46 protein-coding genes (1 of these 46 cut by a window edge) are annotated in these 57,526 nt (G+C 67.9%); 23 read left to right on the forward strand and 23 right to left on the reverse strand.

The window, feature by feature from the left end; translation table 11 throughout:
• The 4 genes from AC1RCS_RS15180 to AC1RCS_RS15195 form a co-directional block, all read left to right on the forward strand.
• On the forward strand, positions 1-139 hold a 139-nt coding region (locus AC1RCS_RS15180), incomplete at its 5' end, for an integrase core domain-containing protein (RefSeq protein WP_492245406.1).
• 33 nt (positions 140-172) lie between these two features.
• Entirely contained in the window at positions 173-556 is a 384-nt protein-coding gene (locus tag AC1RCS_RS15185; protein ID WP_492245279.1) for a sirohydrochlorin chelatase, read from the forward strand.
• Positions 557-599: 43 nt separating this feature from the next.
• The gene (locus AC1RCS_RS15190; RefSeq protein WP_218338495.1) at positions 600-1,541 is read left to right on the forward strand and encodes a CysB family HTH-type transcriptional regulator; all 942 of its coding nucleotides are present in this window, start codon (positions 600-602) and stop codon (positions 1,539-1,541) included.
• 70 nt (positions 1,542-1,611) lie between these two features.
• Entirely contained in the window at positions 1,612-2,784 is a 1,173-nt protein-coding gene (locus AC1RCS_RS15195) for a pyridoxal phosphate-dependent aminotransferase (RefSeq protein WP_492245280.1), read from the forward strand.
• Between the two features lie 29 nt (positions 2,785-2,813).
• Here the strand turns inward: AC1RCS_RS15195 and AC1RCS_RS15200 are convergent, their stop codons facing one another.
• The 5 genes from AC1RCS_RS15200 to AC1RCS_RS15220 all read right to left on the reverse strand — a co-directional run bounded on the left by AC1RCS_RS15200 (position 2,814) and on the right by AC1RCS_RS15220 (position 7,789).
• Positions 2,814-3,728, reverse strand: a complete 915-nt coding sequence (locus tag AC1RCS_RS15200; RefSeq protein ID WP_492245281.1) for a DMT family transporter — start codon at positions 3,726-3,728, stop codon at positions 2,814-2,816.
• A gap of 79 nt (positions 3,729-3,807) precedes the next feature.
• Positions 3,808-4,755 carry a LysR family transcriptional regulator gene (locus AC1RCS_RS15205; RefSeq protein WP_492245282.1) on the reverse strand — a complete coding sequence of 316 codons (948 nt, stop codon included), beginning with the start codon at positions 4,753-4,755 and terminating at the stop codon, positions 3,808-3,810.
• 35 nt (positions 4,756-4,790) lie between these two features.
• Positions 4,791-5,765, reverse strand: a complete 975-nt coding sequence (locus AC1RCS_RS15210) for a quinone oxidoreductase family protein (protein ID WP_492245283.1) — start codon at positions 5,763-5,765, stop codon at positions 4,791-4,793.
• Positions 5,766-5,947: 182 nt separating this feature from the next.
• Positions 5,948-6,157: a c-type cytochrome gene (locus tag AC1RCS_RS15215; protein ID WP_492245284.1), complete on the reverse strand. Its 210-nt coding sequence runs from the start codon at positions 6,155-6,157 to the stop codon at positions 5,948-5,950.
• A 471-nt stretch (positions 6,158-6,628) separates the two neighbouring features.
• On the reverse strand, positions 6,629-7,789 hold the full coding sequence (locus tag AC1RCS_RS15220) for a sensor domain-containing diguanylate cyclase (RefSeq protein ID WP_492245285.1): 1,161 nt from the start codon (positions 7,787-7,789) through the stop codon (positions 6,629-6,631).
• Positions 7,790-8,117: 328 nt separating this feature from the next.
• Between AC1RCS_RS15220 and AC1RCS_RS15225 the strand changes: the two genes are divergently transcribed.
• Positions 8,118-9,977, forward strand: coding sequence for an AMP-dependent synthetase/ligase (locus AC1RCS_RS15225; RefSeq protein ID WP_218294988.1), 1,860 nt, complete (start codon positions 8,118-8,120; stop codon positions 9,975-9,977).
• A 187-nt stretch (positions 9,978-10,164) separates the two neighbouring features.
• Here the strand turns inward: AC1RCS_RS15225 and AC1RCS_RS15230 are convergent, their stop codons facing one another.
• Positions 10,165-11,295 (reverse strand): saccharopine dehydrogenase family protein, encoded by a 1,131-nt coding sequence (locus AC1RCS_RS15230; RefSeq protein WP_492245286.1) that lies wholly within the window; start codon positions 11,293-11,295, stop codon positions 10,165-10,167.
• A 171-nt stretch (positions 11,296-11,466) separates the two neighbouring features.
• Between AC1RCS_RS15230 and AC1RCS_RS15235 the strand changes: the two genes are divergently transcribed.
• The gene (locus AC1RCS_RS15235; protein WP_218338559.1) at positions 11,467-11,919 is read left to right on the forward strand and encodes an Lrp/AsnC family transcriptional regulator; all 453 of its coding nucleotides are present in this window, start codon (positions 11,467-11,469) and stop codon (positions 11,917-11,919) included.
• A 102-nt stretch (positions 11,920-12,021) separates the two neighbouring features.
• Here the strand turns inward: AC1RCS_RS15235 and AC1RCS_RS15240 are convergent, their stop codons facing one another.
• A complete protein-coding gene (locus AC1RCS_RS15240) occupies positions 12,022-12,609 on the reverse strand; it encodes a lysophospholipid acyltransferase family protein (protein WP_218294985.1) in 588 nt (195 codons plus the stop codon).
• Positions 12,610-12,973: 364 nt separating this feature from the next.
• Between AC1RCS_RS15240 and dusA the strand changes: the two genes are divergently transcribed.
• Entirely contained in the window at positions 12,974-13,990 is a 1,017-nt protein-coding gene (dusA, locus tag AC1RCS_RS15245) for a tRNA dihydrouridine(20/20a) synthase DusA (RefSeq protein WP_492245287.1), read from the forward strand.
• 6 nt (positions 13,991-13,996) lie between these two features.
• Here dusA and AC1RCS_RS15250 read toward each other — a convergent pair whose 3' ends face one another.
• Positions 13,997-16,804: a bifunctional diguanylate cyclase/phosphodiesterase gene (locus tag AC1RCS_RS15250; protein WP_492245288.1), complete on the reverse strand. Its 2,808-nt coding sequence runs from the start codon at positions 16,802-16,804 to the stop codon at positions 13,997-13,999.
• Positions 16,805-17,055: 251 nt separating this feature from the next.
• Between AC1RCS_RS15250 and AC1RCS_RS15255 the strand changes: the two genes are divergently transcribed.
• From AC1RCS_RS15255 to AC1RCS_RS15265, 3 genes are all read left to right on the forward strand, one after another.
• On the forward strand, positions 17,056-18,150 hold the full coding sequence (locus tag AC1RCS_RS15255) for a GTP pyrophosphokinase (protein WP_218294968.1): 1,095 nt from the start codon (positions 17,056-17,058) through the stop codon (positions 18,148-18,150).
• A 206-nt stretch (positions 18,151-18,356) separates the two neighbouring features.
• Complete coding sequence (locus AC1RCS_RS15260; protein WP_492245289.1) at positions 18,357-19,895, forward strand: polyhydroxyalkanoate depolymerase; 1,539 nt, start codon at positions 18,357-18,359, stop codon at positions 19,893-19,895.
• A gap of 71 nt (positions 19,896-19,966) precedes the next feature.
• A complete protein-coding gene (locus AC1RCS_RS15265) occupies positions 19,967-20,620 on the forward strand; it encodes an RnfABCDGE type electron transport complex subunit B (RefSeq protein WP_492245290.1) in 654 nt (217 codons plus the stop codon).
• A 68-nt stretch (positions 20,621-20,688) separates the two neighbouring features.
• Here AC1RCS_RS15265 and AC1RCS_RS15270 read toward each other — a convergent pair whose 3' ends face one another.
• Complete coding sequence (locus AC1RCS_RS15270) at positions 20,689-22,179, reverse strand: methyl-accepting chemotaxis protein (RefSeq protein ID WP_492245291.1); 1,491 nt, start codon at positions 22,177-22,179, stop codon at positions 20,689-20,691.
• Positions 22,180-22,346: 167 nt separating this feature from the next.
• Here AC1RCS_RS15270 and dapC point away from each other — a divergent pair, with 167 nt between their 5' ends.
• From dapC to AC1RCS_RS15300, 6 genes are all read left to right on the forward strand, one after another.
• On the forward strand, positions 22,347-23,552 hold the full coding sequence (dapC, locus tag AC1RCS_RS15275) for a succinyldiaminopimelate transaminase (RefSeq protein ID WP_218338553.1): 1,206 nt from the start codon (positions 22,347-22,349) through the stop codon (positions 23,550-23,552).
• A 16-nt stretch (positions 23,553-23,568) separates the two neighbouring features.
• Positions 23,569-24,402 carry a 2,3,4,5-tetrahydropyridine-2,6-dicarboxylate N-succinyltransferase gene (dapD, locus tag AC1RCS_RS15280; RefSeq protein ID WP_218294964.1) on the forward strand — a complete coding sequence of 278 codons (834 nt, stop codon included), beginning with the start codon at positions 23,569-23,571 and terminating at the stop codon, positions 24,400-24,402.
• Between the two features lie 78 nt (positions 24,403-24,480).
• On the forward strand, positions 24,481-25,644 hold the full coding sequence (locus AC1RCS_RS15285; RefSeq protein ID WP_218294963.1) for a PilT/PilU family type 4a pilus ATPase: 1,164 nt from the start codon (positions 24,481-24,483) through the stop codon (positions 25,642-25,644).
• Positions 25,645-25,800: 156 nt separating this feature from the next.
• Positions 25,801-27,006, forward strand: a complete 1,206-nt coding sequence (gene dapE, locus AC1RCS_RS15290) for a succinyl-diaminopimelate desuccinylase (protein WP_492245292.1) — start codon at positions 25,801-25,803, stop codon at positions 27,004-27,006.
• Positions 27,003-27,935, forward strand: coding sequence for a 50S ribosomal protein L3 N(5)-glutamine methyltransferase (gene prmB, locus AC1RCS_RS15295; protein WP_218338551.1), 933 nt, complete (start codon positions 27,003-27,005; stop codon positions 27,933-27,935). The genes dapE and prmB overlap by 4 nt, the downstream gene beginning before the upstream one ends.
• Before the next feature lie 111 nt (positions 27,936-28,046).
• Entirely contained in the window at positions 28,047-30,104 is a 2,058-nt protein-coding gene (locus AC1RCS_RS15300) for an ABC-F family ATP-binding cassette domain-containing protein (RefSeq protein WP_492245293.1), read from the forward strand.
• Positions 30,105-30,594: 490 nt separating this feature from the next.
• Here AC1RCS_RS15300 and phbB read toward each other — a convergent pair whose 3' ends face one another.
• The 3 genes from phbB to AC1RCS_RS15315 form a co-directional block, all read right to left on the reverse strand.
• Positions 30,595-31,332 (reverse strand): acetoacetyl-CoA reductase, encoded by a 738-nt coding sequence (phbB, locus tag AC1RCS_RS15305; RefSeq protein ID WP_218294959.1) that lies wholly within the window; start codon positions 31,330-31,332, stop codon positions 30,595-30,597.
• A 301-nt stretch (positions 31,333-31,633) separates the two neighbouring features.
• Positions 31,634-32,812, reverse strand: a complete 1,179-nt coding sequence (locus AC1RCS_RS15310; protein WP_218338549.1) for an acetyl-CoA C-acetyltransferase — start codon at positions 32,810-32,812, stop codon at positions 31,634-31,636.
• Positions 32,813-32,999: 187 nt separating this feature from the next.
• Entirely contained in the window at positions 33,000-34,700 is a 1,701-nt protein-coding gene (locus AC1RCS_RS15315) for a PHA/PHB synthase family protein (RefSeq protein WP_218338548.1), read from the reverse strand.
• Between the two features lie 124 nt (positions 34,701-34,824).
• Here AC1RCS_RS15315 and AC1RCS_RS15320 point away from each other — a divergent pair, with 124 nt between their 5' ends.
• The gene (locus AC1RCS_RS15320) at positions 34,825-35,160 is read left to right on the forward strand and encodes a hypothetical protein (protein ID WP_218338547.1); all 336 of its coding nucleotides are present in this window, start codon (positions 34,825-34,827) and stop codon (positions 35,158-35,160) included.
• Here the strand turns inward: AC1RCS_RS15320 and pgeF are convergent.
• From pgeF to AC1RCS_RS15335, 3 genes are all read right to left on the reverse strand, one after another.
• On the reverse strand, positions 35,080-35,955 hold the full coding sequence (gene pgeF / locus AC1RCS_RS15325; RefSeq protein WP_218338546.1) for a peptidoglycan editing factor PgeF: 876 nt from the start codon (positions 35,953-35,955) through the stop codon (positions 35,080-35,082). The genes AC1RCS_RS15320 and pgeF overlap by 81 nt on opposite strands.
• Positions 35,952-36,620 carry a maleylacetoacetate isomerase gene (gene maiA, locus AC1RCS_RS15330; protein ID WP_218294954.1) on the reverse strand — a complete coding sequence of 223 codons (669 nt, stop codon included), beginning with the start codon at positions 36,618-36,620 and terminating at the stop codon, positions 35,952-35,954. The genes pgeF and maiA overlap by 4 nt, the downstream gene beginning before the upstream one ends.
• 110 nt (positions 36,621-36,730) lie before the next feature.
• Positions 36,731-37,186 (reverse strand): MarR family winged helix-turn-helix transcriptional regulator, encoded by a 456-nt coding sequence (locus AC1RCS_RS15335; RefSeq protein ID WP_218294953.1) that lies wholly within the window; start codon positions 37,184-37,186, stop codon positions 36,731-36,733.
• Between the two features lie 141 nt (positions 37,187-37,327).
• Here AC1RCS_RS15335 and AC1RCS_RS15340 point away from each other — a divergent pair, with 141 nt between their 5' ends.
• The gene (locus AC1RCS_RS15340; RefSeq protein WP_218294952.1) at positions 37,328-38,023 is read left to right on the forward strand and encodes a fumarylacetoacetate hydrolase family protein; all 696 of its coding nucleotides are present in this window, start codon (positions 37,328-37,330) and stop codon (positions 38,021-38,023) included.
• A gap of 120 nt (positions 38,024-38,143) precedes the next feature.
• Positions 38,144-38,695, forward strand: a complete 552-nt coding sequence (locus AC1RCS_RS15345) for an NUDIX hydrolase (protein WP_218294951.1) — start codon at positions 38,144-38,146, stop codon at positions 38,693-38,695.
• Between the two features lie 68 nt (positions 38,696-38,763).
• On the opposite strand, the gene AC1RCS_RS15350 is transcribed toward AC1RCS_RS15345, so the two are convergent.
• The 7 genes from AC1RCS_RS15350 to AC1RCS_RS15380 form a co-directional block, all read right to left on the reverse strand.
• The gene (locus AC1RCS_RS15350; RefSeq protein WP_492245294.1) at positions 38,764-39,642 is read right to left on the reverse strand and encodes a hypothetical protein; all 879 of its coding nucleotides are present in this window, start codon (positions 39,640-39,642) and stop codon (positions 38,764-38,766) included.
• Between the two features lie 815 nt (positions 39,643-40,457).
• On the reverse strand, positions 40,458-42,806 hold the full coding sequence (locus AC1RCS_RS15355) for a penicillin-binding protein 1A (RefSeq protein ID WP_492245295.1): 2,349 nt from the start codon (positions 42,804-42,806) through the stop codon (positions 40,458-40,460).
• A gap of 29 nt (positions 42,807-42,835) precedes the next feature.
• Positions 42,836-44,923, reverse strand: coding sequence for an NAD-dependent DNA ligase LigA (gene ligA, locus AC1RCS_RS15360; protein WP_492245296.1), 2,088 nt, complete (start codon positions 44,921-44,923; stop codon positions 42,836-42,838).
• Positions 44,916-45,383 carry a GNAT family N-acetyltransferase gene (locus tag AC1RCS_RS15365; protein ID WP_492245297.1) on the reverse strand — a complete coding sequence of 156 codons (468 nt, stop codon included), beginning with the start codon at positions 45,381-45,383 and terminating at the stop codon, positions 44,916-44,918. The genes ligA and AC1RCS_RS15365 overlap by 8 nt, the downstream gene beginning before the upstream one ends.
• Before the next feature lie 8 nt (positions 45,384-45,391).
• A complete protein-coding gene (locus tag AC1RCS_RS15370; RefSeq protein ID WP_369642494.1) occupies positions 45,392-46,513 on the reverse strand; it encodes a cell division protein FtsZ in 1,122 nt (373 codons plus the stop codon).
• A gap of 157 nt (positions 46,514-46,670) precedes the next feature.
• Positions 46,671-50,195, reverse strand: a complete 3,525-nt coding sequence (gene smc / locus AC1RCS_RS15375) for a chromosome segregation protein SMC (protein ID WP_492245298.1) — start codon at positions 50,193-50,195, stop codon at positions 46,671-46,673.
• 288 nt (positions 50,196-50,483) lie between these two features.
• Positions 50,484-53,639 (reverse strand): bifunctional diguanylate cyclase/phosphodiesterase, encoded by a 3,156-nt coding sequence (locus AC1RCS_RS15380; RefSeq protein ID WP_492245299.1) that lies wholly within the window; start codon positions 53,637-53,639, stop codon positions 50,484-50,486.
• Between the two features lie 18 nt (positions 53,640-53,657).
• On the opposite strand from AC1RCS_RS15380, the gene AC1RCS_RS15385 reads away from it, so the two are divergent.
• On the forward strand, positions 53,658-53,861 hold the full coding sequence (locus AC1RCS_RS15385; protein WP_492245300.1) for a hypothetical protein: 204 nt from the start codon (positions 53,658-53,660) through the stop codon (positions 53,859-53,861).
• A gap of 27 nt (positions 53,862-53,888) precedes the next feature.
• Here AC1RCS_RS15385 and AC1RCS_RS15390 read toward each other — a convergent pair whose 3' ends face one another.
• Positions 53,889-55,373: a short-chain fatty acyl-CoA regulator family protein gene (locus AC1RCS_RS15390; RefSeq protein WP_492245301.1), complete on the reverse strand. Its 1,485-nt coding sequence runs from the start codon at positions 55,371-55,373 to the stop codon at positions 53,889-53,891.
• 123 nt (positions 55,374-55,496) lie between these two features.
• On the opposite strand from AC1RCS_RS15390, the gene AC1RCS_RS15395 reads away from it, so the two are divergent.
• The 3 genes in view from AC1RCS_RS15395 to acnD are tightly spaced (at most 54 nt apart) and all read left to right on the forward strand, a layout consistent with a single transcriptional unit that may run on beyond the window.
• Entirely contained in the window at positions 55,497-55,901 is a 405-nt protein-coding gene (locus AC1RCS_RS15395) for an acyl-CoA thioesterase (protein ID WP_218294941.1), read from the forward strand.
• Complete coding sequence (prpC, locus tag AC1RCS_RS15400) at positions 55,898-57,070, forward strand: bifunctional 2-methylcitrate synthase/citrate synthase (RefSeq protein ID WP_492245302.1); 1,173 nt, start codon at positions 55,898-55,900, stop codon at positions 57,068-57,070. Before AC1RCS_RS15395 ends, prpC begins: the two co-directional genes overlap by 4 nt.
• Positions 57,071-57,124: 54 nt before the next feature.
• Positions 57,125-57,526: the beginning of a Fe/S-dependent 2-methylisocitrate dehydratase AcnD gene (acnD, locus tag AC1RCS_RS15405; protein WP_369642498.1), read on the forward strand. It continues 2,235 nt past the right edge of the window; only the first 402 of its 2,637 coding nucleotides appear in the window; its start codon is at positions 57,125-57,127; its stop codon lies off the right edge, out of view.

Genomic DNA, 57,526 nt, shown 5'->3' on the forward strand with positions numbered 1-57,526 from the left:
GAGTTCAGCCCAGCGCCAAGCTGCATTGCAGCCATTCATTGACGGCTACAACTGGTGTCGACCACACTCCGCTCTCAACCATCAGCCGCCCATGAGCCGCATTCCGGCCATGAACAACCTCCTGAGAATCAACAGCTAGCCCCGGCTGTCACCCTGCCCCGATCTGCAACCCATGAACCACCGCGCCATCGTCCTGTTCTCCCACGGCTCGCGCGACCCCCTGTGGCGCGCCCCCATGGAAGCCGTGGCCGCCCGCATCGGCGGGCAGCACCCGGACCGCCCTGTGGCCTGCGCGTACCTGGAGCTGTGCACCCCCACGCTGGCACAGGCCACGGACCAGCTCGTCGCGCAGGGAGCGGCCCATATCACTGTCGTGCCCATGTTCCTTGGCACGGGCAAGCATGCGCGGAACGACCTGCCGCTGCTGGTGGAGGAGTTGCGAGCGGCCCATCCCGCCGTGCGGTTCCATGTGCAGCCCGCCATTGGCGAAGACCCGCGCATGACGGCTTTGATGGCAGAAATTGCCTGTGAGGTGCCTTCCGCTGAAATCCCTTAGATAGCTGCAGCATAATGATGCAACTCTTTAGGCGATATCAGATATGAATCTGCACCAATTCCGCTTCGTTCAAGAGGCTGCGCGCCGCAATCTCAACCTGACCGAAGCGGCCAAGGCCCTGCACACCTCCCAGCCGGGCGTGTCCAAGGCCATCATCGAGCTCGAAGAAGAACTGGGAGTGGACATCTTCGCGCGCCATGGCAAGCGCCTCAAGCGCATCACCGAACCCGGCCAGCACGTGCTCAAGAGCATCGAGGTCATCATGCGGGAGGTGGGCAACCTCAAGCGCATCGGCGAGCAGTTCAGCGCCCAGGACAGCGGCACCCTCAGCATCGCCACCACCCACACCCAGGCCCGCTACGTGCTGCCCGTGCCCGTGGCGCGCCTGCGCGAGGCCTATCCCAAGGTCAACATCAGCCTGCACCAGGCCACACCGCACGAAGTGGCGCGCATGGTGATCGATGAAGTGGCCGAGATCGGCATGGCCACCGAATCCCTGGCCGACTACCCCGAACTCGTCACCCTGCCCTGCTATGAATGGCAGCACGTGCTGGTGGTGCCCAACGACCACCCGCTGGCGCAGAAGGAGCGCATCGGGCTGGACGACCTGGCCCACGAGGCGCTGATCACCTACCACCCCTCCTTCACCGGCCGCGGCAAGATCGACCATGCCTTTGCCGCACGCAAGCTGCAGCCGCGCATCGTGCTCGAGGCCATCGATTCCGACGTGATCAAGACCTACGTGCGCCTGGGCCTGGGCATCGGCATCGTGGCCGAAATGGCCATGCGCGACGACCCCGTGGGTGACCTTGCCGTGCGTCCCGTGGGGCACCTGTTCGGCCAGAGCGTGGCGCGGGTGGCCTTCAAGCGGGGTGCGTACCTGCGCAACTTCGTCTACAAGTTCGCCGAACTGCTCAGCGACCGTCTGAGCCGCGAGCTCATCGCCCGCGCGATGACCGGCCACGTCAACGACTACGAACTCTGACACCGGCACCCGCCCGATTGCCCATTGCACCACCCCATTGCTTCCCAGCCTGACCTTCCGCCACAGCGCCATGACTGAGACCACCGACACCGCCCGCACACCCGCCTTCCCCAGCAAGCTGCCCCAGGTGGGTACCACCATCTTCACCGTGATGTCGGCCCTGGCGGCCGAGCACAGCGCGGTCAACCTGGGCCAGGGGTTTCCTGACTTCGAATGCGCCCCGGAGCTGGTGAATGCCGTGACGCGGGCCATGCAGGCCGGCCACAACCAGTACCCGCCCATGCCCGGCATCCCGGCCCTGCGCGAGGCGGTCGCCAGCAAGATCGCGGCGCTGCACGGCCGCCGGTACAGCCCGGGCACCGAGATCACCATCACGGCCGGCGCCACGCAGGCCATCATCACCGCCATCCTGGCCATCGTGCACCCGGGCGATGAAGTCATCGTGCTCGACCCCTGCTACGACAGCTACGTGCCCAACATCGAACTGGCGGGCGGCAAGGCGGTGCGCGTGCCGCTCACGCCGGGCACCTTCCGCCCCGACTTCGGCAAGATCGGTGCGGCCATCACGGCGCGCACGCGCGCCATCCTCATCAACAGCCCGCACAACCCCAGCGCCACCATCTGGACGGCCCAGGAGATGCGCCAGCTGGAAGACCTGCTCGCGCCCACCGACATCCTGCTCATCAGCGACGAGGTGTACGAGCACATGGTGTTCGACGGCGCCGAGCATGAAAGCGCCGCGCGCTTTCCCGGCCTGGCGGCACGCGCCTTCATCGTGTCGAGCTTTGGCAAGACCTTTCACGTCACCGGCTGGAAGGTCGGCACCGTGGCCGCCCCCTCAGCGCTGACGGCCGAGTTCCGCAAGGTGCACCAGTTCAACGTGTTCACCGTGAACACGCCCATGCAGCACGGCCTGGCCGCCTACCTGCAGGACCCGGCGCCCTACCTGCAGCTGCCCGCGTTCTATCAGGCCAAGCGCGACCTGTTCCGCCAGGGCCTGGAGGGCTCGCGCCTGAAGCTGCTGCCCAGCACCGGCAGCTACTTCCAGTGCGTGGACATCTCGGCCGTGAGCGACCTGAACGAATCGGACTTCTGCCAGTGGCTCACCCGCGAGGTGGGCGTGGCGGCGATTCCGCTGTCGGCGTTCTACGGCGACGGGTTTGACCAGCGCGTGGTGCGTTTCTGTTTTGCCAAGAAGGACGACACGCTGCGCGCCGCGCTGGAGCGGCTGCGCAAGCTCTGACCAGGCAACGGCCCCCGGCCCTACCGGCCCTACCGGGTCTGCCGGGCCAGCCAGACACCCAGAACCGCCAGCGCCATGCCCGCCAGCGCCCAGCCGCCGAGCGTCTCGCCAAACACGGCCCAGGCGATCAGCGCGGTGGTGGGCGGGGTCAGGTAGAACAGGCTGGCCACGTTCACCGCGCCACCACGGCGGATCAGCAGGTTCAGCAAACTGACGGCGCCCAGGGACAGCACCAGCACCAGCCAGCCCAGCGCGAACAGGAACTCGCCGCTCCACTGCACGGCCATGGTTTCCGTCGCGTACGCCAGCACTGCCATGGCCACCACGCACGGCAGGTACTGGATAACCGAGCCGGTGCGCAGGTCGAACGCGGGGCAAAAGCGCTTTTGGTACAGCGTGCCGGCCGTGATGCCCAGCAGCGCCACCACGGCCGGCAGCAGCATGCCCACCAGCGCGCCGCCCGGCACGGTGGCCACCTTGCCGGCCACCACCAACGCCACGCCGGTAAACCCCAGCGCCAGGCCCGCCCACTGCGCGGGCCGCACCTTCTCGCCCAGCAGGGCGCCCGCCACCAGCGCGGTCAAGAGCGGCTGCAGCCCCACCACCAGCGCCGTGATGCCCGACGGCAGCCCGTGGCCGATGGCGATGAACACCCCGCCCAGGTACACCCCGTGCACCAAGAGGCCCGACACGCCGATGTGCAGCCAGGCCCTGCCCGATGGCGGCCACGGAGCCCGCACCAGCGTCACCACCGCCAGCATCAGCACGGCGACGATCGCGAAACGAATGGCCAAAAAGGTGAGCGGCTCCACATACGGCAGCCCCAGCTTGGCGCCGATGAAGCCGGTGCTCCACAGCGCGACGAAGAGCAGGGGAATGAGCGCGTCGAGCGTGCCCGGTGTGGCGGTGGGGTGCTGCTGGGGCTGGGGCGTTGCCTGGGTCATGGAATGTCAATAGAGGAAAAAGCGCGGACCGGCATCGCAGCCGAAACAAGACGAAGTTGACAACACAAGGACGCCAAGCTCACGGGGGCACATCCACGGTGGCCTGGTCCTGACCGTTGTCCGCCCGCGCGGCAAACCAGTCCACCACCCAGGCGCGAAAGGCCGCCATCGCCGCCGTGCTGAAGCGTGCCGAGGGCCGCACCAGGTAGATCCCCGCGTCGGTGTTGAGCTGCCACTGCGGCAGCACCTGCACCAGCTGGCCCGATGCGATGCCGGGGTCGATCAGCCAGTCGCCGCCCGCCAGGATGCCCACGCCCAGGATGGCGGCCGCGAACAGTGCCTCATTGTCGTTGCTCACCAGCGAGCCGCGCACCACCACGCTGTGGCTCGCCCCCGCCTGCGTGAGCTGCCATTCAGGGTAGGACTGCAAGCCGGTGAAGCCCAGGCAGTTGTGCTGCGCCAGGTCCGCGGGCACCTGCGGGGTGCCCTGCCGCGCCAGATAGCCCGGCGCCGCCGCCATGATGCGGCGGTGGCTGCACAGCCGCGTGGCCACCAGCCGGCTGTCGGCTAGCTGGCCGATGCGGATCGCGGCGTCGAAGCGCTCGCCCACGATGTCCACCAGCCGGTCGGCGTACTCCAGCTCCAGCGTGACCTGCGGATGGGCCTGCGCAAATTCGGCCACCACCGGGCTGAGCAGGCGCCGCCCCATGGCGGCGGGCACCGACACGCGCAGCCGCCCGCGCACCTGCGCCGCGCCATCGGCCGCTTCCTTCTGGGCTTGTGCGATCAAATCCGTCGCCTCGCGCACCTTCTCGACCAGGCGCTGGCCTTCGTGCGTCAGGTGCAGCTGGCGGGTGGTGCGCTCGACCAGCCTCACGCCCAGGCGGCGCTCCAGCGCGTTCAAACGCTTGGACAGTACCGAGGGGTGGCGCTGCAGCGCGCGGCCCGCCGCCGCGAACGAACCCGCGTCGCTCAGGGCAATAAGGGTGGCCAGTTCATCGGCGTGCTGGCTGTCGAGCAGGTCCATCGGGTATCAAAAGCGCCATGGCATGGCGCGAGGGGCTACGGAACCAGGATGATCGCACCTTGCGAGCGGCCCTGCTCCAGGTCGGCATGTGCCGTGCCCGCATCGGCCAGCGCGTAGCGGCGCCAGATGCGCGGCGTGATGACGCCGTCCGCCACGGCCCGCAGCACGTCCTGGGCGCGCTCCTGGTACTCCGCCGCCGTGGCCGTGTGCGCGGCCAGCGAGGGGCGCGTGAGGAACAGCGAGCCCTTGGCATTGAGCGTGCCCACCGCGATGGGCGCCGGCACGCCCGAGGTGGCACCAAAGGACACCAGCAGGCCGCGCGGGCGCAGACTGTCGAGCGAGGCCTCCAGCGTGGCCCGCCCGATGGGGTCGTACGCCACGTCGGCCCCGCTGCCGTGCGTGGCCTCGCGCACCTGGCCCGCCAGCGTGGCGGGGTCGAACACGAACACCGCGTCGCAGCCCGCCGCCCGGGCGCGCTCCACGCTCTCGGGCCGGGAGACCACGCCCATCACAAAGGCGCCCAGGTGACGGGCCCAGGCGCACATCAGCTGGCCCAGCGCGCCGCCCGCGCCATAGATGAGCACCTTCGAGCCCGGGGCCACGGAATATGTCGTCTTGAGCAGGTACTGCGCCGTGATGCCCTTGAAGAGCACCGCCGCCGCCTCGTCCAACCCCAGCGCATCGGGCAGCCTGACCAGCCGCTCGGCCGGGAACAGGCGCGCGCTGGCATAGGCCCCCAGCGGCCCGGTGGCGTAGCCCACGCGATCTCCCACCGCCACATTCAGCACCCCCGGCCCCACGGCCGCCACCTGCCCCGCGCCTTCCAGCCCCAGGCCGGACGGGAACGGGATGGGCACCGCGCCCTTGCGCTGGCTCACGTCTAGCGGGTTCACGCCGATGGCCGCCTGCGCGAGCCACACCTGGCCTGGGCCGGGCGCCTGGGGCTCCACCCCTTCCAGCCGCAGGGCATCGGGCCCTCCGGCTGCATCGATCCGCACTCTTTGGTGCATGGTTTGTTCCTTGTCGGTTGATTCCATGCAGGGAGCGTAGTTTCCAGTGTGGCGCAGAACAACCAGGACCGGTGCATTTGACTCCTGCACCGCGTGCAGAAATCGCCAGGCCGAGGTCCAACGATGACCGTGCCTGTCACCAGACACGCGCCACCAGTTGCGGATAGCCATGTCACGATCCCTCAGCGCAGTGTCGACAGATACGCCGCGATGTCCCGCGCATCCTGCGGGTTTATGCTCAGCTCGGGCACCGCGGTTGCAGTCTTGATCTTCTGCGTGTGCATGAGCCATTGGGCGAGATTCTCCGGCGTGTTGGGCAGCCTCCCCGCGATCAGGCCACGGCCTGCGATGCTCTTGAGCGGAGGCCCCACGAAAACCGCGGGCCCCGTCACGCCGGGAATGCTGTGGCAGGCCGTGCGCGCACATACTGGTGCAAAGCCTGTCTCCCACGCTCCCCATCCGCTCCGGCCTGGGCAGCAGGCACAGCCGAGGGCAGGACTGCCGCTGCATCGTGGCCGCACGCGGGTGCGCCCGGGGCGCGCTGCATCCATTGCGCGTACTGCGTAGCGTTCAGCTGCGGCAGTTGCTGCATGGAGCCGCCAGGTCCCATATCTCTTCGCCGGCCAGGCATGCACTCCCAGGCTGGCATGCCGGTCATCTTGATGCCATGGCGGATCACCTAGTACAGCTCGCGCGGGCGCCAGTGCTACGGGCGTCCACCAGCGGACCGGAAATGGGCTGCATGCTCTTGCCGATGTCGCCCTGCGCAACGCCGGGCGCTTCATGCATTGAACGCACCTGTCGCGAGGCAGCGCCATGTGATCACCGGCCAGCGGCGGCGAGGGCTCGGACGCGACGCGCATTCAGCCAGCCATTTCCACCCGGTTGCGGCCCCCGGTCTTGGCCGCGTAGAGGGCTTCGTCCGCTCGGTGCAGGAGCTCGTCAAAGCTGCTGTCCCCCTCGTTCTTCAAGGCCACGCCCAAGGAAATGGTCATGGCCAGCGGCAGTCCGTCCACCGAGAGCGGGCGGGTGGCCACCAGCCTGCGCAGCCTCTCCCCGGCGGCCCGCGCGGCCCGGCTGTCCGCGGCGTCCCACAGCACCACGAACTCCTCTCCGCCGTGGCGCGCCGCGAAGTCGGCCCCACGGCAGGAGGCCTGCAGGTGCCCGGCGACATGCCTGAGCGCCACGTCGCCCACCGCATGCCCATGGCAATCGTTGATGGCCTTGAAGTGGTCGATGTCGATCAGCGCCAGGGCCAGGCCGCCCCCGCGCGCACCCGCCTGCGCGAAACGCTGTTCGCCCACCGCAACCAGGGTGCGGCGGTTGGCCAGGCCCGTCAGATAGTCCGTTGAGGCGGCCAGCTCCCACTGGCGGCCGATGCGCTGCGAGCACATCAGCAGGAAGCCGGTGGTGCCCACCACGGGCAGGATGGCGGTGATCATCGGGCTGGCCATGTTGATCCAGGCCCCATCTCCCGTGACATCGAACGACGGGCTCACGCCCTTGAGCAGGAAGTAGCCTGCGCGAAATACCGTGAACGCCGCCACGGCGGCAAACAGGCTGGCCATCACCCGGCGGCTGCGCGCGCCGTCATGCGACTTCTGCGAGGCCAGCAGCGCGAAGCACGCCAGCAGCAGGAAGGCGCAGCTGCCCGACAGGATCAGCACGCGCATGCCCGTGTGCGGCCGTGCGATGGCGAACCAGGCAATGCCGCCAATCCCCACGATCGCAGGGGCCAGCAGCCAGAGCCTGTCCGGCAGCCCATAGAACTGCCGCAGCGCGCGCCAGTAGCCGGTGCACCCCAGCAGCACGAGCCCATTGGCCATGGGCGATGCCAGCCCCAGCGGCAGCCGGTACTGCACCGCGTACAGCACCGCGCTGGCGGCCAGCAGCAGCGTGGCCGTGCGCCAGGTTCCCGCGCTGGGCCGCAAGGCCTCGGGAAAGTCGTTGCGCATCAGCCCCAGGACCCAGCCATTGGCCAGCATCATCAGCGTGGCGACGATAAAGATGGTGATGGGGTCCATGGCGGAAGGGCGCGGTAGAGACGGCGGTCCGGGCAGCGGCGGGAGATGGAGAGGAAGGGGTCGGCACGCCACGGTGATGCCATGGCTGTGCGAGGGACGTGCGAGCGAGCCTGTGCGGATTGTGGCCGAGGCGCCGCGCCGGTGCCACGGATTTCGCGCGGCACGGGGCACACTGGGGCACATCATTCCACAAACCGGAATGCACCATTTGCAACGCAACAGGGTGTTGCGCCCCGCCCTGGTGCGGGCCCGGTCGTTATGATCCCCCGGGTTTCCACCGAGGCAACGGCGCGGCCCGCGCCCGACGCCGCCACCGCCGCCGAGTTCGATGACCCCCTCCCTTCCCGATATCGCCAGCGTCCAGACGCTGCCGCAGCTTCTTGCCTTGCGCACGGCCCTCACCCCGGACGCCGAGGCCTACCGTGCCTTCGACACCACCGCGCAGGCGTGGGCAAGCCTGACCTGGCGGCAGACCGCGCAGCGCGTGGCCGAATGGACGCAGGCCCTGGCCGCCATGCAGCTGCCCGCGGCCGCGCGCGTGGCCATCCTGCTGCCCAACGGCCTGCACGCCATGTGCGCCGACCAGTCCACCCTGGCCGCCGGCTGCGTGCCGGTGCCGCTGCACGCTATCGACAACCCCGGCAGCATCGCCTACATCCTCTCGGACTGCGAGGCCTCGATGCTCATCGTGGCCAGTGCCCAGCAATGGGAGAGGATCCGCGACACAGGCACGGAATTCCCCGCGTTGCGCGCGGTGATCGTGACCGAGCCGGACGCCGCCTTCGCCGCCACCCCGCCCTCGTCGCACGGCCCCGCCGTGGGCTCGCTGGCGCAGTGGCTCGAAGGCGCCGCACAGGCAGCGCAGCAGGCCTTGCCCCCCGCGCCCGGCCCGGACAACCTCGCCGCCATCGTCTACACCTCGGGCACCACCGGCAAGCCCAAGGGCGTGATGCTCACGCACCGCAACGTGGTCAGCGACGTGAAGGCCGTGCTGGAGCGCATCGCGCCCACGGTGGACGACGTGTTCCTGTCGTTCCTGCCGCTCTCGCACACGTTCGAGCGCACGGGCGGCTACTACCTTCCCATCGCGGCAGGCAGCTGCGTGGCGTATGCGCGCTCCGTGGCCCTGCTGGCCGAGGATCTGAAGACGGTGCGCCCCACGGTGCTGGTCTCGGTCCCGCGCATCTACGAACGCATCCACGCCAGGCTGCTCGAAAAGCTCTCGCCATCGCCCTGGAAAATGCAGCTGTACGAGGCCGCACAGAACAGGGGCTGGGCCCGCTTCTGCGCGGCGCAGGGTTTGCCGGCGCCCGCCCCCGAGGCCGGCAAGACTGCGGGAGGCTGGATGGCCGCACTGCCCTGGCCGCTGCTGCAAGCCCTGGTGGCCACGCCCTTGCTGGCCCAGTTTGGCGGCCGTGTGCGGGTGGCCGTGAGCGGCGGCGCCCCGCTGTCGCCCACCATCGCCAAGTGCTTTCTGGGCCTGGGCCTGCCGCTCATCCAGGGCTACGGCATGACGGAGACGGCGCCCGTGGTGTCCGTCAACGCACTGCACGACAACGATCCGGCGTGCGTGGGCAAGGCCTTGCCCGGCGTGGAAGTGCGCATTGGCGAGAACCGCGAACTGCAGGTGCGCGGCCCCATCGTCATGAAGGGCTACTGGAAGCGGCCCGAAGACACGGCACGCATCCTCGGCCCCGACGGCTGGCTGGGCACGGGCGACCAGGCGGACATCGTGGGCGGCCGCATCTACATCAGGGGGCGCATCAAGGAAATCATCGTCACCTCCACCGGCGAAAAAGTGCCGCCCGGGGACCTGGAGCTGGCGCTGCTGGCCGATCCGCTGCTGGAGCAGGCCTTCGTGGTGGGGGAAAACCGCCCCTTCATCGCCTGCGTGGCCGTCCTGCAGCGCGACGAATGGCAGCGCCTGGCGGCCGACCTGGGCCTCTCCGCGCAGGACGCCGCCAGCCTGAACCACCCCAGCGTGCACCGGGCCGTGCTGGCGCGCATCGAAAAAAACACCGCCAGCTTCGCCCGCTATGCCGTGCCCCGCGCCGTGCACTGCACGCTCACGCCCTGGACGATCGAGAACACTTTCATGACGCCCACGCTCAAGCTCAAGCGCAACAACCTGATGGCGTTCTACGCGGAGGCGATCGAGGGGATGTACCAGAAGCCGGGCGGGCGATAGACAGGCAGGCAGGCAGGCAGGCAGGCACGAAAATCCGCCCGCCATCGCCAGTCCCCCACCCGCAGCGCATGGGGGTCGGGCTTCCTCTGCCCGCCGGGGCCGCGCTGGGGGTCAGCCGCCTGTTGGCTCTCCGGCTTGCTGGTCCAGTCGCAGCAGGCGGCAAGGGTGTGTTGTTTTGGGATGGGATCTACGCCGCCATGGCCGTCCAGCCCGCCTCTGCCGCATAGGCCGCGCCAAACCGGTTCGCCAGAAAGTCCCGCAGCCGCACCGACTCCTGCCCCACGAACCCCTGCTGCGGCAGCCGCCCCTGTGCCACCAGGTCCAGCGCCGTGCAGATGCCCGCCGCCGTGGTGAGCTGGATGGCGCTCAGCGTGTGCCCTGCCACCTGGCTGCCGACGATGCGGGCGGAATACGACTCCTGCACCAGCCGGCCTCCCCGCAGGCCCGCGGCGGTGGCGAAGATGACGATCACATCCTGGTCGGTGGTGGGAACCGCGGTTTCCAGGATGTCCTTGAGCAGGTCGCGCCGGTCGCGCAGGCGCAGGTCGTTGAGCAGCAGTTTCAGGATGGCGCAATGGCCGGGATAGCGGATGGACTGGTAGTCCACCTGCCGCGCTTTCCCGGACAGCGTCTCCGTCAGCGTGCCCAGGCCGCCCGAGGTGTTGAAGGCCTCGTATTCCACGCCGTCGAGCGCGAAGGTCTCCAGGCCCTCCAGCGCCGGCACGGTGGTGCGCACACCATCCACGATGGCTTCGCAGGGGTTGCAGTATTCGTTGAGGAGGCCCTCGGTGCTCCAGGTCAGGTTGTAGCGCAAGGCGCCCTGCGGGTAGCGCGGCAGCGCCCCCACGCGCATGCGCAGGGTGTGCAGCGTGTCGAAGCGGCGGGCCAGGTCGTTGCCCACGATGCCGATGAAGCCTGGCGCCAGACCGCACTGGGGCATGAGCACGCTGCGGGCACTGGCGCCGAGTGCGCGGATGGCCTGGGTGCTCGCCACGTCCTCGGTCAGGTCAAAGTAGTGCACGCCTGCGGTTGCGCACAGCGTGGCCACGGATACGGCGCGGTGAAACGGCAGCGCGTTCAGCACGGCGAAACGGCCGTCGATGACCGCCTTCAGGCTCGCGTCGTCCGTCGCCAGCCGGGTGGATACGCCCAATGCGGCCACTTCGGCCAGGCGCGCCGGGTCACGGTCCACCACCAGGATGTCGTAGTCGCCAGCCTGCTGCTGCAGCAGCGCCATGGCAAAGCCGATGTGGCCCGCGCCGAGGATGGTGATGGCACGACGGGCGGCGGTGCTGGAAGTGGTGGAAAGGATGGTCATGGCGGTGCTCCCGGTGGTGCCCACCGCGTGAAGCGGTGAGAGGTGTTGCAGATGCCTTGATGCTAGGCAAGGGTGCTGTCAATGTGTAGTGCTTATATCGTCGAAAACTGCTCTTTGTTTTTTCATAACGGCGAATATGATGGACGTTGTGACTTTCTGGAGAAATTGCCCATGACCCAGGCCCTGGACGACACCGACCGCCAGCTGCTGAGCCTGCTCCAGGCCAACGCCCGCGAGGGCACGGCCACGCTGGCGCGCAAGCTGGGGCTGGCCCGCACCACCGTGGTGGCGCGCATTGCACGGCTGGAGCGCTCGGGCGTGGTCGCGGGGTACGGCGTGCGGCTGGGGGCCCGGCTCGATGCCACCACCGTGCGCGCGTGGTGCTCCATCAGCGTGTTGCCCAAAACAGCGCCCGCCGTGTTGCGCGCGCTGGAGGCCATGGCCGAGGTCGAAGAGGTATCCGCCGTGAGCGGGCCGTTTGACTACCTGGTGTTCCTGCGCTGCACGAGCCATGAGCAGCTCGACACCCTGCTCGACAAGGTGGGCCAGCTCGACGGCGTGCACCAGACGCAGACCAGCATCGTGCTCAGCCGCAAGATCGACCGGCGCAGTGTGGGGGTGTGACGGCGGCTGCCGCCAGCGCATTCACTTCAATTTTCATAGCTGCCAGCGCTTTATGGATAAGCGCCAGAAGCCCATTTCATTGAAAAACCATGACGGGCAAACTCAGGCATCGAACTGTGCCGGGTTCTTGCCCTGGATGGGCGCGTAGAACGCCTTGATGCTCGCCAGGTCGCGTTCCACATCGCCCGTGGGCTCGAACACAGGCCCCAGGCCTCCCACCTTGCGGCCGTAGTCCACGAAAGCCAGCACGATGGGCACGCCCGCCTGCTGGGCGATGTAATAGAACCCCGTCTTCCAGTGCCGCGTCTTGCCGCGCGTGCCCTCGGGCGGCACGATCAGCTGCATGGGGCCGTCCGCGTCCCGCATGGCCTGGGCCGAGCTGGCCACCAGGTTGTTCGCCTGCTCCCGGTTCACCGGAATCCCGCCCAGCCAGCGCATCACGCCGCCAAACGGCGCCCTGAACAGGCTCTGCTTGCCCATCCAGTACACCCGCAGGCGCAGCGAAAACGCCAGCATCAGCGTGTACGGCAGATCCCAGTTGCTGGTGTGGGGGGCGGCGATCAGCACGCTCTTGGCGGCGTGGGCGGGCAAGGCTCCCTCCACCTTCCAGCCCGTCAGGCGCAGGGTGGCGCGCGAGAAGGCGCGCAGCAGCGTGTTGACAACCGGCGTGTCAAAAATCGTGTGGTGCATGGGGAAACAGGGGCAGGCGGCGCCCGCGCAGGAGGCGGCTGCAAGGCAGCCAGCCACCCGGCAGGCATGGGGCAGGAACATCAAAAAGCGCCGCGAGTATCGCCGATGCGGCCTTGACCCCGCCTTGCGGCAGGACAAGGCTTGGCGCCTGTCGCCACGGCGGGGACGCGGGGCGCTTTCATTTTGATAGCGGCAAGCGCTTGTGGATCAAGCGGCAGCGTCCTTTTTTTCTCATGGCCACGGGCTGGCGCGGATCGTTGGCCAATGGGATAATCACGGCCCTCCCCTGCAGCCTCCGTCGCCCGCCCCGTCCGGGCGTGCCGCTGCGGGCCTTTCCCCCGTTCTCCTTGCCTGTTTGCCTGCTGTGGAATCCCCCGCTTTGAGCCCCTGGCGCATGTCCGTCGCGCCGATGATGGATTGGACCGACCGCCATTGCCGCTACTTTCACCGCCTGCTGACGCGCCAGACCTTGCTGTACACCGAAATGGTGAATGCGGGCGCGATCATCCACGGCGGCACCGAGCGCCACCTGCGCTTCAACACGGAAGAGCATCCCGTGGCCCTGCAGCTGGGCGGCAATGAATCCGACAAGCTGGCCCAGGCCGCGCGGCTGGGCGAGGAATGGGGCTACGACGAGATCAACCTGAACTGCGGCTGCCCCAGCGACCGGGTGCAGCGCGGCGCATTTGGCGCCAGCCTGATGAAGGCGCCGCAGCTGGTGGCCGACTGCGTGAAGGCCATGAAGGACGTGGTGGCCGTGCCCGTGACGGTCAAGCACCGCATCGGCATCGACAAGCAGGAAGACTACGGCTTCGTGCGCGACTTCATCGGCACGGTGGCCGAGGCGGGCTGCACCGTGTTCATCGTGCACGCGCGCAACGCGTGGCTGCAGGGCCTGTCTCCGAAGGAGAACCGCGACATCCCGCCCCTGCGCTACGAGGTGGTGCACCAGCTCAAGGCCGAGTTCCCGCAGTTCACGATCGCCATCAACGGCGGCATCCAGGCCGACGAGGTGGTGCTGCAGCAGCTCGAACACCTCGACGGCGTGATGATCGGCCGCGAGGCGTACCACAACCCCTGGTGGATGGCGCGCTGGGACCAGCTCTACTACGGCAGTCAGGGTGGCACGCCCTGCCCCCTGACCCGCGAAGAGGTCGAGCTGGCCATGGTCGAGTACATGGAGCGCGAGGCCGCACAGCATGGCACGCCCTGGCCCCACATCGCCCGCCACATGCTGGGCCTGCGCCACAGCCTGCCGGGCGCCCGCGTCTGGCGCCAGGTGTGGAGCAACCACCTGCTCAAGGACCGCCCCGCGCGGGAAGTGCATGCGCTCGCGATGCAGTCGTATGCGCCGTCCGCTGCCGCACAAGCGGTGGCATAGCGCGGTTCACGCCCGCGGCGCCTGTCTGGCCAGCCAGGTTTCCAGAGGCTCTGGCCTCCCGAACAGATAGCCCTGCAGGCAGTCGCACTGGCTGTCGGCCAGGAAGTCCGCCTGGGCGCGGGTTTCCACGCCCTCCGCCACCACACGCAGGCGCAGGTGGCGGGCCACGGAAATGATGGACTGCACGATGGCGGTGTCGTCCGGGTTGTCGGGCGTGTCCTGCACGAAGCTCCTGTCGATCTTGAGTTCGTACAGCGGCAGCCGCTTGAGGTAGGCGAGGCTGGAGTAGCCCGTGCCAAAGTCGTCGATGGAAAAGCGCACGCCCAGCCGCACGATCTCGGTCATGCGGGCAATGGTGTCGTCCAGGTTCTCGATGAGAAGGCTTTCCGTGACCTCCAGGATGAGGTTCGCCGGCAGGGCGCCGGTGCGGGCCAGCACATGGCGGATGCGCTCCACGAAATCGTCCTGGCGGAACTGCCGCTGGCTCACGTTGACCGACAGCGACAGGCTGTGCCCCGCCGCCTGCAGGCGCGCCAGGGTTTCGCAGGCCTGCTGGATCATCCAGTCCCCCATGCGCAGAATGAGCCCCGAACTTTCGGCGATGGGGATGAAGCGGCTGGGCGGCACGGCGCCGCGCTCGGGGTGGTCCCAGCGCATCAGCAACTCGCCGCCGACCACCGTCCCGGCCGCATCCACCTGGTTTTGCACGAAAGCGGCCAGCTGCCCTTCCGCGTGGGCCTGCTTGAGGTCCTGCTCCAGGGCCAGGCGCTCCTGCACGTCGGACTGCATCGCAGCCTCGTAAAAGCGGACGCGGTTGCGGCCCAGGTCCTTGGCGCGGTACATGGCCGTGTCGGCCCCGCGCAGCAGGTCCTCCACGCCCTCGTCCCGCTGGGGAAACAGCGTGATGCCGATGCTGCCGGTGCTGCTGTAAAGATGGGTGTCGATGGTGTAGGGAGCCTCCAGCGCCAGCCGCATCTCCTCGGCCATCTGCAGGGCGGCCCGGCCGGCGGATTCCATGTCGGAGGCCAGGTTGTGCACGAGCACCACGAACTCGTCCCCGCCCAGGCGCGCTACCGTATCCCCGGGGCGCAGCCCCTGCACGAGGCGGTCGGCCACCTGCATCAGCAAGGCATCGCCCAGCGTGTGGCCGCGCGCGTCGTTGATCTGCTTGAAGTTGTCCAGGTCGATGTAGAGCACCGCGCCGACCTGGGCCGCTTTGCGGGCACTGCGCAGCGCCTGTTCCATGCGGTCGAGCAGCATGCGCCGGTTGGGCAGGCCGGTGAGTCCGTCGAAGTAGGCGAGCTGATGGGTGCGCGCCTCGGCCAGCTTGCGTTCGGTGATGTCGCGCGACAAGGCGATGAACCGTGGCCCGTCGCCCGGCGCCGCGCTTTCCTTGCGCGCAATGGACAGCTCGAACCAGTGCGTGGTGCCATCGAGTTCCAGCCGGTACTGCTGGCCGGTGGAATAGCCGGTGCGGTGCGCCTCCTGCAGCGCGGCATGGCAGCCAGCGGCCGCCTCGGGGGGCACCACGTCCGTCACGAGCCGGCCAAGGAACATCTCGGGCGGCAGCGCCAGCAGCTCGGAGCGCGCCGACCGGTAGTGGTGGATGCGGCCGTCCAGCCCCAGTTCAAAGAGCAGGTCGGGAATCGCGTTGAGGGTGCTTTCCAGGTCGTCGCGCGTGGCCCGCAGCGCGGCCGTCATGTCCAGCGCCAGCGCCACCGCCCTCTCGCGCCCCGTGGCCAGCAGCCACGTGAACCACGCCAGCAGCAGGCTCAATGCCGTGCCCATCACGGCCACGGGCAGGTGGCTGTTGTCCTCGTGACGCAGCTCGAACGCGGGCAGTGGCGACATCTGCAAGGTCCAGCGCCGCCCGCCAAACTTCAGCTCCCGGGTGGCCTGAAGCCCTGGGGCTTCCGCGGCGGGGGCCTGCGCCGCGGGCTCGGTGTTGGTGAACAGGCGCGTGCCGGATGCCGTGGGGCCCGGCACCATGCCGTCGAGGATCTGAAACCCGATGTCCGAATCGAACTCCCTGGCCATGCCGCGGACCACATCGGCGATGCGAAAAGTGGCGCTGACCCAGCCCACCAGTCCCGCACGCCGGCCATCGCCCGACCGCATGTCGGCCACGGTATCGTGCAAAGGCAGGTACATCGCCAGACTTGGCTCGCTGTCCGGGCGAAGCGCCAGCGGGCCGGACAGCGCCAATTCGCCCGTGAGGCGGGCCCTGTCGAGCGCCTCCCTGGCGGCGGGAACCGTCAAGGTGTCGAAACCCAGGGTGTCGAGGTTGCCACCTTCCAGCGGCTCGACATGGGTGATGGGCGCGTAGAGGGGCCGCGCTCCTGCGGGCCGCACGCTGTAGCCCGGAAAACCGCGCGTGCGCATGTCGTGGGTGTGCGCTTCAAGGGCCGAGGCGGGCAACTGCAGGATGAGCGCGATGCCCTGCAGGCCGGGCCGGGTCTCCTGCAGCTGCAGCGCGCCCACATAGGCTTGAAACTCTTCACGGTCAATGCGCTCCGACCCTTCGAAGTACCCCTTGACCCCGCGCAGCACCACCTCGTACGTCGCGAGGCGGTCCGCAAGGTTGTAGGCGATGTGGTCAGCCGCCACCTGGAAATTCTGCTCGCGCTTGGCCCGCGCGCCGCGCTCCTCGCTCTGCCAGTACAAAAAGGTCAAACCGAGCATGAGTGCCGCGACCAGGGGTGGCAGCACCACGGCCAGCCACCGCTGGCTGGCAGCGCCGTCCAGGCGCGAAGCCTCGCGCACGCCATCAGCCGCCGCAGGCGGGCCCCCTGGGGGATGCGGCGGCCGGGTCATGGCTTTCCTGGCCTTGCCGGGAAGGGCGTGGGGGACGGCGGATGGGACAAGGCGTGCGGGTTCCCTTGGACAGGTGGGGACAGATCGGCACCATTATCGGCCCCGGCCCCCCGCAGCAAAGAGGCAGGGGCGTCCCCACGGGCTTTCCGTACATCCTGCATCAGGCTCCGGCGCCGTGGCGGATATGCTTGCATGGACAGTCGCCACGCCAGCCCACCGATCCGAACCCACCCAGAACGCAGAGACACGGCATGCCATCCCTTGATTTCGACCTGGAGGAATCCCATTTCCGCGCGTTCTACGCGCAGCAGTCCGCCGCGCTGGAGGCGGCCTGCGCAGCCCTCACGGGCATGGTCGCGGCCGTGGTCACGCGTGCGGGAGGCGTGGACATCGCCAAGGTGGAAGGCCGGGTGAAGGAGGTGGATGAATGCATCCGCAAGTTCGTGCGCAAATATCGTCCGTCACTGGAAGAAAGCAACACGGCCTACGAGATCCAGGGCTACATCACGGACCTGGTCGGCGTGCGCGTGGTGTGCCTCTATGAGGATGAACTGGAGAAGATCGCCCAGATCGTGCGTTCGCACTTCGCGGTGATCGATGTCACGGACAAGGTGACGGCGGTGGAAAGCACCGAGGCATCGTTTGGCTACAAGGGCCTGCACCTGGACCTCAAGCTGAGCACCGCCGAACGCGGCTTGCCCGAGCACGCGGCCTACGCCCACCTGCCCTTCGAGCTGCAAGTGCGCACCATCATCCAGGACTCCTGGAGCGTGCTGGACCACCGGATCAAGTACAAGAAGTCCATTCCCGGCCAGCTCAAGCGGCGCATCAATGTGCTGTCTGCCCTGTTCGAGCTGGCCGACCGCGAGTTCCGCCAGATCCGCGATGCCACGGCCGCGGAACTCCTCCAGGCGCCCGACGAGACGGAAGAACCCCTCGCCGATGCCGCACCCGACGACAGCAACCCGCAGGCTCCCAGCAAGGCACCGGCGCCCAGCAGCGAGCTCAACGCGTTCACCTTCCTCAAGATCGCGACGCACTTCTTCAAGGACTTCGAGTTCGAGCCGTCCAAGGTGGACGGTTTCGTGGATGACATCCAGGTCTGGTCTCCCGGCATGACACGGGCACGCTTCAACGCGCTGATGCGCGAGACCGTGGGCGTAGTCAAGCGCTACAAGCAGCATTTTGAAGAGCAGAACCCCCAGGCGAGCTTCAACCCCTACACCGTGATCCGGCACTGCCTGTACCTGAGTAACAAGGCGGCGTTCCGCCCGGCATTGCGCAACTCGGCGCGCGAATCCTTTGAAGCGTGGCTGCAGGAGCACGCGGAGCCCAGGCCGCAATAGTCTGCGAAAGGCATTCCACGGCCTCTCTCATTACCTTCTTTGCTATTGGGTTTGTAGCAAGGCGGGCTTGGGGCATCCGGCAGGAGCGGGACGTGCGCTGAACACCCCTCGCCTGTCGCATAGGTGACTGGTCATTGGTGGTTTTCCTCCATGCGCTTGTTACCAAGTGCTGCTATATTGCACTGCAACAAAACGGAGTTTCGCCCATGCTGTATCACATCTACGAAACCCAGCGCTCGCTGATGGAGCCATTTACCGATTTCGCACAGGCCGCTGCCAAGCTGTTCAGCAACCCCATGTCGCCGTTCAGCGAAAGCCCGTTGGCGCAGCGCATGTCCGCAGGCTACGAACTGCTGTACCGCCTGGGCAAGGACTACGAAAAGCCGGCGTTCGAGATCCACTCCGTGGATGTGGATGGCGTGGGCGTGGCGGTGCATGAACGCATCGAGATGGACAAGCCGTTCTGCGAGCTGCGCCGCTTCAAGCGGTTCTCGGACGACCCCGCGACCCTGACCAAGCTCAAGGCCCAGCCCGTGGTGCTGATCGTGGCTCCCTTGTCGGGCCACTACGCCACCTTGCTGCGCGACACCGTGCGCACCATGCTCAAGGACCACAAGGTCTACATCACCGACTGGAAGAATGCCCGCCTGGTGCCCCTGGCCGATGGCGAATTCCACCTCGACGACTATGTGAACTACGTGCAGGAATTCATCCGCCACCTGCAGGGCGTCTATGGCAATTGCCATGTGATCAGCGTCTGCCAGCCCACGGTGCCGGTGCTGGCTGCCGTGTCGCTGATGGCCAGCCGGGGTGAAACCACGCCGCTGAGCATGACCATGATGGGGGGGCCGATCGACGCCCGCAAGTCGCCCACGGCCGTCAACAACCTGGCAACGAACCGCAGCTTCGAATGGTTCGAGAACAACGTGATCTACCGCGTGCCAGAGAACTTCCCCGGCGCAGGGCGGCGTGTGTACCCCGGCTTCTTGCAGTACACCGGCTTCGTGGCCATGAACCCTGACCGCCACGCCAGCAGCCACTACGATTACTTCAAGGACCTGATCAAGGGCGACGACGCCAGCGTCGAGGCCCACCGCAAGTTCTACGACGAATACAACGCCGTGCTCGACATGGACGCGGACTACTACCTGGAAACCATCCAGACCGTGTTCCAGGACTACAAGCTGGTGAACGGCACCTGGGACGTACGCTCCCCCGAAGGCAAGATCGAGCGCGTGCGCCCGCAGGACATCAAGACCACCGCGCTGTTCACCGTCGAGGGCGAACTCGACGATATTTCAGGTTCGGGGCAGACCGAGGCCGCGCATGACCTGTGCAGCGGCATCGTGCGCAAGGAGCAGCGCCACCTGGAAGCCAAGGGTGCAGGCCATTACGGCATCTTCAGCGGCCGGCGCTGGCGCGAAGTGGTGTACCCGCAGGTGCGCGCCTTCATCCTCCAGCATGAACAGCCCCAGAAAAAGGCCGCGGTACCCGTGACGGAAACCCCGGACGACAACCCCCCCAGCCTGGCGCCAAAAAAAGTCGCGGCCCCCAAGGCCGCCGTCAGGACGGCTGTGAAAGCCGCAGCGCCCGTGGCCACCCGCTGGGTGGCCCCCGCTGGCAACCGCACCAAGCCCACGGGAGCGGCGGCGCCCGCCGAGGCAGACCCGGTCGCGGCGGCCAAGGCGACCGTCAGCGCCGCAACGCCATCCCGCACCCGCCGCAGCGCGGCCCGCAAGGCTTGAGCGTACCGCCGCACATTCCCAGCCCTCCCCCCGCAGCACCGTCAGCGCTTGCGGTGCGGATTGACGCGGCATTGCCCCAGACGCAATGCACGCGCTGCGGCTACCCGGATTGCGCGGCATACGCCCACGCCATTGCGGAGCATGGCGTCCCCATCAACCAGTGCCCTCCCGGCGGGGCCGAGGGCATTGCCCGCCTCGCCGCCATCACCGGGCAGCCGGTCTTGCCGCTGAGCGCCGAGCATGGCACGGAGGCCCCGCGCGCCGTGGTTTTCATCGACGAGGCGTGGTGCATAGGCTGCACGCTGTGCATCAAGGCCTGCCCGACCGACGCCATCGTGGGTACCCACAAGAAAATGCACACGGTCATTGAGCCTTACTGCACCGGCTGCGAACTGTGCGTGCCTGTGTGTCCGGTGGATTGCATCCACATGGAAAACATCAGCGGTGCCGCCACTGGCTGGTCCGCCTGGTCCGCGCCGCTGGCCCAGCAGGCACGCCAGCGCTATCAGGCGCACCGCGAACGCCTGCCCCTGGAGGCGGTGGTGGAAGACAAGGATTTTCCCGAGATCAACGGGGCTGCCATGCCCACCATAGCCTCGGCGGACCACAATCCGTCCACCTCTCTCATCCGAGGCGAAGAGGACAAGGCCCAGGCACTGCGCCAGGCCGCCATTGCCGCCGCGCTGGAACGTGCCCGCCAGCGGCGCGCCCAAAACCCGCGCTAGACGCACAAGGCACTGAGGAGGCCTCCGCCCTTCCTTCTGCCTTCTGCACAGAAGCCCGCCAGGTGTGCTCAGCGCGCCGCCAGCGCCTTGTACACCCCACACCCCACATACAGATCTCCCACGCGGCTGACATAGGACATCTTTGTCTGCACCGCGCCGGTGGAGGGGTTGGTGATGTTGTACTCCACCCAGCCTGGGGCATGGTCGGCCTGGCCGACGATATCGCTCACGAGGCGGTCCCCCGCGATGCCTGGAATGTCCTGTACGCGTGTGCCCACCTTGGCGGTGTTGCCACCAAAGGCAAGATAGGTGCCGGCGGTATCCAGCACGAACACATACATGTCCCGGTCGTGGTACGGCTGGCTCTTGTCGGTAATGCTTCGCAGGAACTGGTCGCGCGAAGTGCTCTTGTGCAATGCCACGGCCCTGCTCACCAGCGCCACGGCCTCCTCGGCGGTGCCCTGCTGCAGGCGAAATGCCGACACCGCGCGCGACAACGTGGATGCCCGGCTCTCCAGGGCTTCGGCCTGTTGCACGGCATGGCCCACCATCTGGGCGTTGTGCTGGGTGATCTGGTCCAGTTGCTGCACGGCGGCACTGACTTCGCGCAGGCCCGTGCTCTGCTCGGTGCTCGACCCGGAGATCTCGGACATGCTGGCCGCCACGCTGCGAATACCTCCCGCCATGTCGGAGATGCCCTCCCCGGCCGAACGGATCAGGCCCGCGCTGGTCTCGACCTGGCTGACCGAGGCGCCGATCAGCTCGCGGATTTCGTGCGCCGCATCGCTGGACCGCTTGGCCAGCGTGCGCACCTCCGCGGCCACCACGGCAAACCCGCGGCCCTGCTCACCCGCCCGTGCGGCCTCGACGGCGGCGTTCAGGGCCAGAATGTTGGTCTGAAATGCAATGCTGTCGATGACGCCGATGATTTCGGTCATGCGCCGCGCCCCTTGCTGGATGGCTTCGACCGATTGAACGGCACGTGCCATGGCTTGCGCGCCCGCATCGGCCGCGCTGCGCACCTGGGCGGCCCGCGCATCGGCACTCTGGGCCGTCTGCGCGTTGTTCTGCACGGCGGACGACAACTGTTCCACGCTGGCCGCTGTCTGTTCCAGATTGGCCGCCTGCTGCTCGGTGCGGTCGGCCAGGGACCGGTTGCCCTCGGCCAGGCTCTGGCCCGCATGGGCCACCAGCGCCGCGTTGCTGCGGATGTCGGCCACCATGGAGGAGAGCGTGATCACCATGCGGTCGAGCGACTTCGCCATCTCTGCGACCTCATCGTGCCCATGGTCGCCACGGGCCTGTGCGCGCAGATCCCCGCCCTGGGTCAGCTCGATGGTCCGCGCCAGCCCGGCGAGGTCGCTCGAGAGGCTGATGTAGAGCGCCAGCAGGGCATAGGCCACCGCTCCGGCACCCAGCGCGAACAACCACCAGGGCGATCCCCATGCCGCGATGGCGAGCGCGGCCACCACCAGGAAACCCAGCGAGAGCAGTTTGCCAGGCAGATGCCACCTGCGCATCCACCAAAGTCCCGGACGCAGCGGTAGGAATCCTGACATCATGTCTCCTCTTGTCGTTCTTGCAACTGGCGCGAATCCTAGGGGCCGGCACTTACGGCGGATTGACAGACCGGGTGCAGGGGGCCTGCCGGGGCGCCGCCCACCCGGGCCCGCAGCCCGCGCATGCTGCGGCAATGGACCGGGTCCATCGCCCATAATGGCGCCCCATGAATCCCCTGCTTTCCCATCTCCAGCCCTACCCTTTCGAGCGGCTGCGGCAGCTATTCGCGGGGGTGGCTCCCCCGGCAGCCTACAGTCCCATCAGCCTGGGCATGGGCGAGCCACGCCATCCTACACCGCAGTTCATCAAAGATGCACTTAGTAACAACCTCAGTGGGCTGGCGAGCTACCCGGCCACGGCGGGGGAGCCGGCTCTGCGCGAGGCCTTCACCCGATGGCTGAATCAGCGGTATGCGATCACCCTGGACCCCGCGACCCAGGTCCTGCCCGTGAACGGTTCGCGGGAAGCGCTTTTCTCGTTTGCGCAGACCGTCATCGACCCCTCACAGGGCCAGCCGCTGGTGGTCTGCCCCAATCCGTTCTATCAGATCTACGAAGGCGCCGCGCTGCTGGCGGGCGCCACCCCCTACTACGCGGCCAGCGATCCGGCGCGCAACTTCGCGGTGGATTGGGACGCCGTGCCGGAAACGGTGTGGCAGCGGACCCAGCTGCTTTTCGTGTGCTCCCCCGGCAACCCCACCGGCGCGGTCATGCCGCTCGGCGAATGGAAGAAGCTCTTTGAACTGAGCGACCGCTATGGTTTTGTCATTGCCTCGGACGAGTGCTACAGCGAGATCTACTTCCGCGACGAACCTCCATTGGGCGGCCTGCAAGCCGCAGACCAGCTGGGTCGCGGCGGCTACAGGAACCTCATTTCCTTCACCAGCCTCTCCAAGCGCAGCAACGTGCCCGGCATGCGCAGCGGCTTCGTGGCGGGTGACGCGGCCCTCATCAAGGCGTTCCTGCTGTACCGCACCTACCATGGCAGCGCCATGAGCCCCATCGTGCAGGCGGCCAGCATTGCCGCCTGGGGCGATGAACAGCACGTGGTGGAGAACCGCGCGCGCTACCGCAAGAAATTCGCCCAGGTCACGCCCTTGCTCGCCGGCGTCATGGAAGTCGCCCTGCCGGATGCCGGCTTCTACCTGTGGGCCAAGGTGCCCGAAGCCCTGGGCATGGACGACGCCGAGTTCGCGCGCGCCCTCTTGGCTCAATACAATGTCACCGTGCTCCCCGGCAGCTACCTGGCCCGCGAGGCCCAGGGCAGCAACCCCGGCGCCCAGCGCGTGCGCATGGCCCTGGTGGCCGAAACCGAAGAATGCGTGGAAGCCGCGCTGCGCATCGTGCAATTCATCCAATCCCGTACTGCCTGATCTGATCGACAACGACATGACCCAACAACTCCAAACCCTCATCGACAACGCCTGGGACAACCGCGCCAGCCTCTCGCCCTCCGCCGCCCCCAAGGAAATCCAGGACGCTGTCGAGCACGTGATCGCCGAGTTGAACAACGGCAAGCTGCGCGTGGCCACGCGCGAAGGCGTGGGCCAGTGGACCGTGCACCAGTGGATCAAGAAGGCCGTGCTGCTGTCGTTCCGCCTCAAGGACAACGAAGTGGTCAAGGCCGGCGACCTGGGCTTCTACGACAAGGTGCAGACGAAATTCGCCCACCTCTCCGAAGAAGAGATGAAAGCCACGGGCGTGCGCGTGGTGCCCCCCGCCGTGGCGCGCCGCGGCAGCTTCATCGCCAAGGGCGCGATCCTGATGCCGTCGTACGTGAACATCGGCGCCTACGTGGGCGAAGGCACCATGGTCGACACCTGGGCCACCGTGGGCTCGTGCGCGCAGATCGGCGCCAACGTGCACCTGTCGGGCGGCGTGGGCATCGGCGGCGTGCTGGAGCCGCTGCAGGCCGGCCCCACCATCATCGAAGACAACTGCTTCATCGGCGCGCGTTCCGAAGTCGTCGAAGGCGTGGTGGTGGAAGAAAACTCGGTGCTGGGCATGGGCGTGTACCTGGGCCAGAGCACCCCCATCTTCAACCGCGCCACGGGCGAGATCAGCTATGGCCGCGTGCCCTCTGGCTCGGTGGTGGTCAGCGGCAACCTGCCCAAGACGGCCGCCAACGGCGCGCCCTACAGCATGTACGCCGCCATCATCGTCAAGCAGGTGGACGCGCAGACGCGCTCCAAGACCAGCATCAACGACCTGCTGCGCGACTGATCGCGGCTGACCGGCCCCGCACCTGACCGGCACGATCAGCGCCACCCCAGACAAAGACGACAAACAGAGGGACACACCATGAGCACGATGGAACGGATTCTTCGCCTGATGGCCGAGAAAAAAGCCTCCGACGTCTATTTGTCGGCCAATGCGCCGGCGCTGATCAAGATCAACGGCGAGTGCGTGCCGATCAACAACCAGATCCTGCCGCCGGATGCTCCGCGCAACCTGCTCTCCGAAGTGGTCCCTCCGGACCGCATCGAAGAGCTGGAAGAAACCGGCGAACTCAACATGGGCGTGCCACTCAGCGGCGTGGGGCGTTTTCGCGTCAGCGCCATGCGCCAGCGGGGCAGCTATGCGGTGGTGATCCGCTTCATCTCGCAGCAGATCCCGGAATTCAGTTCCCTGGGCCTGCCTCCCGTGCTGCGCGAGCTGATCATGGAAAAGCGCGGGCTCATCCTGGTGGTGGGCGCCACGGGCTCGGGCAAGAGCACCACGCTCGCGTCCATGATCGACACCCGCAACGAAGCGCTGACCGGCCACATCCTCACCATCGAGGACCCGGTCGAGTACCAGTTCAAGAACAAGAAATCCATCGTCAACCAGCGCGAGATCGGCAGCGACACGCAGTCGCTGCAGACGGCCCTGAAGAACGCGCTGCGCCAAGCGCCCGACGTGATCCTGATCGGGGAAATCCGCGACCGCGAAACCATGTCCGCCGCCATTGCGTATGCGCAATCGGGCCACCTTTGCCTGGCCACGCTGCACGGCAACAACAGCTACCACGCGCTCAACCGGATCCTGTCGTTCTACCCCGTGGAAGTGCGCCCCACCATGCTGGGCGACCTGGCTTCCGCGCTCAAGGCCGTGGTGTCGCAGCGCCTGGTCCGCAAATCGGACGGCGGCCGCGTCCCCGCGGTGGAAGTGATGCTCAATTCCAAGCTGGTGTCCGAGCTGGTGGAGAAAGGCGATTTCTCCGGCGTGAAGGAAGCGATGGAGAAATCCATGGCGGAAGGTTCGCAGACCTTTGAGGAAGCGCTGGCGCACCTGATCATGGAATCCAAGATCGACCGCAAGGAAGGCCTGGCGTACGCGGATTCCCCCACCAACCTCATGTGGCGCCTGCAGAACGACTTCTCCCTGGCGGCCAATGCGGCCAAGGCCCAGAAAGAAGCGCGGGATACCCCGGACGACCAGCCTTCGTTCACCGAGATCGTTTTGGACGTGAAACCGGCTGCATGATCCCTCCTGAGTCGCCTTCGGCGCACTGCCCCCGGGGTGACGGCGCCCTGGCTGCGGCGCGTGCCCGGAGCCACACGCCCGGGCCGCGCCGGTGCATGACGCGGCGTCTGGGACAATCGACTATTTAAACGCCCCCTGTCTTACCCACCCCTTCCCATGTCCCGCACACTGCATCTGGCCGAACAGCTCATCGCCCTGCCCTCCATCACCCCCGAGGACGCGGGCTGCCTTGACGTGCTGGCGGCCCGCCTGGCCGCGCTGGGATTCGTGTGCGAACGGCTGGACAGCGGCCCGGCGGATTTCCGCGTCAGCAATTTGTGGGCAAAACGGGCTGCAGCCCAGTCTGGAAAAGCGCTATCAGCTATCAAAACAATAGTATTCGCAGGCCACACCGATGTCGTGCCCACGGGGCCGCTGGCGCAGTGGAGCAGCGATCCCTTCGTCCCCACACACCGTGGCGGCAAGCTCTACGGCCGGGGCGCCAGCGACATGAAGACTTCCATCGCCGCGTTCGTCGTGGCGGTCGAGGAATTCCTGGCGCACACGCCAGAGCCCCTGGTCCAGCTCGCCTTCCTGCTCACCAGCGATGAGGAAGGCCCGTCGGTGGACGGCACCAAGGTCGTGGTCGAGCAGCTCAAGGCGCGCGGCGAGCGACTGGACTACTGCATCGTCGGCGAGCCCACGTCGGTCGAGCGCACCGGCGACATGATCAAGAACGGCCGGCGCGGCACGCTCAGCGGCAAGCTCACCGTGCGGGGCATCCAGGGCCACATCGCCTACCCGCAACTGGCGCGCAACCCCATCCACCAGGCGCTGCCTGCCCTGGCCGAACTGGCCTCGACGGTATGGGACCAGGGCAATGCCTTCTTCCCGCCCACCAGCTGGCAGATCAGCAACATGCATGGCGGTACGGGCGCCACCAACATCATCCCGGGGGACGTGGTGGTGGACTTCAATTTCCGCTTCTCCACCGAATCCACGGCGGAAGGCCTCAAGCAGCGCGTGCACTCCGTGCTCGACCGCCACGGGCTGGAGTACGACCTGCGCTGGACGTTGGGCGGACAGCCTTTTCTCACCACGCCGGGTGAACTGGTGGACGCCGTGCAACAGGCCATCGCGGCGGAGACCGGCCTCACGACCGAGCTCTCCACCACGGGTGGCACCAGCGATGGCCGCTTCATCGCGCAGGTCTGCCCCCAGGTGATCGAACTGGGCCCGCCCAACGCCAGCATCCACAAGATCGACGAACACGTGGTGGTGGCCGACATCGAGCCGCTCAAGAATATCTACCGCCGCACACTGGAAAACCTGCATGCGCAGGCGCTGGCAGCCCCCGAGGCCGCCCCGGCGGTGCGTGCATGAGCACGGCGGCACCCCACGCCGTGGCGGGCACCACGGTCGGCGCGCTCGTCGAATCGGGCAGCCGGCAGCTGGCCGAAGCTGGCGTTTCCTTTGGCCATGGCACCACGAACGCCCACGATGAAGCCGCCTGGCTCGTGCTGTGGCGCCTGGGCCTGCCGCTGGACAGCGACCTGTCGGACGCGCCCGATTCCCTGAGGAACCAGTCTGTCGCACCCGAGCAGGTCGCCCTGGTGGCCACCCTTTTCGAAGAACGCGTCCGCACGCGCAAGCCCGCCGCCTACCTCACGCAGGAGGCCTGGCTCCAGGGCGTGCCGTTCTACGTGGACGAACGCGCCATCGTCCCGCGCAGCTTCATCGCCGAGCTGCTTGTCGACGGCGGCGCGGACGAGTACCTGAGCGACCACACCCACCGGGTGCTGGACCTGTGCACGGGCAACGGCAGCCTGGCCGTGCTGGCCGCCATGGCCTGGCCCGAGGTGTTGGTGACGGGTGCCGACATCTCGCCCGACGCCCTGGCCGTGGCCCGGATCAATGTGGACAAGCACGGCCTGCAGGACCGCATCCAGCTGCAGCTCTCCGACGGCCTTCAGGCCCTGCCCGGCCCCTGGGACCTGATCCTGTGCAACCCGCCCTACGTGAATGCGGCCAGCATGGCCACCTTGCCCGCCGAGTACCGCGCCGAGCCCGCACTCGCCCTGGCCGGCGGCAGTGATGGCATGGACTTCGTGCGCCAGCTGTTTGCTGCCGCGCCCGCCTGCATGAGCGAGGATGCCGTGATCATTCTGGAGATCGGCAACGAGCGTGCCTACTTTGAAGCAGCCTTCCCCCAGTTGCCCGTGTTCTGGCTCGATACCAGCGCTGGCGAAGACCAGGTTTTGCTGGTGACCCGGCGGGCCCTGGCCGCCCAATCCCGTCTCGCGGCACAATAGAGGGTTGCGCGCCGCTGCCGCTTGCATCGGCTGCACCGATTGCAGCAGCGCTGGCCCCCTGCTTTTTCATGCCACCCGCCCAGCGCGGGTGCGCCTTTTTGTGAACTCCGGATGATCACCCTCAAGAACGTTACCTTGCGACGCGGCGCCAAAGTCGTGCTCGACAGCGTTTCCGCCACCATCAACCCCGGCGAGAACGTCGGACTCGTGGGCCGCAACGGCGCGGGCAAGTCCAGCCTGTTCGCGCTGCTCAGCGGCAAGCTCCATGAAGACGGTGGAGACTTCTACATCCCCGCGAGCTGGCGCATGGCCGAGGTCGCGCAGAACATGCCCGAGACGGACCAGTCCGCGACCGAGTTCGTGCTGGAAGGCGATACGCGGCTGGCCGAGGTCCAGCAGCAGCTGGTGGAGGCCGAGGCCAGCGACGACGGCATGGCCATTGCCCATGCGTATTCCGACCTGCACGACGCCGGCGCACACGACGCCGTGGCGCGCGCCCAGGCGCTGATCCTGGGCCTGGGCTTTCGCGTGAGCGAGCTGGAGCAGCCGGTCAACAGCTTTTCGGGCGGCTGGCGCATGCGCCTGCAGCTGGCGCGGGCCCTGATGTGCCCCAGCGACCTGCTGCTGCTGGACGAGCCCACCAACCACTTGGACCTGGACGCGCTGGTCTGGCTGGAAGCCTGGCTCAAGCGCTATGCGGGCACCATGATCGTGATCAGCCACGACCGGGAGTTCCTCGACGCCATCACCAACGTCACCCTGCAGATCCAGCAAGGCGAGTTGAACCGCTACGGCGGCAACTACAGCAAGTTCGAGGAATTGCGCGCGCAGCAACTCGAACTGCAACAGGCCAGCTTTGCCAAGCAGCAGGAGAAGATGGCCCACCTGCAGAAGTTCATCGACCGCTTCAAGGCCAAGGCCAGCAAGGCCAAGCAGGCGCAAAGCCGCGTCAAGCAGCTCGAACGCATGGAGAAGATCGGGCCGGTGCTGGCCGAAGCGGACTTCACGTTCGAGTTCAAGGAGCCGGCCAACCTGCCCAATCCGATGCTGGCGATCAGCGACGCATCGTTCGGCTATGTGGATGACGAGGGCGCGGCCACCACCATTCTCAGGGGCGTGAACCGCTCGGTGCTGGCGGGCCAGCGCATCGGCATCCTGGGCGCCAACGGCCAGGGCAAATCCACCCTCGTCAAGACCATCGCCCGCACCATGAAACCCCTGGGCGGCAGCGTGACCGAGGGCAAGGGACTGAACATCGGCTACTTCGCCCAGCAGGAACTGGACGTGCTGCGCCCCGCGGAGAACCCGCTGGAGCACATGATCCGCCTGGCCAAGGAGCTGGGGCCCGATATCAAGCAACCGAGCCGCGAACAGGACCTGCGCAGCTACCTGGGCACGTTCAACTTCACGGGCGACATGGTCAAGCAGGCCGTGGGCACCATGAGCGGCGGCGAAAAGGCGCGGCTGGTGCTGGCGATGATCGTCTGGCAGCGCCCCAATCTGCTGCTGCTGGACGAGCCCACCAATCACCTCGACTTGGCAACCCGCGAAGCCCTGGCCATGGCGCTCAACGACTTCGATGGCACGGTCATGCTGGTCAGCCACGACCGTGCGCTGCTGCGCTCGGTCTGCGAGGACTTCTGGATGGTGGGCCGGGGCGTCGTGGGGCCTTTTGACGGGGATCTGGACGACTACCAGCGCTACCTGCTCGAGGAATCCAAACGCCTGCGCGAGGAGGCCCGCCTGGCCGAGCAGGCGCAGACATCCTCAGCGGCGAGCCAGACACCACCCCCAGCCGCCGTGGCACCTTCGCCAGCGGTGGCACATCCCGCCCCCGTGACCGCCCCGGCCCCCACACCGGCCGCCGCCCCCGCCCCTTCGCGCGATGGACGGGAGCAGCGCAAGCTCGATGCCCAGGTGCGTCAGCAGCAGGCGGAAAAAACCCGGCCCCTGAAAAAGGAGCTGGAACAAATCGACAAGCGCCTGGCCGCCCTGTCCACCGAGCGGGCCGCGCTGGAGCACAAGCTCACCCAGGCCCTTGCGCCGGCGGAGATCGCCGAGTGTGGCCGCAACCTCAAGGCAGGGAACGACGAGACAGCCAGGCTGGAGGAGCGTTGGCTGGAAATTTCTTCGGCCCTGGAAGAAATGTCGGCGTCGGCAGCGGGTTGAAAATGTAAATCCATGTAAGCCAAAAGACTCTATTTTTTGGCGTTGGCGCATACCTGGAAAGCATTTAGTGCTTCATTTTTGATAGCGATTTACATTGTAAACAGACGGGCACTGGCGGTTGCATTTTTTTGCGAAACGCTGTCAACGGACTGTGGATTGGCTGCGTTGTTGGTACATCACAGGAGTTTTCAGCATGAATACCACCGCAATCTTGTCCGCCTGGCCCGAAGACGAACGCGACCGCAAGCGCGCTCCCGCCCGCCTCTGAAGGCGCCGCGGCCAGCGTTTCCCGCCCGAAGGCCCTCAAATGCCAGCCACCACCATGAAGCACGAACCATACCAAGGTGTGGGCCATGCTTGCACCGGGTGGCGCATTTCATAGCCCCATCGAGGCAAGACGCCCGGCAGTCCTTCCCTCTTGCTCCTCCCCAACAAAAAACCCCGCGCTGCGGGGTTTTTGTTCTTTACGGCAAACAGCGGGCCCAGGCCATCAGCCCATGTGCAAGCCGCCATTGACCGAGAAGTCAGCCCCGGTGGCATAGCCCCCTTCTTCCGATGCCAGCCAGGCAATGATCGATGCGATTTCGCTGGGTTCGCCCAGGCGCTTGACGGGAACGGTCGCCACGATCTTTTCGAGCACGTCAGGGCGGATCGCCTTGACCATGTCCGTGCCGATGTAGCCAGGGCTCACGGTGTTGACCGTCACGCCCTTGGTGGCCAGTTCCTGCGCAAGGGCCATCGAAAACCCATGCATGCCCGCCTTGGCGGCCGAATAGTTCGTCTGGCCTGCCTGGCCCTTCTCGCCATTGACCGAGCTGATGTTGATGATGCGGCCCCAGCCCTTTTCCACCATGTCGGCCACCACCTGCTTGGTGACGTTGAACATGCTGTTCAGGTTGGTCTCGATCACCGCATCCCAGTCTTCGCGCGACATCTTGAGGAACATGCGGTCGCGCGTGATGCCCGCGTTGTTCACCAGCACGTCGATGTTGCCGTGTTCCGCCTTGGTCTTGCCGAAGGCCTCGACCGTGGAATCCCAATCGCCCACATTGCCCACTGACGCATGGAAGGTGTAGCCCAGGGCCTTTTGCTCACCCAGCCACTTGGCATGGTCGCGGGTCGGTCCGCAACCGGCAATGACCTTGAAGCCCTCCTTGTGCAGGCGCTGGCAAATGGCGGTTCCGATGCCGCCCATGCCGCCGGTGACGTATGCAACTTTCTGGCTCATGTGATTTCTCCTTGTTGATTGGTGATGCCTTCAGCGTCCACTCTACCCAAGAAATCGGACACTGCCGTGAAGGAAAACACTGAAGCCCTTTCCTTTTTGACAGATTGGCCTGCACCGCGGCCAGGACGCCCTGAATTCGGCGCGCGCTGCCACGCCTTGATACAAAAAAGGTCCACGGCCATACCGGCATGCGGACCGCAGCCTGACTAGCGTCCGGAAATAAAAAAAGCCGCGCGAACGCGGCGTCGGCCCGGGATCGGTGGAGGTTGCGCGGCATGGACTGCCGCGCCCCCCTGGCGCCTCAGCGCTCCACCGCGAGCGATACGCCCATGCCTCCGCCAATGCACAGCGCGGCGAGCCCCTTCTTGGCGTCGCGGCGCTGCATTTCATGCAGCAGCGTCACGAGGATGCGGCAGCCGGACGCGCCGATGGGGTGGCCGATGGCGATGGCGCCGCCGTTCACATTGACCTTGGCCGGATCGATGGCCAACTCCTTGTTCACGGCACAGGCCTGGGCGGCAAAGGCTTCGTTGAGTTCGAACAGGTCCACATCCGCGGCACTCCAGCCCGCGCGCTGCAGCGCCTTGCGCGATGCAGGCACAGGGCCCATGCCCATGGTGGCGGGGTCCAGGCCGCTGGTGCCGAAGGCCGCGATGCGTGCCAGGGGCTTGAGACCCAGTGCGGCGGCCTTCTTGGCGCTCATCACGACCACGGCGGCCGCGCCGTCATTGAGACCCGAGGCATTCCCCGCCGTCACGCTCCCTGCCTTGTCGAACGCGGGGCGCAGGCCGGCCAGCGCTTCGGCATTGGTCTTGCGGTTGAGGTATTCGTCGGCATTGAAGACGATGGGATCGCCTTTCTTCTGCGGCAGGCTCACGCCCACGATTTCGTCAGCGAACCTGCCGGCATCCTGCGCGGCAGCGGCCTTTTGCTGGCTCGCCAGCGCCAGGGCGTCCTGCATGTCGCGGGTGATGCCGTACTGCTTGGCCACGTTCTCGGCCGTGATGCCCATGTGGTACTGGTTGTAGACGTCCCACAGGCCATCGACGATCATCGAGTCGACCATCTTCCAGTCGCCCATGCGCTGGCCGTCGCGCGAACCGTTGAGCACGTGGGGCGACAGGCTCATGCTCTCCTGCCCGCCGGCCACGACGATCTCGCTGTCGCCCCATGCCACGGCCTGCGCCGCCAGCATCACGGCCTTGAGGCCCGAGCCGCACACGGCGTTGATGGTGAGCGCGGGGGTCTCCTTGGCCACACCGGCCTTCATGGAGGCCTGGCGCGCCGGGTTCTGGCCCACGCCCGCGGTCAGCACCTGGCCCATGATGACTTCACCAATCTGGTCGGACGAGAGGCCCGCGCGCGCGATGACTTCGCGTATCACGATGGCGCCCAACTCGGTCGCGGGCGTCTTGGCCAGTGCGCCACCAAACTTGCCCACGGCGGTGCGGGCGGCCGAAACGATGACGATGTCTTCCATGGAATGTCCTTGTGGTTGGGGGTTGTTGCTTGGTAATTCTCGCAGCGCCGCGGATCAGTGCTTTTGCGTATCCGCCGGTGCCGGCGCTGCCCCGGCGCGGGGCGCCAGACAGGTGCCGCAATGCGGGGCGGCGCCGCCGTCCCTGATCGGCAATGCACGCCAGAGGCGACCCAGGGGCTTGCGCATGTCACGCCTTCTGCTTGACGTAGCTGCCCGGTGCCGGCTCGGTAGCCCTGAATTTCGTGCCCTTGCCGTAGGCCTTGGGGGCCGCGATCTGCTTGCCGGCATGGCCCTTGAGCCATCCGGACCAATCGGTCCACCAGCTGCCGGGGTGTTCGGTCGCGTCCTCCAGCCACGAGTCCAGCGTGGCGGGCAGCTTGCCGTCCGCGCGGATCCAGTGGCTGCGCTTGCCCTTGGCGGGGGGGTTGATGACGCCGGCGATGTGGCCCGAGGCCCCCATCACGAAGCGCTTCTTGCCAGGCAGCACCTGGGTGGATGCATAGGCGGCGTTGATGGGCACGATGTGGTCTTCGCGCGAGCCGTAGATGTACACCGGCAGCGTGAGGTTTCCAAGGTCCATCTTCTCGCCGCACACGGTGAGCCTGCCGGGCTTGACCAGGTTGTTCTCCAGGTAGAAATTGCGCAGGTACCACGCGTAGAACGGCCCGGGCAGGTTGGTGCTGTCGCTGTTCCAGTACAGGAGATCGAACGGCGGCGGCGTCTCGCCCTTGAGGTAGTTGCCCACCACGTAGTTCCACACCAGGTCGTTGGGACGCAGGAAGCTGAAGGTCGATGCCAGGTCCTGCCCCTTCATCAGCCCGCCCTGCCCCATCTGCATCTCGCGGAACTTCACGAACGCCTCGTCGATGAACACATCCAGAATGCCGGTGTCCGTGAAGTCGATCAGGGTGGTGAGGAACGTGGCGCTGGCCACGGGCTCATCGCCCCGTGCCGCCAGCACGGCCAGCGCATTGCTCAGGATGGTGCCGCCCACGCAGAAGCCCAGCGCGTTGATCTGTTCGGCGCCGGTGATGTTCCGCACCACGTCGATGGCCGCCATCGCGCCGTCTTCCACATAGTCGTCCCAGGTCTTGTGGGCCAGGGCATCGCCGGGGTTGCGCCAGCTCACGACAAAGGTGCGATGGCCTTGTTCGACGGCGTAGCGGATCAGCGAATTCTCGGGCTGCAGGTCGAGGATGTAGAACTTGTTGATGCACGGCGGCACCAGCAGGAAGGGGCGCTCATAGACCTTGGCGGTGAGCGGCTTGTATTCGAGCAGCTGGAACAGCTCGTTCTCATACACCACGGCGCCCTCGGTGGTGGCCACGTTGCGGCCCACCTCGAACAGGCTTTCGTCGGTCATCGACACATGGCCCTGTGTGATGTCGTGCAGCAGGTTCTGCATGCCCTTGGCAATGCTCTCGCCCTTGGTTTCGATGGCCTTCTTCTGCGCCTCGGCGTTGAAGGCCAGGAAGTTGCTCGGCGCCATGGCGGCCATCCATTGCTCCACGCCGAAACGGATGCGGGCCTTGGTCTTTTCGTCGGACTCCACCGCCTCGGCCAGGCCCATCAGGGTGCGCGCATTGAGCAGGTAGGCGGCGGCCGAGAAGGCCGCGACGGGGTTGCTGGCCCAGCCCTCGCCGGCGAAGCGGCGGTCCTTGACCTCGGGCGCGCCCTGCAGGCCCTGGGCCCACAGTTCCTGCGCTTCCTTCAGGTACTGCTGCTGCAGCGCCTGCAGCTTGCTGGGTGAAAACTTCAGAGGGGGGGTGGCGGGTACCTGCGTACCAAGGTCCAGCTTCTGGAACGACTGCAGTGCCTGTGACCAGCTTTGCCCGAAAATCTGCTGGAACTGCTGGGCGCTCTCGGCCCATGGTGATTCAGAATTCATGCTCTTTCCTCAGTGATTGGTCGCTCGCAGCGGCAGGGCTTCTTGTTTTTTGTGTCTCGGGTTCATTGTTGCCGACCCACTTCAGCATGGCAACGGATTCAACGCTTGCAGCGAACATAAACCAATGTACCTCATCGTCATCGCCTGGACCTACGTCACCCTCATGATGGCGGTGGCCGAAGCCACCAGCCCCACCGGGACGCTGCTGGGCGCCGTGATCACGTTCGCGCTGTATGGGCTGCTGCCCATGGGCATTCTGGTGTACATCCTGGGCACGCCTTCGCGCAAGCGCGCGATCAAGGCGCGTGAAGCCGCGGAGCAGGCTGCCCACGATGCCGAGCAGGCCGCGGCGGCCCGCGAGGCTGGCGGCCCCGATTCCTCAGCCGCGCCAGATGCAGGCAGCGAAGCGCCCGCTGCCGCCCAGGGTGGCGCTGTCGCGCCGGTGGGAAAAGAACCTTGATGCGTTCGTGACGGTGCACCATGGCGGTGTTCCGTCATTGCCGTGGACATGGGTGATTCCGAGCGCCTGCAACCGCCGCCGCGCGAGGCCCGCCAGATCGCACAGGTACTTGCCGCTGGCGTGGCCGCTGGGCGCGAAGCAATCCTGCAAGGCCGGGGCGGTGTCGCAAAAAGCCGCCCGCACCTCGGGACCCACCTCGAACGCCTGCGGGCCGATGCAGGGCCCCAGCCAGGCCAGCGTGTCCTGCGCCACCCCTTGCAAGGGCAGGATTGCTTCAATTTTTATAGCATCGTGCGCTTGATCCGCCTTGGCCAGCGCGACAAAACGCTTGAAAACCGATTCCAGCACCCCCTGCCCGTCCACCCCCGCGAGCCCGCGCCATCCCGCATGGGCCGCAGCCACGGCCCGGCCTGAGCGGTGGGCGAACAGCACCGGCAGGCAGTCGGCCACCATGATGGTGCAGGCGACCGCGGGAACCGCCGCCACGCAGGCGTCGGCCTCGATGCCGTCGGGCGTGCCGCCGTCGAGCTGCACCACGCCATCGCCATGCACCTGGCTCAGAAACACGGGCCGCGTGCCCGCTGTCACTCCTTCGAGGGCGGACTGAAGCCGAAGGCGGTTGGCGCGGACAGCGGCGGGGTCGTCCCCCACATGCATGCCCAGGTTCAGGCTGTCATACGGGGGCAGGCTCACACCACCCGCGCGGGTGGTGCACAGCGCATGCACGCCCGGCGGCAAGGGCCAGTCCGGCACCAGCCAGTCGGTGGCCTGCGGGGAGTGCGTGCGAAGGGTCAAGCTTCGTTGTCCGGACAGGCGGAAGGCTGGGCCTTCTGGAATGCGGGCAGCGCCATGCAGGCGTCGAACGCGCCCATGGTGAGCGGCAGGCCGCCCAGGTCGACCTTGAAACGCTGGGCGTTGAAGATCTGCGGCACCAGGCAGCAGTCGGCCAGCGTGGGGGTGCCGCCCCAGCACAGCACCGAGGGCGCCAGCCCCTGGGCCGCGCGCTCCTGCGAGAGCAGCACCAGCTGCCGCTCGAAGGCCTCGAGCCCGCTGCGCAGCCAGTGGTGGTACCACGCGTTCTTGGCGGCTTCATCCACCTTCAGCTCCCGCACCAGATACTTGAGCACGCGCAGGTTGTTGATCGGGTGGATCTCGCACGCCACCATCTGCGCCAGCGCCCGCACGCGCGCCCGGTCCAGGGCCGTGGCGGGCATCAGGGCGGGTGTGGGATGGGTCTCGTCCAGGTATTCGATGATGGCCATCGATTGCGACAATGCCTCTCCGCCATCGGTCACCAGCGTGGGCACCAGGGCATCGGCGGCGAGGGCCGCGTAGGCAGGCTGCTGGTGCTCGCCCTTCACGAGGTGCACGGGAATGTAGTCGTAGGCCAGGCCCTTGATCTGCAGCGCGATGCGCACGCGAAACGAGGCCGAGGAGCGGAAGTAGTTGTACAGCTGCATGGGGATGGGGATGGGGATTGCGTCGATGGATCGGTGGGCGTGCGTGCCGTGGAGAGCGGCGGTTGTACGGTGCGTCCCGCAAGCCCTGCCACGGCCCGGCGGGGCCGGCGTCATGCGCCCGAGGCGCCGGCCGGGTCCTGGTGGTTGTAGACGACCTTGGTGAGCAGCACCATCAGGTCGCCGCGCTCCTGCGCGTTGAGGGGCGCCATCAGACGCTCCTGCACGCGCTGGGCGGCATCGCGCATCTGCAGGGCCGCCACTTCGCCTTCCGGCGTGATCCACAGCAGCTTGCGGCGGCGGTCGCGGGTGTCGGGTTCGCGGCGGATCCAGCCGCGCTTTTCCAGGCGCCCGATCACCGACCCCGAGGTGGCCGCGTCGAACGCCACGCGGGATGCCAAGGTGACCTGGTCTTCCCCGGGCCGGGCCAGCAGTTCATGCAGGATGGCGAACTGCACGGGCGTCACGTCAAACCCCGCTGTCTCCTCCATGAAAAGCGCCACGGTACGCTGGTGGGCACGGCGCACCAGGTGGCCTGGCGTGTTGTGGAAATCGAAGCTCTTTGCCATGGGCGCGAGTGTAGCGTCCCACAGCAAGACGCCCGCACCCATGGCACACTGCCACACTTCGGCCCGGCCCGCAGGGCAACCCGCCCGCACGCCAGGCCCGCACCCGTTCCATCGCACCCAGAGACAAGAAGAAAGGCAGACATGAGCTACGTGTTTTCTCCCGCACCGGTGGCCAGCGTGCCCGTGGCCGGCAGCGCCGACCGGTTCCCCGTGCACCGCATCTACTGCGTGGGCCGCAACTACGAAGAACACGCCAAGGAAATGGGCTTCACCGGTCGCGAGCCGCCGTTTTTCTTCATGAAGCCGGCCGATGCCATCGTGGTGGTGAATGCGGGCGAGACGGGCCAGTTGCCCTACCCCAGCCTCACGGCCAACCTGCACCATGAGATCGAACTGGTCGTGGCCATTGGCAAGGGCGGGAAGAACATCCAGGCCGCCGATGCGCTCACCCACATCTACGGCTACGCCGTGGGCCTGGACATGACGCGCCGCGACCTGCAGAACGACATGAAGAAACAGGGCCGCCCCTGGTGCATCGGCAAGGGCTTCGACGCGAGCGCGCCCATCGGCCCCATCACGCCCGCCGCGCAGGCCGGTGACGTGGAGAAGGCCGGCATCTGGCTGCAGGTCAACGGCGCGGACCGCCAGCGCAGCACCGTGGCCCAGCTCATCTGGAACATCGCCGAGACCATCGAGCACCTGTCGGCCGCATGGGAGCTGCAGCCCGGCGACCTGATCTACACCGGCACGCCCGAAGGCGTGGGCGCCGTGGTGCGCGGCGACGTGCTCGAGGGCGGCGTGGACGGCCTGGGCACGCTGCGGCTGAGCGTGGTGTGACGCCCCGCGGCCTGGGCCACCTGGCGCACAGGCCCCGGCGCGCAGCCAAAAGCTATCCTTTTCATAGCTGCCAGCGCTGATGGAACAATCGCCAGCAGCCTATTTGAATCAAAACCCCCGATGACCTTCCGCAGCCCCATCAAACACTGCCGCGCCTGTGGCACCGCCGTGGTCTACCGCCTGCCGGACGACGGCGACACCAAGCAGCGCGCGGTGTGCCCCACCTGCAGCACGGTGCACTACGAGAACCCGCTCAACGTGGTGGGCACCGTGCCGACCCTGCCCGATGGACGCGTGCTGCTGTGCAAACGCAACATCGAACCGCGCTGGGGCAAGTGGACGCTGCCGGCGGGCTTCATGGAACTGGACGAAACCACGGCCCAGGGCGCTGCGCGCGAGACGGACGAGGAAGCCGGCGCACAGATCGAGATGGGCCCGCTGTTCAGCCTGCTCAATGTGCGCCGTGTGGGGCAGGTGCACCTGTTCTACAGGGCCCACCTGCTCAGCGACCAGTTCAACCCCGGGTATGAAACCATCGAGGCGCGGCTCTTCACCGAAGACGAGGTGCCCTGGGACGAGATCGCCTTCCGTACCGTCAAGGAAACGCTGGAAGCTTTTTTTGCCGACCGCAAGGCGGGCAGCTTCGGGCTGCACTGCATCGATATCGAATAGCGCCCGGCCCCTGGACGGCCCAGCCCGGGGGTACGTGCCCCCGGTCCGCCGGGCGTGCCGGCCCTGCCTCAGTGGAGAAACAGGTTCCAGGGTGCAGGAACGGTGGTGAGGATGGAGCGGCCGCTGAAGCCCGCCTGCGCCGGCTGAACCACCGACGCATTCACCACGCCCGCGTTGCCGCCGTTTCCGCCGCTGGCCCCGCCGCCCCCTCCAGCAAGGGACGATCCCCCCGAGAAATCGTCCAGACCCATCGCGCCGCCATTGACCAGCAGCGATCCCGTGACCACGGGCGTGGAGGACGCCACCAGGTGGATGATGCCGCCCCCACCACCACCTCCCGCGCCCGCGCCCACCGCGTTGCCAAGGTTGCCGTTGAAGCCATTTCCGCCATGCCCGCCATTGGCCAACAGTGCGCCCGCCACCGTGATGTCGCCGCCGGCCGCGATGACGATCACGCCCCCAGCCCCGCCCCCGGCCCCGGCGGCGTCCGCGCCCGGGGTCATGGCGTTCTGCCCGTTGCCGCCATTGGCCTTGATCACGCCCGATGCGGTGACGGTCACATTGCCCCCGGCAAGGATCACAAGTGATCCGCCCCCGCCTCCACCCGTGTCCTGCGCGTTCGGCCGGCTACCCGCCCCACCCGCCGCGGCTGGCGGTTTCAAGAGCCGCGCGGCAGAGAGTGCTGGCAGTCCGATACCGCCTTGGGGTGTCCCGGGTGACGACAGCGCAATACCGGGGTGTGGCGTGACATTGCTGGCCCCTTGCGACCCTTCAAGGACGGTGATGGAGCCGGAAATGGTCACGTCGCCGGTCGCGCGCAGCACGGTCCCGCTGGGAAGCGTCAGCGCTCCCGCGATGTCGATCGTGGAAAACTGCATGTGGTGCCGTCCGCCAAGGCTGTTGAACCCTGCTGTCGTGGACAGGTCGATGGTCGAGGCGATCGACACGGTATAGGCCCCCGCGGAGCCATCACCATACGCCGCGACGGAGCCTGCGGGCCCTTGGGGCCCCGCGGGCCCCTGCGCACCTGCAGGCCCTTGCAGCCCCGTGGCGCCCGCTGGGCCCACGGGGCCGGTGGCACCCGCAGGACCGGCCGCGCCTGCAGGGCCCACCGCTCCCGGGGTTCCCGGGGCGCCTGCCGCTCCGGCAGGCCCTGCGGGCCCCATCGGCCCCGTGGCGACGCCCGCCGTGCAGCCTCCCACCGCGCCGCTTGCGCTTTCAAAACAGAGCAGGCTGCCTTGTGCGGGCGCGCCAGCCAGTCCGGGCATCCGGATCCTGCCCGCATCGTCCACGCGAAAACGCACGGTCTGGGTTGCCGAATCGGTCACCACGAGGGCGCCGCCAGGTGGAGGCGTCAACCGGATATCTGCGGCCCCGCCGAGGCAGGGGGTCAGTGCAAAACCGCAAGCAAGGGCATAGCTCGGCAGCGAGAAACGAAAGCGTCTTGGAGTCATTTTCTGTGGGTCGTGGATGCACGATGGGCGGGACGCGGCGAGCTTCGCTCCCTGCCAAGGGCGACAGGACCGGTTGCAGGCACACCGCGGTGAAGGGATGAATGAAATGGGTCACGGCGGTCTCCGGTGGCCCGTAAAAGTACCCGGCGGGAGCGCCCGGCCCCAGGCAAAGCACATTTGCGGAAAATGCCCCCCCGGGGACGGCACACGTAACAATTTCATCGCCGCGCATCCTAGCGGCGGTCATGGGCTGGCGCCAGCAAAAAGTGACCGGCCCGGCCGGGACCGCGAGCCGCCCGCAGCCGTGCTCAGCCGCCCACGCGCTCTTCGGCGGGTGCCGGGGGATAGCCCGGATCGGTCGTGACGGGAGGCAGGCCCTGGCCTCCAGGCGGCCGGGGCGCAGCAGGACCCAGGGGCCACGCTGCTGGCGCGGAGGGCACCGGTGCTGGCGGTGCCGTGTCGCTGCCAAACAGCCCGCGTATCCAGTCGCGCATGACGCCGAGCGAGCTATCCGCCGGCGGGGGCGGTGGGGTGGTGTCGAACTCATCGAAGAACCGCTCCTGGCCGTCGATCACCTTGGCCCGGATCGCCTGCTGCATGAACTCGCCCACCATGGGCAGCGCGCTGCGGGCGCCCTGCCCCCAGTAGTCGCTGCGCAGCGTGATGCGGCCATCGTTGAAGCCCGCCCAGGCCCCCGCCACCACGCGGGCATGCATGAGGATGAACCAGCCATCCGTGTTGTCCTGGGTCGTGCCGGTCTTGCCCGCCACATCGGCCTGGATGCCATAGCGTGAGCGGATCGCGGTGGCGGTGCCCCTGTCCACCGCGCCGCGCATGGTGTTGCGCAGCGTCTGGGCCGCGCGGCCTTCGAAGACCGCCTCAGGCACCGGCTTCGCGAAGGTATCGAGCACCTTGCCGTGGCGGTCCTCGATGCTGGTGATGAGCACCGGCTCCACATAGCGCCCCAGGTTCACGATGCTGCTGTAGGCCGAGATCATTTCCTTGAGCGTGACCGGGCTCGTGCCCAGCGCCAGCGATGGCACTTCCTCGAGCGGCGACTGCCGCACCCCCAGCGCCCGCGCCACTTCGGCCACGCGGGCGGGGCCGACCTGCTGCATCACCTGCGCGGTGATGGTGTTCTTGGAGAGCGCCAGTCCATCCGCCAGCGTCATGGGCTCGTCGCTCGGCGGGCGCCCGTCGGTGGGGCGCCACACGCGGCCACCGCCCAGCGGTATCTCCACCGCGGCATCCATCAGCGTGTCGCCGGGCGATGCCCCCTTGGCAAAGGCCGCGCCGTACACGAAGGGCTTGAACGTGGAGCCGGGCTGGCGCCGGGCCGCCTGCACGTGGTCGAACGGGTCCTGCGCGAAGTCGCGGCTGCCCACCCAGGCCAGCACATGGCCCGTGACGGGATCCTGCGCGAGAAACCCCGCCTGCACGCGCGTTTTATCGGAGCGCAGCTTCTGCAGGAAGGCGTCGTCGGCCAGGAGCGCCTTGAGCGCCTCGGCGGGCTCTTCCCCCTTGTCCAGCGCGGCGCGGTATTCGCTGCTTTCGCGCACCAGGGTCTGCACCAGTTCGTTCTGCGGCCCCCAGCCATCGCGCTTGCTCCAGGCGGCATCGGCCACGCCCTGCAGCTGGCGGCCCTGGCGCGCCACCGCCTGATTGGCATAGGCCTGCAGGCGCGAGTCGATGGTGGTGCGGATCACCAGGCCATCCGAATACAGGCTGTAGCCCTTGCTGTCGGCCCAGTCGATGAGCTGCTTGCGCAGCTGGATCGCAAAGTGCGGCGCGGGACCCATGACCTCGGTCTGGCGCTCGAAGTTGACGCGCAGCGGGCGCTTTTGCAGCGTGTCGAACTGTGCCTGCTCCAGCTTGCCGCGCTTGACCATCTGCGACAGCACGGTGTTGCGCCGGGCCTGCGCACGCTCGGGGTTGAGCACGGGGTTGTAGTAGGCCGTGCCCTTGAGCATGCCGATCAGCGTGGCGCTCTCCAGCACATTGAGCTTGTCGGCCGACTTGTCGAAGTACGTGCGCGCGGCCATCTCGATGCCGAACGCGTTGTACAGGAAGGGCACGGTATTGAGGTAGGTTTCCAGGATCTCGTCCTTGGAATACGACAACTCGATCTTGACCGCCGTGATGGCCTCCTTGAGCTTGCGCGTGAGGGCCTGGGGAAACACGCGCGAGCGGCCGATCTCCTCCGGAAACAGGTTGCGCGCCAGCTGCTGCGTGATGGTGGAGCCGCCCTGCGGGGCGCCGCGCAGCGTGTGCACCACCGACGATACCGTGCGCCTCCAGTCCAGGCCGAAGTGGTCGTAGAAGCGGTGGTCCTCGGTGGCGATGAGCGCGTTCACCACATGCGGAGAAATCTTGTCGAGCTCCACCCATTCGCGATTGGCCCAGCGGTACTCGGCCAGCAGCTTGCCGTCCACCGACATGAGCTGCGCGGGCAGCTCGCTCTTGGCCTTGCGGATGTCGCTGATGGAGGGCGTGAACGGGATCAGGACCAGGGTGTACGCCAGCACCGCGGCAGGCAGCGCGAGGGCGCCCCACAGCAGCGCGCGGCGCAGCGGGCGGGGCATCCAGGCAAACAGGCCGGCCAGCCAGCGGAACAGGGCCGCGGCGCGGGCCTGGAAGGAAAGCAGCAATGTGCGCATCAAGAACTCGGAGTAAGGGGGAGAGCGCCTCAGGCGCCCGGGCCCGACAGCAGCGCCAGCATGCCCGCTTCGTCCAGCACGGGCACGCCCAGCTCCTGGGCCTTGGCCAGCTTGCTGCCGGCTTCATCGCCCGCCACCACATAGCTGGTCTTCTTGCTGACCGAACCGGCCACCTTGGCGCCAGCGGCTTCCAGCATGTCCTTGGCCGCGTCGCGGCTCAAGGTCGGCAGGGTGCCGGTCAGCACCACGGTCTTGCCGGCAAGGATCTGCGGGGCGCGTTCGGCCACCGGGCCCTCGGGCCAGGTCACGCCGCAGGCGCGCAGCTGCTCGACCACCTCGCGGTTGTGCGGCTGCTGGAAGAACGTGTGCAGGCTCTGCGCCACCACCGGGCCCACATCGTTCACCTCCAGCAGCTGCTCCACGCTGGCGTCCATGATGGCATCCAGCGTGCCAAAGTGCCGCGCCAGGTCCTTGGCCGTGGCCTCGCCCACGTGGCGCAGGCCCAGGCCGAACAGAAAACGCGGCAAGGTGGTCTGCTTGGATTTTTCGAGCGCGGCCAACACGTTCTGGGCCGACTTCTCGGCCATGCGCTCCAGCGCGATGAGGGAGGTGAGGCCCAGGCGGTACAGGTCGGGCAGCGTGCGGATCACATTGGTGTCCACCAGCTGGTCCACCAGCTTGTCGCCCAGCCCCTCGATGTCCATGGCGCGGCGCGCGGCGAAGTGCAGGATGGCCTCCTTGCGCTGCGCGGCGCAGAACAGGCCGCCCGTGCAGCGGTGGTTGGCCTCGCCCTTTTCGCGCACCACGGCGCTGCCGCAGACGGGGCAGGCCTCGGGCATCTTGAAGTTGGGCACATAGCCGGTCCGGTTGCCCGGCATCACGCCCACGACTTCGGGAATCACATCGCCCGCGCGGCGCACGATGACGGTGTCGCCCACCCGAACGCCCTTCTTGCGGATCTCGAACAGGTTGTGCAGCGTGGCGTTGGTGACGGTGACGCCTCCCACGAACACGGGCGCGAGGCGCGCGACGGGCGTGATCTTGCCGGTGCGGCCCACCTGCACGTCGATGCCTTCGATCTTGGTGGCCATCTCCTGCGCCGGGTACTTGTGCGCCACGGCCCAGCGCGGCTCGCGCGTCTTGAAGCCCAGGTCGCGCTGCAGCTGCAGCGAGTTGACCTTGTAGACCACGCCATCGATGTCGTAGGGCAGCGCATCGCGGCTGCCGCCCACCTGCTGGTGAAATGCTACCAATTCCGCAGCACCCGCCGCAATCTGCACCTGCGCCGCCACCGGAAAACCCCATGACTTCAGGGTCTGCAGCATCTCGTAGTGCGTGCGGAACACCGGCCCTCCCTCGCCGGGCGGCGTGACGGCGCCCAGGCCATACGCAAAAAAGCTCAAGGGGCGCTGGGCGGTGATGTTCGAGTCCAGCTGGCGCACCGCGCCGGCTGCGGCGTTGCGCGGGTTCACGAAGGTCTTGCCGCCCTGCTCCCGCTGCCGCTCGTTGAGCGCATCGAAATCAGCGCGGCGCATGTAGACCTCGCCACGCACTTCGAGCAGCGGGGGCACGCCCTCGGGCAAGGTCAGGGGTATCTGGCGAATGGTCCGGATGTTGTGCGTCACGTCCTCGCCCACCTCGCCGTCGCCCCGCGTGGCGGCCTGCGCGAGGCGGCCGTTTTCATAGCGCAGGCTCATGGCCAGGCCATCGAACTTGGGCTCGGCCACGTATTCGATGGCGGGGTCCGATTCCGCCAGGCCCAGCTCGCGCCGCACGCGCGCATCGAACGCCTGCGCGCCGGTGGCCTCGGTGTCGGTTTCGGTGTGGATGCTGAGCATGGGCACCGCGTGGCGCACGGGCGTGAGGCCTTCCATCACCGCCCCGATCACGCGCTGCGTGGGCGAGTCGGACGTGATGAGGTCGGGGTGCGCCGTCTCCAGGGCCTGCAGTTCCCGGAACACGCGGTCGTACTCGGCATCGGGCACGGTGGGCTCGTCCAGCACGTAGTACTGGTGCGCCCAGCGGTGGAGCTGCTCGCGCAGCGCTTTGATTTTGATAGCTGCCTGCGCTTGGCTGGTCTGCGCTGCGGCCGAAAAAAGTTCTGATTGTTCAGTCATGGTGGCCCAAGCTGGGATTCCTTTTGACAAACCCCAGTTCCCTGCCGCCCGCGAAGCCCACGGATTCATAGAGCCGGTGGGCCTGCGTGCGCTGCGCGCCCGACAGCAGGAAAACCTTGCAGCAGTTCAGGGCCCAGGCCGCGTCCAGGGCGAACTCCAGCGCTGCCCGGGCCAGCCCCTGGCGCCGGAAGCGCCCGCCCGTGATGACATGCTCGACGACGCCGATGGGCATCCCGGCGCTGGCGAAATTGGGCACGAGCGCCAGCATGCAGGTCGCGCCGACCTCGCCATGCCGCAGCGCTACCACCAGCCGCGCGCTGGGGGACCGCAACACGGCGCGAAAGCTGTCCAGCGATGCATCGTCGCCCAGCACAGGGTCATGGGGCCGCAGTTCGCGGTACAGCGCCCTGACGGCGCCGTGATCGGCCTCCTGCGCCAGCCGGACCAGCGTTGCGCTCATGCGGCGGCCTAGCTGAACAGCCGGCGCGCCAGCACCGACCCCGCCGACAGGTCGCGCCCGTCGAGCTGGTCGTACAGCAGCTCCAGGTCCGAGGCGATCGGGTCCATGGCCATGGCAGGCAGCGGCTGGCCGTTCTGGTCACAGAGCACGCCGTCCATGGCCTCGCACAGCGCGGCGGCGGCCTCGCGCAGGCGCGCAAAGGGTTGTTCGGTTCGGTGGACCTGCGCCACGTCCAGGCTCAGGGTGATGTCGCGGATGGCGGACTGGTCCGGGTCTTCGGCCAGTGCCGCCTGCGTGTCGTAGCCGAGCGTGAGCAATGGCGGCAGGCCTTGCGCGCCGGCCGGCAGCACCAGGCGCCCGGGCATGGCGCCCGGCACGAAGCCCACGCGCGCGGCGTTCTGCTGCACGTAGCCGGGGCTCCAGGCGGCCTGGCGCGCGCGCAGCATGAAGGCCAGTTGCGCGTCGTGGTCGCTGGCGAACTGGTCCAGCTCGCGGGCGCGGGCCACTTCCTGCAGCATGTCGGGAAAATCGGGGGCGGCATTGATGGCGTCCGCAAACGCCTGGGCCTTGACGACGAATTCCGAGAACTCGATCTCGTTGAGCGCGCCCATGCGGTTGGCAAGCTGCACGCCCGCCTGGAAGCTCTGGTAGCGCTGGCCGGGCGCCGGCGTCTCCCACTGCTGGGTGGCTTCGTTCAGGCCTTCGATCGCAAACGGCTTGCTGCCGGCCCGGCGCGTGGGAGGCAGCGCCGCCAGCGCGGCATCGCCGGACACGGACACCTCCGGCTGCAGCGGTGCGATCACGTCGATGAGCGGGTCCAGCCCGGGGCGGCGCTCCAGCGAGAACGGCGGCACGGGCATCTGCAGGGCCTCGCTGGCATCCACCGTGTGCTCGGAAGGCTCGGGCCCGCGGTCCAGGCCGTGAAATTCCCCGGGGGGCAGGTCGGCGGCCGCGCCCGCCTCGAAACCTGGCTCCTGGCGCAGCGCGGGCTCGGCCGCGCGCTCGCGTTCCGGCTCTGGCGGCAAGGCGCGCTTGGGCGCGTTGCGGCGCGAGGTCCAGGTGTTGTAGGCCACGATGAGGGCCAGCACCAGGCCGCCGATGATGGCCAGACTCAGTTGCAATGTGCTCATAAAAGAAATTCTCGGCTAACGGCTATCCGCTGCATGGCGCAAGGGCCGCCGCGGTGAAAATGCGCGCGGCCTGTGCGCGAGACGCCGAGCAAGGGCCGCCCCGCAGCAAGGGCGTCGTCCCCCTGGGGGGAAGGTGCGAAGCGCCTCAGGGGGGTACTCATATTTCCGCCATGGAGAGGGCCGATTCCATATCGACGGCCACGATGCGCGACACGCCCTGCTCCTGCATGGTCACACCGATCAGCTGTTCGGCCATTTCCATCGCGATCTTGTTGTGGCTGATGAACAGGAACTGCGTGCCCTTGCTCATGCTGGACACCAGCTTGGCGTAACGCTCGGTGTTGGCGTCGTCCAGCGGCGCGTCCACTTCGTCCAGCAGGCAAAACGGCGCGGGGTTGAGCTGGAAGATGGCGAACACCAGCGCAATCGCGGTGAGGGCCTTCTCGCCGCCCGACAGCAGGTGGATGGTCTGGTTCTTCTTGCCGGGCGGCTGCGCCATCACCTGCACGCCGGAATCAAGGATTTCATCGCCGGTGATGATGAGCTTGGCCTGGCCGCCGCCGAACAGCTCGGGGAACATGCGGCCAAAGTGCGCGTTCACGGTGTCGAAGGTGCCCGAGAGCAGCTGGCGTGTTTCACCGTCGATCTTGCGGATCGCGTCTTCCAGCGTGTTCATGGCCTCGGTCAGGTCGGCCGTCTGCGCATCGAGGAAGACCTTGCGCTCGCTGGCGAGCTTGAGTTCGTCCAGCGCGGCGAGGTTCACCGCGCCCAGGGCGGCGATCTCGCGGTGCAGGCGGTCGATTTCGCTTTGCAGGCCACCCACGCGCACATTGCCGTCGGTGATCGACTGGGCCACGGCCTCGAGGTCGGCCTGCGCGTCGGCCAGCAAGGTGGTGTACTGCTCCAGGCCCAGGCGCGCCGCCTGTTCCTTGAGCTGGAATTCGGTGATGCGGGCGCGCAGCGGGTCGAGCGCGCGTTCGAGCTGCATGCGGCGCTCGTCGCTGGCGCGCAGCTTGGTGGTGAGGTCGTCGTATTCGCTGCGCTGGGCGCCGAGCGCTTTTTCGCGCTCCATCTTCACTTCCAGTGCGGCCTGCAGGCCACCTTGCGCGGCAGCATCGGACAGGCGGGCCAGCTCGTCGCGCGCGCGCTGCTCTTCATCGGCCAGGGCCTTGGCCTGCTGCGTGGCGGTTTCGATGGAACGGTTGAGTTCGGCGCGGCGCGCTTCCAGGCTGCGTTGCGAGAACGTGGCCTCTTGCGCCTGGCGCTCCAGCGTGCGCTGCTGTTCGCGGCAGGCCGTCAGCTTGCGCTCGGCTTCGATCACGCGGTCGCCCAGCTGGGCCTCGCGCTCCTGGCTGTCGGCCAGCTGCATGTCGAGTTCTTCAAAGCGCGCCTCGGCGGCCACGCGGCGTTCCTGCAGGTCGGCCAGCTGGGCCTCCACCTCGGCCAGGTCGCCGTCGATTTGCTGGCTGCGCGCGCGGGTCTGTTCGGCCAGCTGGGTCAGGCGCAGGGTCTCGACCTGCAGCTCGTGGGCGCGGCTCTGGGTTTCGGTGGCTTCGCGGCGCGCGGCCACGAGGCGCTGGGAGGCATCGGCGTACGCGGCCTCAGCACGCACCAGGGCCGTGCGCGATTCTTCGGCGATGAGCGCTTGCGCACGCAGCTCTTTTTCGAGGTGCTCGATTTCCTGCGCGCGGGCCAGCATGCCCGACTGCTCGGAGTCCTGCGCGTAAAAGCTCACGCTGTGGGCGCTGACCGCATGGCCGGTAGGAACAAACACCACCTCCCCGGGTTGCAGCGTGCTGCGGCGGGCCAGGGCGTCGTCCAGCGTGGGGGCGGTGTAGCAGCCTTGCAGCCAGTCCACCATCACGGCACGCAGGCCGGCATCGTTCAGGCGCAGCAGGTCGGACAAGCGGGCGTGGGGTGACGATGGCTCGGGATGGCCTGCTGCGGGGGCGCTGTAGAAGGCCAGCCGAGCTGGGGGCGCGTCGTTGCCGCCGGAGCCCAGGAAGCCGCGCACCATGTCCAGGCGCCCTACTTCCAGGGCGGCCAGGCGCTCGCGCAGCGCGGCTTCGAGCGCGTTTTCCCAGCCGGGCTCGATGTGGATGCGGCTCCACAGGCCTTGCAGGCCGTCGAGGCCGTGTTTGGCCAGCCAGGGGCGCAGCTTGCCGTCGGTCTTGACCTTTTCCTGCAGCGCCTTGAGCGCCTCCATGCGGGCCGACAGGTCGGCCTGGCGCGCGCTTTCGGTATTCACGGCCTGCTGGCGCGCGCGGCGGTCGTCGTCGAGCTGGGGCACGGACTCCTGCAGCTCGTGCAGTCGGGCCTCCGTGGTCTCGGCGATCTCTTGCGCCTCTTCGAGCTGCTCGCGCAGGTTCGTCAGGCGGGCTTCATCGGGCGCGGCCAGTGCATTGCGGTCGGTGCGCAGGCGCTCGAAGCGGCTGTCGAGCTGGCGGCTTTGTTCGTCGATGCTGCGCTGCTCGGCGGCCAGCACGCCAATCTGCTGCTGCACTTGCACCACGCTGCTGCGCTGCTCGGCCGTGCGGCTTTGGGCCTGGCGCAGGGCTTCTTCCAGGTCGGGCAGCTGCATGGCCTGCTCTTCGACCTGGGCGGCCAGCATCTCGGCGCGCTCTTCGGCGTCCACACCGGCACCGGCCAGGTCTTCGAGCTCGATATCGGCCTCTTCCTTGCGGGCCTGCCACTGGGCGATCTGCTCGGCCAGCGTGACCAGGCGCTGCTCCACGCGCTGGCGCCCTTCGATCACGTAGCGGATCTCGGCTTCGAGCTTGCCGACCTCGGCCGTGGCCTCGTACAGCCGGCCCTGGGCCTGGTTCACCTGGTCGCCCGCCGCGTAGTGGGCCTGGCGGATGGTTTCGAGGTCGGACTCGACGGCGCGCAGATCGGCCATGCGGGATTCGAGGTCGTTGACGGCTTGGAGGCCGTCCAGGCGCACCTTGTTCTGCTGCTCTTCGGCCTCGGCGCGCTTCAAAAACCACTGCTGGTGCTGCTTGAGCGTGGCTTCGGCCTGCAGGGTGTTGTATTTGGCAGCCACCTCGGCCTGCTTCTCGAGCTTTTCGAGGTTGGCGTTCAGCTCGCGCAGGATGTCTTCGACCCGCGTGAGGTTCTCGCGCGTGTCCGACAGGCGGTTTTCCGTCTCGCGGCGGCGCTCCTTGTACTTGGAGACGCCAGCGGCTTCTTCGAGGAACAGGCGCAGCTCTTCGGGGCGCGACTCGATGATGCGGCTGATGGTGCCCTGGCCGATGATGGCGTAGGCGCGCGGCCCCAGGCCCGTGCCCAGGAACACGTCCTGCACGTCGCGACGGCGCACGGGCTGGTTGTTCAGGTAGTAGCTGCTGGTGCCGTCGCGCGTGAGCACGCGCCGCACCGCGACCTCGCCGTACTGGCCCCACTGGCCGCCCGCGCGGTGGTCGGAGTTGTCGAACACCAGCTCCACACTGGCGCGGCTGGCCTGCTTGCGGGTGGTGGTGCCGCTGAAGATCACGTCCTGCATGGACTCGCCACGCAGCTCGCTGGCCTTGCTCTCGCCCAACACCCAGCGCACCGCGTCCATGATGTTGGACTTGCCGCAGCCGTTCGGGCCCACCACACCGACCAGTTGCCCGGGCAGCATGAAATTGGTGGGTTCAGCGAACGACTTGAAACCGGAAAGCTTGATCGAGGTAAGACGCACGGGTCAGGGAACGGGCAAAAAGAGGATGAAGGCAGGGATGCAAAAGTGGCGCCAGGCGGACGTTCCAGGCCGGAACACCCAGGCCGCAGCAAGGGCGGAATGATACCGCGCCGCCTGCAGCCCCCCGGCCCCCGGCTGACGGGCAGGGGCACACGGCCGGGGTGCAGCGCAAACATTTGGCAAAAACCAGCTATTGCGCTTATCCCGCCTTGATTTCATGCTATCGATTTTGACAGATCCTGTACCGGCAGGGTGGCGGGCGGGCTGGTGCGGGCCGGTGTGCCAGGGCTACGCGTGCTGCGCGCCCGTCCCATTCGTTTGGCGCACCAGCGCCTCGAACTCGGCCACCGGCACGGGCGGGCTGAACAGGTAGCCCTGCCAGGCGTGGCAGTGGTGGCGCTCCAGAAACTCGCGCTGGGCCTCGGTTTCCACCCCTTCGGCGATCACGCGCAGGCCCAGGCTGGTGCCCAGCGCCACCACGGTGCGGGCGATGGCGGCGTCGTTGGGGTCGGTGAGCACGTCGCGCACGAAACTCTGGTCGATCTTGAGCTGGTCCAGCGGCAGGCGCTTGAGGTAGGCCAGCGACGAGTACCCCGTGCCAAAGTCGTCCAGCGAGAAGCCCACGCCGTAGCCCTTGAGCTGGCCCATCTTCTCGATGGTGTCTTCCACGTCGTCCAGCAGCAGGCCCTCGGTCATCTCCAGCTTGAGCTGGTGCCCCTGGGCGCCCGAGCTGGCCAGCGCGGCCAGGACCTGGGCCACGAAATCGCCCTGGTGGAACTGGCGCGGGCTCACGTTCACCGCCAGGCTCAGCACGGCCAGCTCGGGCTGCGCGGCCCAGCGGGCCAGGCACCCGCAGGCCACCTGCAGCACCCATTCGCCCAGCGGGAGGATCAGGCCTGTCTCCTCCGCCAGCGGGATGAAATGCGCGGGGGAGACAAAACCGTCGCGTGGATGGCGCCAGCGCAGCAGCGCCTCGGCACCGGTGATGCGGCCCCGGTCGATCTGCGGCTGGTAGTACAGCTCGAACTGGCCCTGCGCCAGGCCAATGCGCATGTCGCGCTCCAGCGCGGCCCGGGCGCTCACGGCGGCCTGCATCTGGGGGTCGTAGAAGCGCAGCGTGTCGCGGCCGGCGTTCTTGGCCTGGTAGAGCGCCAGGTCGGCGCGCTTGAGCAGTTCGTCCACGGTCTCGCGCATGCCGCTGAAGATGGTGACGCCCATGCTCAGCGAGCTGTGGTGCGCGGTGCCGTTGAGCATGTAGGGCTCGCGCAGGGTGGCCAGGATGCGCTGGCCCACTTCTTCGCTGCGGGCCGCGGCCTCCTCGGGGTTGTCGCCCAGGTCTTCCAGCACCACGACGAATTCGTCGCCTCCCTGGCGGGCGACGGTGTCGTCCTCGTGCACGCAGCCGCGCAGGCGGTGCGCCACCTGCAGCAGCAGGTGGTCGCCGCTGTCATGGCCCCGGGTTTCATTGAGTGTCTTGAAGTTGTCCAGGTCGAGCAGCAGCAAGGCGCCGCTGCGCCCGTGGCGGGCACTGGTGGCCAGCGCCTGCTGCAGCCGGTCCATGAGCAGGCGGCGGTTGGGCAGGCGCGTGAGCGGGTCGTAGTAGGCCAGGTGGTTGATCTCCTCCTCGGCCGCCTTGCGCTGGCTCAGGTCCTGCATGGTGACCAGGTGCCCGCCTTCTACCTGCACCCCCGAGACTTCGACGGGGCGCAGCTGCCCGTCATGGCAGCGGATGAGGTACTCGGCGCCGGGGATCACGCCGTCGCCGGCCTGGGCGCTCTGCGCCGCCTCGCGCCAGCCCTGGCGCACGGTTTCGCGCTCCTCGCGCTCCGGGAACGCGCGCTCCCACCAGGTGTCCACGTCGGGCACCTCGGCCTCGGTGTACCCGCAGATCTGCACATAGCGCTGGTTGCGAAAGCTGATGCGCCCGTCGGGCTGCACCAGGCACAGGCCCATGGGCAGGCGCTCCAGAATGCCCCGCAGCCGGTGTTCGTTGGTGCGCAGGGTGTCCTCCATGCGCTTGCGCGAGGTGATGTCCTGCACCACGGCGATGTGGTGGTCGGGCGTGGCCCCGGGCACCCACATCGGCGACACGGTGAGGTCGACCCACACCGAATGGCCGCGCTTGTGGATGTAGCGCTTTTCCAGCCGGTATTCGGGCACCTCCCCTGACTTGAGGCGCTCCAGGTGCTGCGCGTCCGTCTCCAGGTCGTCGGGGTGCGTGATGGCCCGGATGTTGAGCTCCTGCATCTCCTCGGGGCTGTAGCCCACGATGTCGCCATAGCGCTGGTTGGCGCGCAGGAACCGGCCGGTGGAGGTGTCCAGCAGCGCGACCCCCACGCTGGCCTGGTTGAACAGGGCGCGAAAACGCTCCTCGCTCTCGTGGCGGGCCTCGTCCGACGCCTGCGCGCGCACCAGCGCCATGGTGCGCTGGCGCACCAGCAGCCCGACCGTGGAAGCCAGCAGGAGGGACACCAGGATGCCCCCCAGCCCCGCCAGGACCGGCAGCCGCGCCTCGGACGGCGAGAGGAACGAGCGCGCGGGATGGAAGGTCAGGCGCCAGCGCCGGTCGTGCACGAGCAGGTCGCGCACAAACGGCTGCGCATCGGGCAGCGCCGCCGACGACTGCGCCAGCAGGGGCCGGACGGTGGTGTCGGTGGAGCCCGCGCGCACCGAGCCATGGTCCTCCATCGACACGGCAATGCCGTTGAGCAGGCCCTGGCTCCCCAGCGCCTGCACCAGGTCGAACACCCGGATGGTGGACGCCACCGCGCCCAGGAAGCGCGGCTCCGGCGTGCCCGCCGTGTAGTCGAACACCGGCACGCGGATCACGAAGCCCGCGCGGTGCTTGTCCTCCTGCAGCAGGTCGAACGGGGCCGAGGCCACGGTGTGGCCGCTGTCCCGGCTGTACTGCATGGCGGCCAGGTTGGTGGGCTGGGCGCTGATGTCCAGGCCCAGCACGCTTTCATTGCCTGCCATGGGCCACAGGTACTCGGCCACGAAGTACTCGGCCCGCTCGCCCGGTGGCCGGATGGCGAAGTCGGGGTAGCCGTGGGTGGACAGCGAGGTGTCGGCGCGCACCCGGGCTTCATAGGCGGCTCGCTCGGCGCCCGGCACCCAGCGGGTGAACGACAGGTTGCGCACGCCGGGATACCGCTGGCCCACTTCCAGGTCGCTCGCCGCGCGCTCGAACTCCGCGCGGGTCAGGTGCGGATTGGCCGTGAACAGGCCGCGCAGGCCGTTGACGACTTCGGTATGCCCCTCGATCCGCTGGCTCAGCGCGTCGGCGAACGCGCGGGCCTCCTGCATGAACCGGGTCTGCCCGGCCTGGGCCACCGAGTCGGCCTGCTGCCAGGCCAGCCACAGGCTGACCGCCACGCCCAGCACGGCCACGCCCAGCCCGGCCAGCCAGTGCCGATAGCGACCGTCTGGCGTCAAGGAAGCCATGGCAGGAAACGGGTGGGCATGAAGAATCAGAACAGCGTCTGGGCCGTGGTGGTGGGTGGTGTTGCGGTGGGTCGTTGGCCGCGCCAGGGCCCGGCCGCAAGGCGCAGGATAGCGGCAATCCGCAGCCCTTTGGAGCAACCTGCGGCAGAACAACTGGTTACCAATGAGTTATTTGGTGGAAAGTGCCGTCAGCGCAACACCCTCATGCGCCAGCAGCTATGAATTGATGAGCACATTTCATAACCTGCGTCAGGACGCCGGCCCCGTGCGGCTGTCGGCCACGGGGTACGGCGCGAACCGGCTCCAGTTCTCGTTCACGTCCAGCGCCCGGCCAATGGGAGGAAACGCGCGCTGCGGGCAGGCGTCGCGCTCGCACACCTTGCAGCCCATGCCGATGGGCACGCCCCCGTGCGGGTTCGCGAGATCCAGCCCCTGCGAATACACCAGCTGCGGCGCGTGGCGGACATCGCAGCCCAGCGCCACCGAGAACTCCTTGCCCGGCGCCCCCCAGCCGCCGCCGCCGCGCGAGACCGTGCGCGCCACCCACAGGTAGGCGCGGCCGTCGGGCATGCGCGCCAGCTGGGGCACGATGCGCCCGGGCTGGGCAAACGCCTCGTACACGTTCCACAGCGGGCAGGTGCCCCCGATCTTGCTGAAGTGAAAGTGCGTCGCCGACTGGCGCTTGGAGATGTTGCCCGCCCGGTCCACCCGCACGAAGAAGAACGGCACCCCGCGCGCGCTGGGTCGCTGCAGGGTGGACAAGCGGTGGCACACCGTCTCGAACCCCACGCCGAACTGGTGGCCCAGCCGGTCCAGGTCGTAGCGCACGGCTTCGGCCGCGCGCAGGAAGGCCGTGTACGGCAGCACCAGGGCCCCCGCAAAGTAGTTCGCCAGGCCGATGCGCGCCAGCGCCCGGGCCTGGTCGCCGGACAGTCCCGCGCCGTCGGCGATGCGCCGCAGCAGCGGCCCCTGCTCCAGGAACGCCAGCTGCGTCGCCATCTGGAAGGCGCGCTGGCCCGGCTCCAGCCCCGCGGCGAGCTTCAGCACCCGCGTCCCGGGCTCGAAGACGCGCTGCGCGTTGCCCGGCAGCGCATCCGCCGCGCTGCCCACCCGCACGCCATGGGCGGCCAGCAGCCGCTCCGCCAGGCCCTCGTCCGAGCGCCCGGGCTGCAGCGACCAATCGGCGGCGCACTGCTCCGCCGCGTCGTCCAGCTCGGCAATATGGTTCTGCCGGGCAAAGAAAAAGTCGCGCACTTCTTCGTATGCCATGGGGGGGTGGCCTTGCAGCGGCGGCATGCCGCGCTCGTCGCCCAGGCCCCACTGCGCATTGAGCGCGCCCAGGGCTTCCAGCCGCTCCAGGGCCTGCCGGTGGCGCTGGTGCAATGCCAGCAAGGTGCGGGCCACGGCGGGCATCCCGGCGGCCAGCTCCCGGATTTCGGCCAGCGAGACGGCATCGCCCGCCCCCTCCCCGCCCAGGCCCGCGGGGAGGTCGGCCAGCACCTCGCGCAGGCCCGTGATGAGGCGCGCCTCGTCGTCGTCCGAAAAGCGCTGCACATCCACGCCGAACACCGCGTTGATCTTGAGCAGCACCGGCACCGTGAGGGGCCGCTGGTTCTGCTCCAGCTGGTTGAGGTAGCTGGCCGACAGGTCCAGCGCGCGTGCCAGCGCAACCTGCGTCATGCCGCGTTCTTCGCGCAGGCGGCGCAGGCGCACGCCCATGAAGGTTTTTCTCATCGCAAGGTCCAGGGGTCAAGAAGATGAATATTTGCAATATTTGCAAATCATCCAAAAATACTTCGCAATCATTCGCCGATTCAGGGGTAGTGCCGCGAATCCCGGATGCGTACATTGCGAATCATGCACCAAGCGACCCACCCGCACCAGCCCCCCGGCACCCAGGCGTTCACCGAAATGGTGTTCCCCGGACGCACCAACCACTACGGCACCCTGTTTGGCGGCCAGGCGCTGCTGCTCATGGGCCAGGCCGCTTTCGTCACGGCCAGCCGGCATGCGCGCAGCGCCGTGGTGATGGCGCGCTGCGGCGGCGTGGACTTTCTGGCGCCCGTGCCCCAGGGGCAGGCGCTGGAACTCCATGCCCGCGTGGTGCGCACCGGCGCCAGCTCGATGACCGTGCAGGTCGAAGGCGCGGCACATGACCTGGCCTCGGGGCGGCACCTGCCCGCCCTGTGCGGCACGTTTGAAATGGTGGCCGTGGACGCCACGGGCCGCCCCACCCCTTTTTCCCCGATGGAGACACCATGAGCGATACCGCAACCCCGAGCACCAGCGCACCCGCGGGCTTCAGGCCCAAGAAATCCGTCGCCCTGTCGGGCGTGACCGCCGGCAACACGGCGCTGTGCACCGTGGGCCGCACGGGCAACGACCTGCACTACCGTGGCTACGACATCCTGGACATCGCCGATGTCTGCGAGTTTGAGGAGATCGCCCATCTGCTGGTGCACGGCAAGCTGCCCACCGCCGCCGAACTGCGCGGCTACAAGGCACGCCTGAAAGCGCTGCGCGGCCTGCCGGCCAATGTGAAGGAGGCGCTGGAGCAGCTGCCCGCCAGCAGCCACCCCATGGACGTGATGCGCACGGGCGTGTCGGCCCTGGGCTGCGTGCTGCCCGAGAAGGACGGGCACCACACGCCCGGCGCGCGTGACATCGCCGACCGGCTGATGGCATCGCTCGGCTCGATGCTGCTGTACTGGTACCACTGGTCCACCCAGGGCAAGCGCATCGAGGTGGAGACGGACGACGACTCCATCGGCGCGCACTTCCTGCACCTGCTGCACGGCCAAAAGCCGCCCGCCGCTTGGGAGCGCGCCATGCACACCTCGCTGAACCTGTACGCGGAGCACGAGTTCAACGCTTCCACCTTCACCGCGCGCGTGGTGGCCGGCACCGGCAGCGACATGTACTCGTGCATCACCGGCGCCATCGGCGCGCTGCGCGGGCCCAAGCACGGCGGCGCCAACGAGGTGGCCTTCGAGATCCAGAAGCGCTACGACAACGCCGACGAGGCCGAGTCCGACATCCGCCGCCGGGTGGAGGCCAAGGAAGTGGTGATCGGTTTCGGCCACCCGGTCTACACCGTGAGCGACCCGCGCAACGAGGTCATCAAGCGCGTGGCGCGCCAGCTCTCCGAGGAGGCCGGCAGCACCAAGATGTTCGACATCGCCGAGCGGCTGGAGTCGGTGATGTGGGAGGCCAAGAAGATGTTCCCCAACCTCGACTGGTTCAGCGCCGTGAGCTACCACATGATGGGCGTGCCCACCGCGATGTTCACGCCGCTGTTCGTCATCGCGCGCACCAGCGGCTGGGCGGCGCACATCATCGAGCAGCGCATCGACAACAAGATCATCCGCCCGAGCGCGCACTACACCGGCCCGGACGACCTGCAGTTCGTGCCCATTCAGGACCGCAAGTAAATTCGCCCCCCCAACGGCGACGGACGGTGCCACCGTCCGCGCCCGCCCCACGCCATGAACACCCTCTTCCGCAAGAACCTGCCCGGTACCGATCTGGACTATTTCGACGCCCGCCAAGCCGTCGAGGCGCTGCAGCCCGGCGCCTGGAACCGCCTGCCCTACACCGCGCGCGTGCACGCCGAGAACATCGTGCGCCGGGCCGACCCGGCCATCGTCCGCGAGTGCCTGGTGCAGATCATCGAACGCAGGCGCGAACGCGACTTTCCGTGGTTTCCGGCACGCGTGGCCTGCCATGACATCCTCGGGCAGACCGCGCTGGTGGACCTGGCGGGCCTGCGCGACGCCATCGCGGCCCAGGGCGGCGACCCGGCCCAGGTGAACCCCGTGGTGCCCGTGCAGCTCATCGTGGACCACTCGCTGGCCGTGGAGTGCGGCGGCTTCGACCCCCATGCGTTC

The sequence above is a fragment of the Acidovorax sp. GW823-FHT01C06 genome (assembly GCF_058798375.1).

Excerpts from the sequence above, each read along its gene's own strand:
- dapE (WP_492245292.1), top strand. The coding sequence starts at position 25,801 with ATGTCCCGCACACTGCATCTGGCCGAACAGCTCATCGCCCTGCCCTCC.
- AC1RCS_RS15185 (WP_492245279.1), top strand. The coding sequence starts at position 173 with ATGAACCACCGCGCCATCGTCCTGTTCTCCCACGGCTCGCGCGACCCC.
- AC1RCS_RS15385 (WP_492245300.1), top strand. The coding sequence starts at position 53,658 with ATGAAGAATCAGAACAGCGTCTGGGCCGTGGTGGTGGGTGGTGTTGCG.
- AC1RCS_RS15335 (WP_218294953.1), bottom strand. The coding sequence starts at position 37,186 with ATGGCAAAGAGCTTCGATTTCCACAACACGCCAGGCCACCTGGTGCGC.
- maiA (WP_218294954.1), bottom strand. The coding sequence starts at position 36,620 with ATGCAGCTGTACAACTACTTCCGCTCCTCGGCCTCGTTTCGCGTGCGC.
- AC1RCS_RS15395 (WP_218294941.1), top strand. The coding sequence starts at position 55,497 with ATGCACCAAGCGACCCACCCGCACCAGCCCCCCGGCACCCAGGCGTTC.
- AC1RCS_RS15365 (WP_492245297.1), bottom strand. The coding sequence starts at position 45,383 with ATGAGCGCAACGCTGGTCCGGCTGGCGCAGGAGGCCGATCACGGCGCC.
- AC1RCS_RS15230 (WP_492245286.1), bottom strand. The coding sequence starts at position 11,295 with ATGACCATCCTTTCCACCACTTCCAGCACCGCCGCCCGTCGTGCCATC.
- AC1RCS_RS15250 (WP_492245288.1), bottom strand. The coding sequence starts at position 16,804 with ATGACCCGGCCGCCGCATCCCCCAGGGGGCCCGCCTGCGGCGGCTGAT.
- prpC (WP_492245302.1), top strand. The coding sequence starts at position 55,898 with ATGAGCGATACCGCAACCCCGAGCACCAGCGCACCCGCGGGCTTCAGG.
- AC1RCS_RS15240 (WP_218294985.1), bottom strand. The coding sequence starts at position 12,609 with ATGCACCACACGATTTTTGACACGCCGGTTGTCAACACGCTGCTGCGC.
- dapD (WP_218294964.1), top strand. The coding sequence starts at position 23,569 with ATGACCCAACAACTCCAAACCCTCATCGACAACGCCTGGGACAACCGC.
- AC1RCS_RS15310 (WP_218338549.1), bottom strand. The coding sequence starts at position 32,812 with ATGGAAGACATCGTCATCGTTTCGGCCGCCCGCACCGCCGTGGGCAAG.
- AC1RCS_RS15225 (WP_218294988.1), top strand. The coding sequence starts at position 8,118 with ATGACCCCCTCCCTTCCCGATATCGCCAGCGTCCAGACGCTGCCGCAG.
- AC1RCS_RS15320 (WP_218338547.1), top strand. The coding sequence starts at position 34,825 with ATGTACCTCATCGTCATCGCCTGGACCTACGTCACCCTCATGATGGCG.
- AC1RCS_RS15355 (WP_492245295.1), bottom strand. The coding sequence starts at position 42,806 with ATGCGCACATTGCTGCTTTCCTTCCAGGCCCGCGCCGCGGCCCTGTTC.
- AC1RCS_RS15390 (WP_492245301.1), bottom strand. The coding sequence starts at position 55,373 with ATGAGAAAAACCTTCATGGGCGTGCGCCTGCGCCGCCTGCGCGAAGAA.
- AC1RCS_RS15260 (WP_492245289.1), top strand. The coding sequence starts at position 18,357 with ATGCTGTATCACATCTACGAAACCCAGCGCTCGCTGATGGAGCCATTT.
- AC1RCS_RS15195 (WP_492245280.1), top strand. The coding sequence starts at position 1,612 with ATGACTGAGACCACCGACACCGCCCGCACACCCGCCTTCCCCAGCAAG.
- AC1RCS_RS15205 (WP_492245282.1), bottom strand. The coding sequence starts at position 4,755 with ATGGACCTGCTCGACAGCCAGCACGCCGATGAACTGGCCACCCTTATT.
- dapC (WP_218338553.1), top strand. The coding sequence starts at position 22,347 with ATGAATCCCCTGCTTTCCCATCTCCAGCCCTACCCTTTCGAGCGGCTG.
- AC1RCS_RS15220 (WP_492245285.1), bottom strand. The coding sequence starts at position 7,789 with ATGGACCCCATCACCATCTTTATCGTCGCCACGCTGATGATGCTGGCC.
- AC1RCS_RS15270 (WP_492245291.1), bottom strand. The coding sequence starts at position 22,179 with ATGTCAGGATTCCTACCGCTGCGTCCGGGACTTTGGTGGATGCGCAGG.
- AC1RCS_RS15370 (WP_369642494.1), bottom strand. The coding sequence starts at position 46,513 with ATGAGCACATTGCAACTGAGTCTGGCCATCATCGGCGGCCTGGTGCTG.
- prmB (WP_218338551.1), top strand. The coding sequence starts at position 27,003 with ATGAGCACGGCGGCACCCCACGCCGTGGCGGGCACCACGGTCGGCGCG.
- ligA (WP_492245296.1), bottom strand. The coding sequence starts at position 44,923 with ATGACTGAACAATCAGAACTTTTTTCGGCCGCAGCGCAGACCAGCCAA.
- AC1RCS_RS15235 (WP_218338559.1), top strand. The coding sequence starts at position 11,467 with ATGACCCAGGCCCTGGACGACACCGACCGCCAGCTGCTGAGCCTGCTC.
- AC1RCS_RS15210 (WP_492245283.1), bottom strand. The coding sequence starts at position 5,765 with ATGCACCAAAGAGTGCGGATCGATGCAGCCGGAGGGCCCGATGCCCTG.
- AC1RCS_RS15200 (WP_492245281.1), bottom strand. The coding sequence starts at position 3,728 with ATGACCCAGGCAACGCCCCAGCCCCAGCAGCACCCCACCGCCACACCG.
- AC1RCS_RS15345 (WP_218294951.1), top strand. The coding sequence starts at position 38,144 with ATGACCTTCCGCAGCCCCATCAAACACTGCCGCGCCTGTGGCACCGCC.
- AC1RCS_RS15340 (WP_218294952.1), top strand. The coding sequence starts at position 37,328 with ATGAGCTACGTGTTTTCTCCCGCACCGGTGGCCAGCGTGCCCGTGGCC.
- AC1RCS_RS15300 (WP_492245293.1), top strand. The coding sequence starts at position 28,047 with ATGATCACCCTCAAGAACGTTACCTTGCGACGCGGCGCCAAAGTCGTG.
- AC1RCS_RS15255 (WP_218294968.1), top strand. The coding sequence starts at position 17,056 with ATGCCATCCCTTGATTTCGACCTGGAGGAATCCCATTTCCGCGCGTTC.
- AC1RCS_RS15315 (WP_218338548.1), bottom strand. The coding sequence starts at position 34,700 with ATGAATTCTGAATCACCATGGGCCGAGAGCGCCCAGCAGTTCCAGCAG.
- AC1RCS_RS15285 (WP_218294963.1), top strand. The coding sequence starts at position 24,481 with ATGAGCACGATGGAACGGATTCTTCGCCTGATGGCCGAGAAAAAAGCC.
- AC1RCS_RS15190 (WP_218338495.1), top strand. The coding sequence starts at position 600 with ATGAATCTGCACCAATTCCGCTTCGTTCAAGAGGCTGCGCGCCGCAAT.
- AC1RCS_RS15380 (WP_492245299.1), bottom strand. The coding sequence starts at position 53,639 with ATGGCTTCCTTGACGCCAGACGGTCGCTATCGGCACTGGCTGGCCGGG.
- phbB (WP_218294959.1), bottom strand. The coding sequence starts at position 31,332 with ATGAGCCAGAAAGTTGCATACGTCACCGGCGGCATGGGCGGCATCGGA.